Origin of the sequence: Pedobacter jejuensis (assembly GCF_003725795.1) — a bacterium.
In the GTDB taxonomy this organism is placed as follows: Bacteria; Bacteroidota; Bacteroidia; order Sphingobacteriales; family Sphingobacteriaceae; genus Pedobacter; species Pedobacter jejuensis.
Genome location: NZ_RBEE01000011.1, coordinates 1 through 57,671, shown reverse-complemented (window position 1 = coordinate 57,671; position 57,671 = coordinate 1). Strand labels below are relative to the sequence as shown.

Below are 57,671 nucleotides of genomic sequence, written 5' to 3'. Positions count from 1 at the left end.
AGAAAGTATCATTACTGCCAAACTTAACATTACGCCAGCAATTGCTATACGTACAATGAGCTTTGAAAAAGTCCGTTCTGATTTTATGGCTATTCGCCCCGCTATGAAATATTCGAAATTCAATCTTATAAATTTGTGGACGCAAAAATGCTTAAATCCTTTTTAAAAATGCCACTTTTGGTAATAATTAAGTATTCGTAAAATAATCAATACTCAACTAACAACAATCAAAAAAGTGCTAAATTGTTTTATTTCAAATCAATATTAAATTTACCAAAATGAAAATATGCATCAGCTTTGCTTTAATAAGCTTAATTACCATTTCTGCATGCGGACAAGAGCAAAAACCTTTGGCCGAACAAATTGGTGATAAAGCGCCTTCAAATCGTAAAGCATTAATAAAAGATAATTTAAAATTACCAACTTCTATTAAAACAGGTGCTGAGCAAACCGAAAAATACCTGCCTTTACTAAAAGGCAAGCGTGTTGGCATGGTTGTTAATAACACGTCAATAATTGGCAAACAGACATCGGTTGATAGTTTAGTAAAACGTGGTGTGAAAATCGAACGGATATTTGGTCCGGAGCATGGTTTTAGAGGTGCTGCAAGTGCAGGAATTAGTGTAAATGATGAGATTGATGAAAAAACAGGCATTAAAGTAATTTCGCTTTATGGAAAACATAGTACGCCAACTGCTGAGGATTTAAGTGGTATTGATGTGATGATTTTTGATATACAAGATGTAGGCGTTCGTTTTTATACCTACATAAATACCTTACAGCACGTTATGGAAGCTTGTGCTGCAAACAACAAAGAACTTATTATTTTCGACCGGCCAAATCCTAACGGTTACTTAATCGACGGACCAATTTTAGACCCAAAATTTAAATCAGGCATTGGCATACAACCGATTCCTATTGCACATGGCTTAACAGTTGGCGAGTATGCTCAAATGCTTAATGGCGAAGGTTGGCTAAAAGATAAAGTTAAATGCAAAATTACCGTTATCAAAAATGAAAATTACAATCACGATATGGAATATACCTTACCGGTTAAACCATCTCCAAATTTAAATACACAACAGGCAATTCTACTTTATCCAAGCACTTGCCTTTTCGAGGGAATTTACCTTAATCATGGTCGAGGCACTCAGTTTCCATTTACGATAATTGGTGCACCTTATTTAAAAGGCATTTATGAATTTTCTTACACACCTACCGGAATTAAAGGTATGGCAGAAACCCCAATTTTTAAAGATCAGGTTTGTTATGGTATTGATTTAAGAAATTATGACACCAGTATTTTAAGAAAAAATAAAAGAATAAACTTGAGCTGGGTTATAGATTTATACAAAGCCTCACCAAAAAAAGAAGACTTTTTTAATTCTACTTTAAGTAATCAAACCATGCCAGTTGAAATATTAGTAGGTGTAGCTGATTTCAGAAAGCAAGTTATCGCTGGTAAAACAGAGGATGAAATAAGAGCAAGTTGGGAACCCGGCTTATCTGCTTATAAAACGATGCGAAAAAAATATTTGCTTTATAAATAATCAGCCATACAGAGTGATTATCTCGAAACAATAGTCTAAATACTCGTGTTGTTAGTTGATAGGAATAATATCATTAACAATTTACTTATGAGCGGACCGAAAAAAACCAACGATAATCCAGGCAGCAATTATCAGGAAGAAGTACCTAAAGGAAGAGAACCTATTGATAATAAAACGGTTAGAAAACCTAATGATAGCTCACCGAAAAAACCTGTTAAAACTGAAAATCCGGCTGAGCAAAGAGAAAACGAAGAGCAACCAGTTCATTCGATAAAAAAGGCACCTAAAGAATAATATTTCGATAGTTACTTAGCGCCAAACAATTTGGCGCTAAGTAACTTATCTATGACTTTTACTTACTGCCAGTAGCTTTTAAAAACGATAACATCACTTTTTCATCGTGTTCGTAACCTAATTTTTCTACTGCCTTCTTATTATTCATTTTCTTCATGAACTTTTCAAGTTCATTATTTTCGTAAGCCGTTATTAGCAAAGGATAAACATAAGAACTCTTACAAACTGCTCTAGTGTTTCCTAATTTCTTAGCCACACAATCAAGTACATTTACTACAGTTTTCTTTGTATTTAAATTTACGCCATCTGCCGCACATTTAGAAAATTGACGCAAAGCTTCCAATGTTCCACCCCAGGTTCGGAAATCCTTTGCGGTAAAATCGTTACCGGTTAATTCTTTTATATAATTATTTATTTTGCCAGAATCTATGCTTCTATGCTCTTTTCCATTAGAATAAAATTGAAATAAATCCTGACCAGGAATATCGCGACATTTTTTTACCAGATTAGCTAAGGTTCTATCATTGAGTTCTACATTCTGCCTCACTCCCTTTTTCCCTATAAAATCGATGTTAATTTTACTACCATTTATTTTAACATGTTTATCTCTTAGTGTTGTTAAGCCAAAAGTACCATAGAGCTGTTTATAATTCTCATTGCCAATCCTAATTAAAGTTTTTTGAAGCACATCAACTGAAATAGCCAAGACTTTTCGCTCATCAAATTCTTTGCGTTTTAAATCTTTTGCGAGTTTTTTTCTAGCTTCGGGCAATGCTTTACCAAACTCATATAATCTGTAATATTTATCTTCCGAGCGGCGACTGGTCCATTTAGCATGATATCGATATTGCTTCCTACCTGCTGCGTCAATTCCGGTCACTTGTAAATATGCAGTTGGTTTACCGGCAATCCACACATTTTGCCATGCAGGTGGAATCACCAATGCTTTTATTCTATCAAGATGTTTTTGTTCTGTTATTTTGTTGCCCTTCTTATCCTCATAATAGAATTTATCTGGACTACCTTTCCGGTAAAATCCTGGCATAGCATCGGTTACATAAACCAATCCGCTTGCTTTAACAACTTCTTCGCCTTGTACCATTTTAACCTTTAAGGATGATTTAATTTTAGTTATTTTGCAAAACTTAACGCAACAACCTACGTTTATTTTAGAAACACAACATATCGAAATGAAAATAGTTTTTATGGGTACGCCCGATTTTGCAGTAGCTTCTTTAGCTGCTTTACAGCAAGCTGGTTTTAATATTGTTGCGGTTGTTACGGCTCCAGATAAACCTGCTGGTCGCGGACAGAAACTAAGCGAAAGCGCCGTAAAATTGTATGCCGTAGAACATCAGATTCCTGTTTTGCAACCAGAGAAACTTAAAAATCCTGAATTTTTAGCCCAATTAAAATCATTTCAAGCCGATTTACAGGTTGTTGTAGCTTTCAGAATGTTGCCCGAAGTTGTATGGAATATGCCACCAAAGGGAACAATTAATTTACATGGTTCGCTATTGCCACAATACAGGGGAGCAGCGCCAATTAATCATGCAATAATTAATGGAGAGAAAGAAAGTGGTGTTACAACTTTTTTTTTAACACATGAAATTGATACCGGAGATATTATTTTGAGTGATAGCATTGCCATTGGTGATGACGAAAGTGCAGGAGAATTGCACGATAAACTGATGGATTTAGGTGCTAAACTTTTAGTTAAAACGGTAACGGCAATAGCAGAAAATAATGTTTCAGAGCAACCACAACCACAAACCGAAGAACTTAAACATGCACCTAAAATATTTAAAGAGGATTGCAAAGTAAACTGGAACAATAATGCACAAGAAATTCACAATTTAATTAGAGGTTTAAGCCCTTACCCAACAGCTTTTACCATTTTAAACGATAAAACACTTAAAATTTTTAAAGCCGAGATAGAACTACAAGAACCTGGAATAGCGGCTGGTGGTTTTTTAACAGATGGTAAAACTTTCCTAAAATTTGCAACCAAAGATGGCTTTATAAAACTTTTAGATATACAATACGAAGGTAAAAAGAGAATGCCAATTGCAGATTTTTTAAGAGGAATTAGATTGTAATTGACAAATTGTTAATTAAAGTTATTGCTTATTGTAAATTGAAAATTGTTTACTGATAATTATCACTGTTAACTATTAATTGCCAACTGTCAAGCGCTAATGCCATTCAACTTTTCTATCAAAAATTTAGAAACTTCATTAAAATAACGCTTTCTTCCGTAGCCCATTACCCACTGAATACCCTGTGTAGCATTTGTAATAAAGACTTCTTCTGCCTCTTTTAAAATTTCCGGGTTTATCTGTGCTTCTATCAATGCCATATCGTTCATTCTAGCCAATTGCATAATTGCTGTACGCATAACACCACCAATACAGCCTTCTGTTAAAGCAGGCGTATATATCTGATTATTATAAACCACAAAAACATTTGCGCTTATACTTTCGCACAAAAAACCATTTTGATTTAAAATCATCGCTTCATCCAACCGGTTTTGGCTTTTAAAAATGCCCGCCATTACATACAATAACGAATTTGAAGTTTTATAGTTGGATAACTTATCAACTGATTTCGTCATTTCATCAAAAACATCAATAATTAAACCCTTGGTATTCAGTTCGTATCGATTGCTTCCTAACTGTATTCCTTCTAATACATAGCCAACTTTATTGTTTTCTGGGGTATAAACGCCGGCACCATCACGATATACGGAAAGCCGAAATCGCACATTACCATTCCAACGGTTTTTCTTAACCAAATCGGTGGTTTTTTGTCTTAAAAAATAATCATCCATTAAGGCATAACCATCCATTTTTAGCGCTTTCATGCCAGAAACTAACCTATCCGCATGTAATTCTGCAAACTGAAGTTTATTGTTAATCATCCTCATGCTTTCAAAAAGGCCATCGCCAAACGTGAAGCCTCTGTTAGTTGCAGTTAATACAGGTGTATCAACTAAATGAAATTCATCATTAAATAAAAGGTACTTATGAGACATATTTTATGATGCGGCGATATAATTTTCCCATTTGTTTAATGCTGCTTTAAAATCGGCTGGCAATGGGGCTTCGAAATAAATATATTCTTTGGTTGTAGGATGAATAAAACCTAAACTTTGAGCGTGTAAAGCCTGTCTTGGTAATAATTCAAAGCAATTTTCTACAAACTGTTTATACTTGTTAAACGTAGTTTCTTTTAAAATCTTATCACCACCATACATAGCATCGTTAAATAACGGGCGACCAATGTGTTGCATGTGTGCCCTTATTTGGTGCGTTCGTCCGGTTTCCAATTCGCAACTAATTAACGTAACATATCCTAATCGTTTTAAAACTTTGTAGTGTGTTACAGACCATTTTCCCTTGTCTTCATCATCATATACGTCCATCACACGGCGGTCTTTTAGGCTTCTACCAATGTAACCTGATACAGTTCCATCATTTTCAATATCGCCCCAAACCAAAGCAATGTATTTTCTGGTGATGCTATGATCAAAAAACTGGCGAGCCAAAAGTGTTATAGATTTTTCATTCTTACTCACTAGCAATAAACCCGAAGTATCTTTATCAATTCTATGTACCAAACCTGGCCGACCATCATTACCGGGCAATTGCGGCAATTTTTCGAAATGGAAAGCTAATGCATTTACTAACGTACCTGTGTAATTATTAAAACCAGGATGTACAACCATTCCTGCAGCCTTATTTACGAGCAACAAATCGTTATCCTCATAAATGATTTCTATAGGCAAGTCTTCAGGATAAACCTCAGTATCTCGTGGTGGATGCGGTAAAACAATTGAAATTTCATCAAAGGGTTTTACTTTATAGCTTGCTTTTATTTGTTTTTGATTAACTAAAACATTCCCTGCGTCAATAGCATTTTGAATTCGATTGCGAGATGCATTTTCTATTCTAATCATTAAAAATTTGTCAATCCTAAGCAGCGACTGCCCTTTATCAACTATAATTTTTAAATGTTCGTACAATTCCTGCTCTTCTGTTTCCTGTACGTCTATCTCGTTTTCCATGGTGCAAAAATAAACTTTTAAGACTTAGGTTTTTCGACTCATTTTACATTTTCAGAAAACAGTATTATATTTGCATGCTCGATAAAAAATAAATTAACGCCTTAAATGAATTGCCTATAAAAAAAACAAACATATAACCCATCCCATTAATCCTCCTCTTTTTTCTTTATACATTTTAACTTACGATGCAATCTCTTTGAATAAAATGAGCTGTATCGATATTAATTTTGTGTTAACGAATGATAAAATTTGCAACTTTTTATAATATTGGCTTATTTTTTGCACAACACATACTACCTAATGATTATTTCTATGAAAAATTTTACTCAAAATGTTAAAATTGTTCTTAATTTCTTTCCCTATTTGGTAAGAAAGATATATTTTAAGTAACGCCTTACTCAAAAAGAACAGAAAAACACTTGCAAATAGCAAGTGTTTTTTATTTTTACACGTGTTTGAAAAACTATACAGTCCGGTAGAAAAGCTAAAATTAGCTGCTTTTAACAAATTATTTGTTAAACGTGATGATTTAATAGACCCATATATTTCTGGAAATAAATGGCGTAAACTAAAATACATCTTAGCTAAAGCAGAAGCCGAAAATAAAAATCATTTAGTAACCTTTGGTGGCACATATTCAAATCACCTTGTTGCTACGGCCGCAGCGGCATCTCGGTCGGGATTAAAATCTACTGCATTTGTTAGGGGAGAAAAAGTGAAGAATGAAATGCTTTTACTTTGCGAGCTATTCGGCATGTACCTTATTTTTACCGATAGGGAATCATATAAAGATAAACCTGCCCTATTCGAGAAATATTTTAAATCTGATGTAAGTGCCTATTTCATTGATGAAGGCGGTGCCAGTACAGAAGCTGTAATAGGCTGCTCAGAAATTATTGATGAGCTTAACGATGTTTATGATCATATTTTTTGTGCCGCCGGAACTGGAACAACAGCTGCTGGCTTACTTGATGGCATTGTAAAAAACAACCTTAAGACAAAACTTCACGTTGTACCGGTTTTAAAGAATGGTATTTTTATAAAAGAAGAAATATCAAAATATATCCCAAAAATTGAAAATCTTGTTCTTCATACCGACTATCATTTTGGTGGTTATGCGAAAACTACCCCCGAGCTTTTTAAATTTATTAAGGACTTTACCGCAAATACTGGTTTATTGATAGACCCTGTTTATACGGCAAAAATGTTTTATGCAATAACTGATTTACAGCTAAAAAAAGTCATTAAATCTGATGATAAAATCTTGGCAATTCACACTGGTGGATTGCTTGGGATATTCGGAATGAAAGACAAATTTTAAATCATATAAATCCAAAATTCCTTATTATCGGCTTGTTATTCCCTCAAAAAGTTTTCCACATCTGTGCAGTCTAATTAAGCTTTTTGTCTATAATCATACTTTAAACTGTTTAAACCTATTTTTTGCTAATCAGTTCAAAAAGCCTCTAAAATTGGTATTCAGCCACATTTTTGTAAATTTGGATTATACCAATACACAAATTTATGTATCAATTAACAGTACCAGCAAATCAAGTTAACGAAACTTTAAACAAACATATTTTAGCAGATGGCTTTGATCTTACTTATGATATGGAGAGAAGTAATGGTGCTTATATTTACGATTCTAAATACAATAGAACTTTACTCGATTTTTTTACTTGTTTTGCCTCTGTTCCTCTGGGATACAACCACCCGAAAATGGTTAATGATGAGGCTTTTAAAAAGAATTTACTGCTTGCCGCAATGGCAAATCCATCAAATTCTGATGTTTATACACAACAATATGCCCAATTTGTAGAAACTTTTGCCCAAACGGGAATTCCTGAATATTTACCCCACGCCTTTTTCATCGCAGGTGGTGCCTTAGCTGTAGAAAATGCAATTAAAGTAGCAATGGATTGGAAAGTACAAAAAAACTTTGCTAAGGGCTATAAAGAAGAGAAAGGTTTTAAAGTTTTGCATTTTGAAAAGGCATTTCATGGCAGAACAGGTTACACTTTAAGTTTAACCAATACATTACCCGATAAAACAAAATGGTATGCAAAATTTGATTGGCCTAGGGTAAGTACTCCCGAAGTTAAGTTCCCGTTACAAGGCGAGAATCTGGATAAAGCTATTCATTCAGAAGATTTATCAATTGCACAGGTAAAGCAGGCCTTCGCTGATTTTAAGGATGATATTTGTGCAATTATTATCGAACCTATTCAATCAGAAGGTGGTGATAATCACTTACGCGAAGAGTTTTTAATTCAATTAAAAGAAATTGCTGATGAAAATGAAGCTTTTTTAATTTACGATGAGGTACAAACAGGTGTTGGCTTAACAGGAAAATTTTGGTGTCACCAACATTTTAGCGAAAAAGCCAGACCAGACATAGTTGCCTTTGGAAAAAAGATGCAGGTTTGTGGTATTTTAGTAGGCCATAAAGTAGATGAGGTTGAAACTAACGTATTCAAAATCCCTAGCCGGATAAACTCAACCTGGGGCGGAAACTTAGTTGATATGGTTCGTTCTACCCAAATTTTACAAATTATTGAGGAAGATAACCTATGTGATAATGCTACCAAAGTTGGAAACTATCTTCAGGAGCATTTAAAAAGTTTTGCCAGTAAGTTCGACAAAATGAGCAATGTTAGGGGTCGCGGTTTATTGTGTTCTTTTGATTTCCCTAACAAAGAAATGAGAAATGCCTTCATAGCTAAAGGACTGGAGCACAACGTAATGTTTTTAGGTTGTGGTAGCCAAACCATTCGCTTTCGTCCGGCACTTTGTATCGAACAAAAACATATTGACGAAGGCTTGACCGTTATGGAAAAAATATTGCTTCAATTGTAAGCATGAACAGAAAATTTCTAATATATTTTATTACCGCAGGTGTATTAATCTTGGTTTACTTCATGGTTAGAGATACGCTAAATCAACCTGGTGTTGATGATATGAAAGCCGGTTTTAAAGAGGTAGCAAAATATAGAAATGCCAATAATACAGGTCCAGTACAACGGATTTATGTGGTTACCGTAAAGGATACAGTTTGGAAGGAACTGGAAGACTACGGCAATTTAATGCCGCACACCAAATATGGAAACACCAAAGTTTATTACTTTTTAGAAGGCAACAATGTCCCGAAAGTTTTACACCCTGGGAATGTAAATTTTGAGGAATCGTTTAACAAATCTTGTATTGCTCTATATGAAAAAAGCGCAATGAGCCAGGTAGCATTTAATAAAGAGCCATTTAAATAAATATTAATTCACCCAAAGTCGAAGATTTTATCAATTTTACAATTGGCATAGTTGCTACGCATCTTCTTCTTATATCAAATTTAAGTTTATAGAACTTTGCTCGGAGCAGGCTTTCCAAATCTAAACCGGATTGCAGCGGCAGCCCCCGATTTTTCATCGGGGCTACAGCGAAAAGCAGGGCTAAAGCAACCGAAAGGCACAGAAATCTGATTTTCAAGAATCAAAAAATACTAATGAATCTTAATATTCAACTTAATCAATTTTGCTATACAAAGGCCGAAAACCCCGTTATAGCTCTTCCTACAATTAATGTGTTTATTTCTTTTGTTCCTTCGTAAGAATAAATTGCTTCTGCATCTGCAACAAAACGGGCTACGTTATATTCGAGCAATATTCCATTCCCACCCATAACTTCTCTGGCTTTGCTCACCACATCTCTAGTTCTTAACGAACAGAACACTTTTGCTAGCGATGCATGTTCATCTTTCAGCAAACCTTGGTCTTGCAATTGCGATAATCGAAAACATAAAGTTTGCATGGCTGTTAAATTCGATAACATTTCTACCAAATGATTTTGAATTAATTGGAAAGATGCGATTGGTTTACCGAACTGTTTTCTGGTTCTGGTATATTCCAAAGCATTTTCATAAGCACCACGAGCACAGCCAACGGCCTGCCAAGCCACACCTGCCCTTGTCATTCTTAAAACTTTTGCAGTATCTTTAAAACTGTTGGCATTTTGCAATCTATCAACTTCAAAAACTTCGCAATTGGTTAGTGTGATAACACCATTCTGAACAATACGGAGCGCCATTTTATCTTTCATTTTTCCTACGGAAAAACCAGGATTATCTTTCTTAACAATAAAGCCTTTAACTTCATTGTCATCTACATCTCTAGCCCAGATAATTAAAATGTCGGCAAAAGTGGCATTACCAATCCACTTTTTCTGACCGTTCAGAATCCACTTACCATCAACATTTTTACATGTAGTGGTTAATCCGCCAGCCGCAGCAGAACCTACTTCAGGCTCGGTTAATCCAAATGCGCCAATAATTTTAAACTGCTGCATTAATGGCAACCATTGTTGCTTTTGCTCTTCAGAACCACAGAGATAAATTGAGCCCATGGCTAAACCACTTTGAACACCAAAAAATGTAGAAATTGAGGTGTCTATCCTAGCCATTTCCATAGCTAAAATACCTTCCATTAAATTGGATTTACCCGGACAACCGTAGCCTTTGTATGTTAAACCACAAATATTTAATTTGGCTAATTTTGGGATTATTTCGAATGGGAATTCTGCTTTGTTCCAATAATCATTAACAATAGGTTTTACTTCCTTCTCTAAAAAAGCCCGAACTTTTAGTTGTAATGCCCGTTCTTCGTCTTTCAAAGCTTCATCCCCAAGATGATAAAAATCCCCTTCGATTGGAGGCAATTCTTGTTCTTTTCTATTGCCACCTGCCAGCTTCATCATACCCGACAATTGTTTTTCATCCAGGTTTGATATGGTTTCTACCATTTTGGGAATATCAACTTTTTTAGATAATGCTTCAAGCTTATCAAAATCTAAATGCTTAAATAGATTATAAGCACCCTTTAAAGATGTGAATATGTTCGCCATTATTATTCGTTTTTAGAATAACAAACGAGTGGTGATTTTGTTGAGGATGTTCAACACCAAAGGAAATATGAAGTGGAATTTACTGGTTAAGGTTAATTTGACAGTAAATGATATTACTTTTTGTAACCACCTGAGACACCTAAGAAACAAGAGTTAAGCTGACTGGCTAAGGTGTCTTAGGTGGTAAAACATATTGCTTTTTAACCGCTTAAGAAATACGAACAAAAACTGAATGGCTATGGGTCTTAAATGGTAAAACGTACTACTTTGTTTCACCACCTAAGACACCTAAGAAATAAGAGTTAAACTGACTGACTAAGGTGTCTCAGGTGGTAAACATATTTCACAACCTAAGCCGACTAATAATAAAAATTTTACGTTCATAATACTGCCTTACGTGATTAGAAATTACCTCAAATTGAACAAATTGTCAACACCTAAGAGCTTCCTTGAAGTAAAACCTTCACCGAAAGTTGCACCAATGCTTTTGCCAAATTCTCTGGAGCGACCAATCATGCTTTCAAAAAATTCGGGAGAGGAAATATACGTGTCTAACCCTTCTACATCAGGATTATAAAATTGAGTTTTAAATGCTTGGATAGATTTAATTTTAACATCCATGTGTTCCGTAATATCTACTATTACATCTGGTTTTATGTACCTGTCTTGAATGTATTGCAATAACAATCGTGGGCGATGAGCGCTTTGATTTTGTCCATCAACTTCAGTTTCTATTTTTGGTAAGCCTGATAAGAAAACGGAATCATAAACTAAATCTCCTGCCCTCCCATGGTCGGGATGGCGATCTTCTAAAGCATTACTTAATATAATTTCTGGCTGATATTTTCTAATTACTTTAATTACTTCTAACCTATGCTGCTCATCATTTTGAAAAAAACCATCTCTGAACCTCAAATTCTCCCGGGCATGCAAACCTAATATTCTGGCAGAGTCGGCAGCTTCTTCGTCTCTGGTTTCTGCCGTACCTCTGGTTCCTAATTCACCTCTTGTTAAATCTACAATACCAACTTTTTTACCTAAAGCAATGTGTTTTAAAATGGTTCCTGAGCAACAAAGCTCTGCATCATCAGGATGAACGGCTATAACTAAAATATCTAATTTCATTAATTTATTTGGTAGTGTTTACTTCTAAAAGGCGGAGTACCTTTTTCTTTAATTTTGAACTTAATGGCTTAGTAAACGGAAAGAAGTAATCTTCTACTTCGCCTTTTCTGTTAATCAAGTATTTATGAAAATTCCACCTCGGAACGGAGCTGATTTTGGTATTTAATTTCTTATCGCTCAAAAATTGATAAAGAGGATGTGCATGAGCACCTCTAACCATAATCTTATCAAATACAGGAAATTTAACTCCATGATTTATCTCACAAAAGGAAGTTAAATCATTACCGTTTAGTGGTTCCTGTTTACCAAAATCATTTGTTGGGAAGCCAAGAATTTCAAAATCGGGATGATTAATTTCATCTTTTAATTGCTGCAATTCACGTAGCTGTGGCGTAAAACCACATTCAGATGCGGTATTAACAATCAAAATTACCTTATTTCTGTAAGCGGATAAGAGTTGATCTTCACCATTAATCTTTTTCACTTTAAATGAATATATATTCGGAATATTTTCCTTCATCATTTATGGTTATTGGTAAAAACCCGAAGTTCTGATAATGGATTCGATATCGCGGTCTTCATCCTTATTGTACGTACTTTTTAAATTATGACCAACAACGCGAGCAACAATTTGATAAGAAAAAGCGGCAAAACCACCTTTAGTTTGTTTAACAATATCATAGGTTGTTCGTCCAACTTCTCTATCAATCAGTTTAGTCAAAATCTGACCCTGAGTTATGGTCAAATCTTTAATCTCCCGATTAAACATATCTTTTATTTCATTGTCGCATTGCTTGACTAATGCTTTCTGTTGCTTCTTTTCCGGAGCCGTTAATAAATCGCGTTCTAATTGTTCGTACCTACGTTTAGCAAAAAGCGCATAAGGCATAACTTTTAAAACATTGTATCGCAACCGATTATAGGCGGCTTGTTCTGCTGGCGATTTCCATTTCCTTGCAGCGAAAATAGAAACTTCATTCAGTTGCATCCATGGAATCATTACACCATTATCATTTGTAGAGCCAACTTTGATTGTATCTGCTTTACCCAATTTTGGAAAAACAGGGGCAGTATATTCCTGGGCTTGCAGCGAAATGCCGAAAATCATTACAATTAACAGAAAAAATAGCCCTTTAAAATTCATAAATTTATACTTTACAAAGTTAGGTGTTATTTCATATATTAGAAGTTTAACACAACTAATATAAGTTTTATTAGATAATAAGACGCAATTTTTTACGCAAAAAATACAAATGAAAATAGAGTTAGTAATTGATTTAGAAGCAGAAAAACAAGAAATACTTAAAAGATATAGGGCATTGTTGCGGGCAAGCAAATCTACTTTACAAAAAGGTGATAAGAAGGAAATTAGGAAAGCATTTGATATGGCTTTGGATAGCCACAAAGATATGCGCCGAAAATCTGGCGAGCCATACATTTACCATCCGATTGCCGTAGCTCAAATTGCCGCAGAAGAAATAGGTTTGGGTACAACTTCTATTGTTTGCGCCCTTTTGCATGACGTTGTTGAGGATACAGACATTACCTTAGAGGATATCGAACGCGAATTTGGTAAAAAAACCGCCAAAATTATTGATGGTTTAACCAAAATTTCAGGTGTATTCGATACCAACAGTTCGCTGCAGGCAGAGAATTTTAGGAAAATGCTACTTACCCTGGCGGATGATGTAAGAGTAATTTTAATTAAGCTTGCAGATAGATTGCATAACATGCGTACAATGGATTTTATGCCTCGACATAAACAGCTTAAAATTGCCTCTGAAACCATTTATTTATATGCACCGCTTGCACACCGTCTTGGTTTGTACGCAATAAAATCAGAACTGGAAGATCTTTCAATGAAATATCTAGAGCCTGAAACATATAAATTCATAGCAAAAAAATTAAACGAAAAGAAGACCGAACGAAACATGTTCATCAAAAAGTTTGTAGAACCAATTGATGAAATTGTGCATGAGCAAGGTTTGGAAGCGGATGTTTATGGCCGGCCAAAATCCATACACTCCATTTGGAACAAGATGAAAAAGAAAAATATTCCTTTTGAAGAGGTATATGATCTTTTTGCCATTAGGATAATTTTAGATAGCGCTTACGAAAACGAAAAGGCAGATTGCTGGAAAGCTTATTCGATAGTTACAGATTTATATCGGCCAAATCCGGATAGGTTACGAGATTGGGTTTCTTCTCCAAAAGGAAATGGTTATGAGTCGCTCCATACAACGGTTATGGGGCCTCGTGGTCAATGGGTTGAAGTACAAATTCGTACTCAAAGAATGAATGAAATTGCCGAAAAAGGTTTTGCAGCGCATTGGAAATATAAAGAATCAAGCAATGATAACGGTTTAGATCAATGGATTCAGAAAGTGAGAGAAATGCTGAATAATCCAGAAGCTAATGCTTTAGACTTTTTGGATGATTTTAAAATGAATCTTTTCTCTGATGAGATTTTTATTTTCACGCCAAAAGGTGCCTTAATTCAGCTACCATTAGGTGCAACTGCACTCGATTTTGCATTTGAAATTCATACAGGCGTCGGTGCTACGTGTATTGGAGCCAAAGTAAATCATAAGCTGGTTCCAATTTCATATAAATTACAAAATGGAGATCAGGTAGAAATTATTACTTCTAGCAAGCAAACACCAAAAGAAGACTGGCTTAATGTTGTGGTTACTGCGAAAGCTAAATCAAAAATTAAATCATCATTAAAAGAAGAAAAAAGAAAAATAGCAGAAACCGGAAAAGAGATATTAGAACGCAAATTAAAATCGTTAAAAATTACCTACAATACTGATAATTTACAAAAAATAAGCTATTTCTTTAAGCTACCATCTACACAAGAGTTATTTGTAAATGTTGCTTTAGGTAAAATCGAACTTAAAGATATTAAGGAATATTTATCGAGTGAGAAAGAAGTAGAAACACGCGGACCAGAACGCCCTGAAAATTTAACCGAAGATATGGTTAAAACGAAAATGAAGGGTGCAGAAAATGATATTTTACTTATCGGTGAAGACTTACAAAAGATTGATTATACCCTTGCTGCTTGTTGTAACCCTATTCCAGGCGATGATGTTTTTGGCTTTGTAACCGTAAGCGAAGGCATAAAAATTCATCGTACCAATTGCCCTAATGCAACCCAACTGATGTCTAATTATGGTTATCGCATTGTAAAAGCAAAATGGAATAAGCAACAGGAACTAACATTTTTAACTGGTTTACGCATTGTTGGTATTGATGATGTTGGCTTAATTAATAATATTACACGAGTTATTTCAACTGATTTTAAAGTGAATATGCGCTCTATTACGGTTGATACGAATGAAGGAATTTTTGATGGTTCGATTATGATATTTGTTAACGATACCGAGCATCTTGAAAATTTGATTAAAAATTTATTAAAAGTTAAAGGTGTTACTGGTGTAACTAGATTTGACGCGTAGGAATGATGGAAAATGGATAAGGGATGATGAACGATGGACGATGGACGATGGACGATGGATTTAGATGTTATTATGTTGAAAGGTTTAATTTGATAAATCTTTAAGCTAAGTGTTTTTGTCAAACCATAACGGTAACCAATAAAGGGCTAAAAAAACTCATAGTTGGTAACTAGCAACCCATAACTGTTAACCGGCAACAGAAAACTGGCAACTGGCAACTGGAAACTGACAACTGACAACTGGCAACCGATAACTGATAACCGTCAACCCCTTGACTTATTACAACATTTCAACAAACTTACAGTTGAAAATCAAACAATTTATATACCTTTGAACGGAGTTTAAAAACTATGTCTGAACAAAAAACAAATGAGCTGGTTCGCAAGATTTTTGAAGCTTATTTAGAGAACAAAAATCTGCGTAAAACACCGGAGCGTTTCGCAATATTGGAAGAAATATATTCCAGAAACGATCATTTCGATGTTGAAACCCTCTACATCCACATGAAAAACCAAAAGTACCGTGTTAGTCGCGCTACGGTTTACAATACTTTAGAGCTTTTGGTTTCCTGCGATTTGGTTACTAAACATCAGTTTGGTAAAAACATGGCTCAGTTTGAAAAATCTTATGGCTACCGCCAGCACGACCATGTAATTTGCATTGAGTGCGGTAAAGTTGTAGAGTTTTGCGATCCACGAATTCATCAGATTCAAACCATGGTTGGCGACTTATTGAAATTCGATGTTAAACACCATTCTTTAAATCTTTATGGCTTTTGCTCTGATTGCAGTATGGCCAGAAAAGTGAGTGAAAATGCTGCTACAGCGGCAAAACTTGAAGCAAATTAAATCAATCCACAAAAAATAAAACCAGCTTAATTTTTAAATAATGACGCAAGTAGATGTACTTCTCGGCCTGCAATGGGGCGACGAAGGAAAGGGAAAAATCGTTGATGTTCTTAGTCCGAAATATGATCTTATTGCCCGTTTTCAAGGTGGCCCTAACGCAGGACACACGCTAGAATTCGATGGCAAAAAATTCGTTCTAAATACTATCCCTTCAGGAATCTTTAACGAAAAAACCATGAACCTTATTGGTAATGGTGTAGTTATCGATCCGATTATTTTAAAAAGAGAGTTAGATAACCTTAAAAAAGCAGGTCACGACCCAGTAGCTGATGGTAAATTGGTAATTGCCCGTAAAGCACACTTAATTTTGCCTACGCACCAATTATTGGATGCAGCAAACGAAGCTAGAATGGGTAAAAATAAAATTGGTTCTACTTTAAAAGGAATTGGCCCAACATATATGGATAAAACCGGACGTAATGGTTTGCGTGTTGGCGATACTACCTTGCCTGATTTTAAAGAGCGTTATCAAAAATTAGTTGAAAAGCATACCGAAATCCTTTCTCATTATGAAGGTTTTGAATATGAATTAGGAGAAAAAGAAGCTTCGTTTTTTGAAGCCATTGAATTCTTAAAAACAATTCCACACGTTGATAGCGAACATTTCGTTAATGGCTATTTAAAAGAAGGAAAAGCTGTTCTAGCTGAAGGTGCACAAGGAACATTATTGGATGTGGATTTTGGATCGTATCCATTTGTAACCTCTAGTAATACAACCACAGCTGGTGCTTGCACCGGTTTAGGTATTGCGCCAAACAAAGTTGGTGCTGTTTACGGCATTTTCAAAGCATATTGTACTCGTGTTGGTGGTGGCCCTTTTCCAACCGAATTAGATAATGAAGTTGGTGAAAATCTTCGTCAGATTGGTCACGAATTTGGTGCAACAACTGGTCGTGCTCGCCGTTGCGGATGGATAGATTTACCAGCATTAAAATATGCCATTATGTTAAACGGAGTAACCGAATTAATTATGATGAAAGCAGATGTTTTAGATGGCTTTGACACTATTTATGCTTGTACACATTACGAATATAATGGCGAAACAATCGATTACATGCCATATGATATTATTTCAATTGAGCCTAAGCCAGTTTTAAAAGCAATTGATGGCTGGGAAACTGATGTTACTAAAATCACTAAGGTTGATGAAATTCCTGCTAAACTTACTGCATACATCGAATTTTTAGAAAAAGAATTAGAAGTGCCGATAAAATACCTTTCTGTAGGACCAGATAGAGCACAGACATTAATATTAAACTAAAATTTTTATTGAAAATACTTTCAAAAGCAACCTTTAGCAGGTTGCTTTTTTTGTTGGAGGTTAGGATTAATTTTAACTTTGCTAAAGTTTGAAAACAACACAAAACATTCCAGATTTTAAGCATAAAGCGTTGCATTGGGCAAACCAATTTGATGTATGTTGCTTCCTAGATTCCAATCATTACAAAGATGATTATTCAGCCTATGATTTTATTATAGCAGCTGGAAGTCAAGCTGAATTAAAATCAGAGACAGGGAATGCATTCGAAAAATTGAAAACCTTTTTCGAAGAAAATAAGCAATGGATTTTTGGCTTTTTCGGCTATGATTTAAAAAACGAAATTGAAGATTTAGCATCAGAAAATCCTGACCATCTCAATTTTCCCGATTTATATTTTTTTGTTCCTGAATACCTGTTGGTTTGCAAAGATGGAATAGCTGAAATTTTGATTGGAGATGAATCAGCTTTAAATAAAATCAATGAATTTATTGTTAATGATAAAGCAATTCAGAAGGTAAATATTAAATCGAAAATTAGTAAATCGGAATACCTCAATAAAATAAATGCGCTTAAAGAACATATCATTAGAGGTGATATTTATGAAATAAATTTTTGTCAAGAATTTTTTGCTGAACATGCCGAAATTGCACCGGTCCAAACTTACGAAGCGCTTAACAACCTCTCACCTACTCCGTTTTCAGGCTATTTTAAACTTTACAATAAATATATTTTATCGGCAACACCAGAGCGCTTTCTATGTAAGCGTGGTAATCATTTAATTTCTCAACCCATTAAGGGAACTGCAAAGCGAAGTTCTGACAAAGCAAAAGATGAAATTATAAAAATCACCTTAAAAAACAGCATTAAAGAGCAAGCCGAAAATGTTATGATTGTTGATTTGGTACGTCATGATTTAACGAAATCCGCAGTAAAGGGCTCAGTTACAGTAGATGAACTTTTCGGCATTTACACCTTTCCACAAGTTCACCAAATGATATCAACCATTAGTTGCGAGTTAAATCCTGAAGTTCATTTTATTGATGCGATAAAAAATGCTTTCCCTATGGGTTCGATGACTGGTGCACCAAAAGTTAAGGCAATGAAACTGATTGAGGAATTTGAAGAAACTAAAAGAGGCATTTACTCGGGGTCATTTGGCTGCATAAATCCGAATGGTGATTTTGATTTCAACGTAATCATCCGCAGCATTTTATATAACTCAGAAAACAAATACTTATCCTTTCAGGTTGGTGGTGCAATTACTTATCAAAGCGAAGTTGAAGCGGAATACGAAGAATGCTTATTAAAAGCAAGCGCCATTTTACAGGTACTAGGTTAGCTTCTTATTTCCTTTATCATTTAATACCACAAAAGATATATCTAAACAAAATATCCCTTTAAAAAAAACGGAAGGTTCGCGTTATGCAAACCTTCCGTCTTTAAACTTTTTGAGCTTCTGCCTATTTTTTATAGTATTGTTGAGCTTCTGGTAAATATTTTTGTATTTGAGCGATTCGTGTAGCATCACTAGGGTGTGTACTTAAAAACTCTGCGGGTTTTTGGGCGCCAGCTGATGAAGCAGACATTCTTTGCCAAAAACTTGTTGAAGCTTGTGGATTGTAACCCGCCATAGCCATAAAAATTAAACCTAATCTATCAGCTTCTAATTCTTGATTACGAGAATATTTTAGCATTGCAATTGGGGCACCCACACCATAAAGTGTATTAAAAGTAGATTGTGCTCTTGGATTTTTTGAAAGCGCAACGCCACCAGCAGTAGCAATACCTTGCGAAACCATTTCTTGTGACATACGCTCTGCGGAGTGTCCTGCTATCGCATGTGCAATTTCATGACCCATTACCGTTGCCAAACCAGCATCGTCTTGTGTAACAGGCAAAATTCCTGTGTAAACAACAATTTTTCCACCTGGCATGCACCATGCATTTTTCTCATTATTTTGTACCACGTTAACTTCCCATTTGTAATCCTTTATTAAATTACCGTAGTTATTATTATTCATATAAGTTTGAACTGCAGTAATTAATCTACTACCAATTGTTTTAACCTTTAAAGATTGAGCGCTTGAGGCTGGTAATACGGTAGCTTTATTTTCTGTTAAAAATTCGCCATAGGCTTGGAAAGCCATGGGTAAAACCTGGTCGTTACTTACCAAATCCAACCTGCTTCTACCCGTTAATGGTACCGTTGAACAAGCGTTTAACAAAAGCATAGCGGCAACAGTAGCCGATAAAAATAATTTTTTCATAAGTTAATGATAAGTGATTATGAACAAAATCATAAGCTGTATCCTGTAACAGGAAAGCATACAATTTGTTTCATAAATGTGTTTGTTAGTTTAATTAGCCTTCTTCTTAAACAAATACACTTTAGATTCTTTGCCTTTCAGCAATCTTTCGAGATTTTTTTGATGTGTTACCAAAATCAAAACGCAAACTACCATGCCATAAAGCACTTCAGATTTTATCGATACCTGAAAAAGAAATACAATACTAAGCGGAAATGTAAAACCGGCACAGATTGAACTCAGGGAAACGTATTTTGTTAAAAGCAATATCACCACAAAAACCAGAACGCAAAGCATAGATGCTTCGAAGTGAACTGCTAAAATCATTCCAAAAAGTGTTGCAACACCTTTACCACCTCTAAAACCTGCAAAAATCGGGAACAAATGCCCCAAAACTGCAGTAACGCCGAGTGCTAATTGATAATTTACAAATTGAGCTGAATTTTGCGGTCCGGTAACAGACATGCCAATTAAGTAAGCAAGATTGGTTGCCGTATAGCCTTTAGCAATATCAATAACCATTACAGCTATGCCTGCCTTTTTACCTAAAACACGAAATGTATTAGTAGCACCTGCATTGCCACTGCCGTATTCTCTAACATCAACACCGTAAAATGCCTGTCCTAACCATACCGCTGTTGGAATTGACCCAAAGAGGTAAGCAATTAATAAGGCCGAGAGAGAATAAACCGTAACCATAGCCTACAATGATACAAAAAATAAGTTTTCCTTTATATATGAAATCACAGATTAATATGCTTTTAAACTCATATCAAGGCTTTTCACCGAGTGAGTAAGTGCACCCATAGATATATAATCTACTCCACATGCAGCATATTCAGCAACATTATCTTCTGTAATTCCTCCTGATGCTTCTGTAATAAAACGTCCGTCTATCAATTTTACTGCGGTAGTTAAATCAGCATAATTAAAGTTATCAAGCATTATTCTATCTGCTCCACCTGCATCAATTACCTGATTCAGCTCTTCAATATTCCTAACCTCAATTTCTATTTGCAATGTTTTTTTGTTATCAAGCAAATATTTTTTTGCTGCATGTATAGCGTTACTGATGCCTCCAGCGTAATCAACATGATTATCTTTTATCAAAATCATATCGTACAAACCAATTCTATGGTTTACACCGCCACCAATACGCACCGCCCATTTCTCTAAATAACGTAACCCAGGGGTGGTTTTACGGGTATCTAAAAGTTTAGTTTTTGTATTTTTAAGAAACGCCACAATTCTGTTTGTCTTGGTGGCAATGCCACTCATCCTTTGCATACAATTTAGCACCAAACGTTCGGCAATAAGAATGGAATGCGTACTTCCAGAAACGGTTAATGCAATGTCTCCAAATTTAACTTCTTGGCCATCGTTAATTAAAACATCAACCATTAAAGATTGATCTACTTCAGAAAAAATTTCTAAAGCCAATTCAACACCGGCTAAAATTCCATCTTCTTTTATTATAAGTTTAGCTTTGCCTTGTGTTCCTGCCGGTATTGTAGCTAATGAGGTATGGTCGCCATCGCCAACATCTTCAGCGAGTGCATTTTTTATAAATTGAGCTATAAGTTGCTTATCCAAAATTTGGTTATTTAAGCCGCAAAAGTAACAATTATTTGTAAGAAGGCGATTGTAAGACTCAGATAAAGAAATTAATTAATCTTTAGCAGGTTCTATTCTGAGTTCGGTGATTAAAAAGGCAGTGTTAAACTTTTTCATGGTGATAGAAACCCGATAAGTTTCCTTAGTCGTACTTACTAAAATTACGCCGAACCTGTAACTCTGACTGTTACTAATCCTATGAAAAATACTTGTTTTTGTAGGTTGATTTTTACTAAAAAAATCTTTCAAAATTTGTTCACCCTGTGCTTTAGAATAGACATCTTCTTCATCTATTATGATCAGTTCTATGGTTGGAGCAAAGTTTTTAGCAATTTCTTTAGAATTTCCTGCTTTGAAATACGCAGACAAATCGTCGATAATATCAGCCTGAAAGGCTGACGAACGGTATATTGGCGCTATAGCTATAAAGAATAAAAACAGGCTTCGGATCATTTCAGCATTATATAACGACCCTATAGCTAAAATTATGCCATTAGCATATCAAAAAATGGTTTTGTTGATTTATATCAGTTCCAATAAAGCTATATTTGCTACATTAAGAATATTTAAAACATAGCAATTGTGAAAATGTTTTAATTTTGATTTATATTTTTAAGCACAAAAATTAACTTAACCCAAATCGCTAGTTAGTACATTTTGGGTTCATACAAAAAAATTGATTAAATAATAATGAGAAATAAAAAAGTCGCCCTTATAATTCTTGATGGTTGGGGCTATGGAAAACATGATAATTCTGATGCAGCTTACGCAGCAAACACCCCATTTTTCGATTCATTACTTCAAAAATATCCTAACTCTACTTTAGAAGCTTCGGGTGAAGCAGTTGGTTTACCAGCCGGGCAAATGGGAAACTCGGAAGTTGGACACATGAATTTAGGCGCTGGCAGAGTTGTTTATCAAGAATTGGGCAGAATAAATAAATCTATTTCTGATAGAGAATTGCATAAAAACCCAACATTATTAGCTGCTTTTGATTATGCGAAGAAAAATAATAAAGCGGTACATTATATCGGTTTAGTTTCGAATGGTGGTGTACATGCACACATAGAGCATTTAAAAGCATTATGTGATGCGGCTAATGAAGCAAACGTACCCAATACATATATACATGCATTTTTAGATGGTCGTGATACTGATCCAAATTCGGGCTTAGGTTTTATTTCAGATTTGCAAAATCACATTCAGGGTTCAGATGCTAAATTAGCTACCATGATTGGTAGGTATTATGCAATGGATAGAGATAACCGCTGGGAACGTGTTAAAAAAGCATATGATGTTATGGTTAATGGCATAGGCGAAAAAAGTAATAACGCTTTAGCTTCCATTAAAAAATCTTATGATGAAGGTGTTACTGATGAATTTATTAATCCAATTGTTTTAACGCAAGAAAACGGTGAACCTGTTGCTACTATTCAAAATGATGACGTTGTTATTTGTTTCAATTTCCGCACGGATAGAGGAAGAGAAATTACAACAGCCTTAACGCAAAAAGATTTTCCGGAACAACAAATGCACAATTTGCCATTGTACTACGTTACTATGACTACGTATGATGAGAGTTTTGAAAATGTAAACGTTGTTTTTACTAAAGATGATTTAACTCAAACTTTAGGCGAGGTTTTGGCAGAAAATGGCAAAAACCAAATCCGAATAGCAGAAACTGAAAAATATCCACATGTTACCTTTTTCTTTTCCGGTGGAAGAGAAAGTGAATTTGCAAATGAGAAACGGATTTTAATCCCTTCTCCAAAAGTTGCTACTTACGATTTACAACCTGAAATGAGTGCAGCAGGAATAACAGATGCAATTACCAAAGAAATGGAAACCGGTTGGGCCGATTTTATATGCTTAAACTTTGCCAATCCTGATATGGTTGGACATACAGGTGTTTTCCAGGCAGTAATTAAAGCGGTAGAAACGGCTGATAAATGTGCTGAGACTGTAGTTAAAAAAGGTTTAGAAAATGGCTATTCATTTATTCTTTTAGCCGATCATGGTAACTCTGAATTTATGGTTAATAAGGATGGCTCGCCAAATACGGCACATACAACCAATCTGGTTCCTTGCATATTAATTGATGACGATTATAAAAGCTTAGCTAATGGAAAACTTGGTGATGTTGCACCTACAATTTTGAAAATTCTTGGTTTATCAATACCTGAAACCATGACAGGTAATGTTCTTATATAATGTATAAAAAGTTATCTTTATTTGTATTTGCCTTCGGTTTAATCTCTTGTAATCAGCAAGAAGAACCGAAAGCAAATACTGATTTGCTTTATTTTGATATCAAGGGTTATTTTACAAAAGAAGTATCGAGACTTAATAGAACTAATCCTCAGATTGTAAAGCAGGTTTTGATTAACAATACTACTGAATCTAAAACAATAAACGTAAAAGATTGGGATAAAGAATTGGCAATCTTTAGCAATGCTGATATCAATAAATCATCATGGCGAGGAAGTTTTGCTGTTAATAAGACTCCAAATTCAGAACATTATACCTCAGCAAGTAAAAAAATTCCTGTAGAAGATGTTTTAATTGAAAAGCAAAACCAACAGGTAAAAAAAATTCAGATCATCATTTCAAATAAGAACATTCTATACACATCGGGCGATACGTTAACTTATTATCCGGATAGTTTATATCAGATTACAAAGTATCAAAAAATTAAATTACTTAATCCTAAAAGATACCAGGTAAGCGGTAGGTTTAAATAAAAAAGGCTTGAATTTTACATTCAGGCCTTTTTCTTAACAACTGGTTTAGTTCATTTTAAACTAGCAATTTGTGCTTTGTCGTAAGCAATCCAGTCTAAAATATCTTTCCTAAGTGGCTGTAGGGTTAATACTTTCTGAAAATCTGCAATTGAATTATTAAACAATGCAACACAAGCAGCTTTTTCTACTGCTTTTTTTGATTTAAATGATCTGAATATAGCATAATCTTTGTAAGCCAAACCTCTGTTTTGAAGCATTTGCGTATCTTCTTCACCACTCAATTCGCTTGCTTTAGTAAAATCTTTAATCGCAGCAGTATAAAAATTATCTCTCAATGCATTTAAAGATTGTTTAGGATCATTAGCTACATTTAACCTTGCCTTTCCGCGATAATAATATGCAGAAATTTCAGCAGGTTTTAAAACAATCAAACGGCTGTAGGTAGTAATAGAATTTTCGTAATCTCCGTTTTGGTAATAAGAATAACCAAGCATTTTTAAAACATTTGCATTGTTTCCATCTTTTGCATCGGCTTTTTCTAATTGAGTTACGGCAGCTTTGTAATCTCCCTTAACCATGGCATCCATAATTTTTTTATCGTTGCCATTTTGCGCATAACTACTGCCCGATGATAAAATGATTAAACCTAAAACGGTTTGCTTAAAATAATTCATGTACTGTTAATAAGTTAACAAATCTAAAATTTCATTTCAAATTAATGAATAAAATATTGACGCAATATAATTCAATTCTAAGAAAATAAAGCGGTTTAATTTTTTTACATTCACTAAATCAATTAAACAATACCTTAACGCTTAATTTTCAGTTATATGATATTTGGCTTAAAATTGATTATTCCTGCCTTTTTTTCATAACAATTTGTTCATTTTGAAATAACATTACCATAAAGCAACTTTGGCACAAGAGTTGAATTTAATAAGGATAACACAAAAACACACAAATTACCTGCGGCAAAACTGTCAGTTTGTCGTTATATTATATAAGAATGAGTAAACAAGATATATTTGATTTTAATAATGCGATGCCAATTATAAACGAGGATACTGAATTTTTCCCACTCATGTCTCAGCAAGATGAGGAAGAAATGAATAATGAAGATACCCCTGAAATATTAGCAATCTTACCTTTGCGTAATACGGTATTGTTTCCTGGAGTAGTAATTCCAATCACCGTTGGCAGAGATAAATCGATTAAATTAATTAAAGAAGCTTACAAAGGAAACAAAATCATTGGTGTAGTTTCTCAAAAAGATGTATCTATAGAAGATCCTACTTTTGAGCAACTTAACACGGTTGGTACTGTTGCCAATATCATCAAATTGCTTCAAATGCCTGATGGTAATACTACGGTTATTATTCAAGGTAAGCAACGTTTTAGTTTATTGGAAGAGGTTCAAAATGAACCTTACATCAAAGCATCTGTAAAAAAGTTTGAAGAGCAGAAAACTAAAACGGATAAAGAATTTAAGGCACTTATTGCCTCAATTCGGGAAATGTCTTCTCAAATTATACAGCTTTCCCCAAATATCCCAACTGAAGCAAGCATTGCCTTAAAAAATATTGAAAGCAATTCATTTCTGATAAATTTCATATCGTCAAATATGAATGCCGAAATGTCTGATAAGCAAAAAATCCTTGAAATGGATAATTTGCTTGAGCGGGCTCAGAAGGTGATGGAATTATTAATGGTTGAACTGCAAATGTTGGAGTTGAGAAATCAAATTCAATCGAAAGTTCGTACCGATTTAGATAAGCAGCAGCGTGATTATTTTTTAAACCAGCAATTAAAAACCATTCAGGAAGAACTTGGTGGTAATTCGGCCGATATAGAATTTGACGCCCTACAAGAAAGAGCTAAAAAGAAAAAATGGACCAAAGAAATTTATGCTCATTTTGATAAAGAGCTTGATAAATTAGGTCGTATGAACCCGGCGGCACCGGATTATTCTATACAACTTAACTATCTTGAGTTGCTTTTAGATTTGCCTTGGAGTGAATTTACTAAAGATAATTTCGATTTAAAACGAGCACAAAGAGTTTTAGATAAAGACCATTTTGGCCTTGAAAAAGTTAAACAACGTATTATTGAATATTTAGCGGTGTTAAAACTTAAAAGGAATATGAAAGCGCCAATTCTCTGCTTAGTTGGTCCTCCGGGAGTTGGCAAAACATCTTTGGGGAAATCGATAGCAAAAGCTTTAGGACGTAAATATGTACGAATGGCTTTAGGTGGTATTCGCGATGAAGCTGAAATTCGTGGTCACCGTAAAACATATATTGGTGCAATGCCTGGTCGTATAATTTCATCAATTAAAAAAGCCGGAGCAGACAATCCTGTTTTTGTTTTAGATGAAATTGATAAAGTTGGTACTGATCACCGCGGCGATCCTTCATCGGCATTGCTTGAGGTTTTAGATCCTGAACAGAATAATGCTTTCTACGATCACTACGTAGAAATGGATTATGATTTATCAAACATACTTTTTATTGCTACGGCTAATTCTTTGAGTACGATACAACCTGCTTTGTTAGATCGTATGGAGATAATTGAAGTAAATGGTTATACAATTGAAGAGAAAATAGAAATCGCAAAGAAATTTTTATTGCCTAAGCAAAAAGAAAATCATGGTTTAAACTTAAAAGATATTATTTTAAAACCTGCGCTAATCGAAAAAGTTATAGAAGATTATACTCGTGAAAGCGGAGTACGTGGCTTAGAGAAAAAAATTGGTTCGCTTGTTCGCGGTGTTGCTACAAAGATAGCCATGGAAGAAGAATACAATGTTACGTTAACCACCGATGATGTAGAACGAATTTTAGGCGCTCCAATTTTTGATAAAGATTTATACGAAGGAAATGAAGTTGCTGGTGTTGTAACCGGTTTAGCCTGGACCAGCGTTGGTGGTGATATTTTATTTATCGAATCAAGTTTAAGTCCGGGTAAAGGAAAATTAACCTTAACCGGTAACCTTGGCGATGTAATGAAAGAATCTGCTGTTATCGCCCTAGCTTATTTACGTGCTCATGCGAATGAATTTGGTATTGATTATACATTATTTGATAATTGGGATGTTCATGTACACGTACCTGCAGGCGCAACACCAAAAGACGGTCCTTCGGCAGGTGTAACCATGTTAACAGCATTAACTTCGGCCTTTACACAACGAAAAGTAAAACAACACTTGGCTATGACTGGCGAGATTACTTTACGTGGCAAAGTATTACCTGTAGGCGGAATTAAAGAAAAAATATTAGCAGCGAAAAGGGCAAATATTAAAGAGATTATCCTTTGCAAAAGCAACAGAAAAGATATTTTAGAAATCAAGGAAAGTTATATTAAAGACCTTACCTTTCATTACGTTACAGAAATGAGCGAGGTTATTGAGCTCGCATTATTAAAAAACAAAGTAAAAAAGCCAATTGATTTAACGCTTAAAATAGCTCCAATCGTTAACTAATTTGTAATATTTTAAATTATTTTAATCGGTAGATTAATTAATTGGCAAACAATAGTACTTTTATAGTCCCGATAAATCATCGGGACTTTTTTATGAAATCGACTTTAACCTTATTTATACTACTATTCATTTGCGGAACCATTAAGGCCCAAAGCTTTACAAATGAGTTCGGGTTTAAAACAGAAAATGATGCTTACTTGGCCACTTTAAATGATAGATATTATACCAATGGTTTATTTATATATTATCGCAGAGCCTTAAATCCTGAAAACTTAAGTGAGAACGTAGAGAAAAAAACATACGAAATTTCAGTCGGACAAAAAATATTTACACCTTACTGGGGCCAAGTTGCCAAGAAAGAAGATCAAGATAGGCCATTTGCTGGCTATTTATATGCCGGTGCAGCATATTCGGTTTTTTACAAAAAGGAAAGCGTTTTAAAAACCAGCATAGAATTAGGAACTGTTGGACCAAATTCTTTAGCAGAAGATGCGCAAAAGTTTCTACATAAAACGGTTGGATTTTACACACCAGCAGGCTGGGAATATCAAATTAAAAACGAACTTGCTGTAAACCTTTCTGGTAATTACAGCAAACTTATTCACCGTTCAAATGATAATGCTGTAGATTTTAGCGGCCAAGGTTACGCAAATTTAGGAACAACATTTAGTGGTGTTGGCGCATCTATTTTATTTAGGGCAGGAAAATTAAATCAATTGTTTAATAGTGCATATCACAATGCTGCTATTGGCGATGCTAAAACGAAGCGCTTAAATTCTTCGGAGTTTTTCTTTTATGCTAAGCCCCAATTAAATGTCGTAGCTTATGATGCGACAATTCAGGGAAGCCTTTTTAACAATGACAGTCCGGTAACTTTTGGCATTAAACCTATTGTTTTCGAACAGCAATTCGGTGTAAATTATAGTTCAAAAAGATTTACAATTGATTTTAATATCATATTTAAAACTAAAGAAGTGGAGAGTGCTGCAAAAGCTCAGAATTATGGTGGTTTAAGTTTGTACTACAGATTCGGAAGCTAATCTAAATTAGGCTTTTTCCTACTTTCCTTTTTGAAAGCATTTACATTTTTGTTTTTTAGCCTATCTTCTATCACCGATTTTGGAATTTTTGTAGGTTTCCGTTTCTTTTCTACCTGAAGCGATTTTCTTATCAAATCAATAAGCTTGACAATTGTTTTTTCCTTATTTAAAAGTTGACTTCTATCTTCTTGTGAAACGATGTGCAAAAGTCCTTCAGAGTCAATTCTCTTTTCAAGTTTCAATTTTAAGCGATTTTTCTCTTCACCAGTTAAAAATTCCGCTTCATCAATATTTAAGATGAGTTCAACCTTACTCGATACCTTATTAACATTTTGTCCACCTTTGCCCCCACTTCTGGATGTTTTAAAAGTTACAACTTTTAAAATCTCTTCTTTGTTTGGTATCATTTGAAATTAATTTTACTTCAAATATATTCTAAAACTTAAGATTTAAAATATTAAAATAACCATTTTGATTTTAGTAATTTTGTTTATTGGTTGATAAATTTTATCTTCAAAAAATCATTCTAAATAAGCGCAAAGCTAAAACGTCCCATGACTCTAAAATCTTTCGGTCAGAAAGCTAACTACTTTCTCCGCACACTTTTATTTTGTATCATTTGTTTCATATTCACGTTTCTTTTATTTTGGACATTTTGCTATTCTCTACATGTATTTTATTTGTTTGTTGCAGCTTTAATAGTTGCAGCTATAGCATTTGCACGTAAAAAAAATCGAAAATTTATTACAATAACTTTGTGCATAGCTATTGTAATATTCTTGCTTTCTACACCATACAATTTAAGGCAATATAATCAACATTCTGAGGCTTATCAGGCTCAAATAAACAATGGCTACCACCTAAACTTAAAAGAAAAATTAGGTATTTATGGTACATTATTAATCATCACCGTTGGCGATATCATTCCATTCCCGGAAGCTAGTAAACAAAATTTTTATTTGTTATTCCCGAAAGAAAACAAAACAAGGGTATTTTACGATGATGACTTTTTAAGTGCACCTGATATTCAAAAGATGCTAAATAGGAAAGGTAAAAATGAAGTTGCGTGGAACAAATGGGGAGAACGTTTTAACGGAAATTTTAGATTTGCAGCAGCATTTGATCCATGTACGCTAGAAATAACAAACGAAGGCGACCATAAAAAAGCAACCTTAGTAACTTATTTTCATTACCGCCAAAACTACACTACTCATAATGCTAATCACTATCTATATGGTTTATTCGCTTTTAGAATTGATGAGGGACTATTTTGGTACTTGCAACACGAAGGCTGGCTTCATCCTTATAACTCAGTTTGGATAGCCAGATTTGATAAATAATAGTAATACTAGTTTTGAAAAAATTCAACATTCTGTTTGTATTTTTTAACTTTGCTACAGAATGAAAAAAAACTTAGTTGTAGCAATTGACGGCTATTCATCTTGCGGAAAAAGTACATTAGCGAAGGCATTAGCTAAAAAATTAGCTTTTATTTATGTTGATAGTGGTGCAATGTACAGAGCAGTTACATTATTTTTCCTTAGAAATAATGTAGATGTAACTGATGATGCAAAAGTTATTGATGCCTTGCAACACATTGAATTAAATTTTCATTCGAGAGATTACGAATCTCATATTACGCTAAATGGTGAGGAAGTTTCTGATGAAATTCGCTTAATGCCGGTATCAGAAAATGTTAGCGAAGTTTCTGCCCACAAAATTGTTCGCCATGAAATGGTTAAACAGCAGCAACGAATGGGAAAATCTAAAAACATCGTTATGGATGGGCGTGATATTGGTACAACTGTTTTTCCTGATGCTCCAATTAAGTTATTTATGACTGCCGACCCTAAAATTAGAGCAGAACGCCGATTTAAAGAGTTACAAAGTAAGGGTAATAATAATACAACTTTAGAAGAAGTTTTTGAAAACTTAGCGCATCGCGACTATGCCGATACAACCAGAAAAGAGAGTCCGCTAGTAAGAGCTGATGATGCCATAATCCTTGATAACACAAACCTTACACCACAAGAACAACTGGATTTTGCACTACAACGCGTTGAACCATTATTAGCTAAATAATAAATAAGGTTTAACAAATTTTCATATTTTTAGCGTAAATACACCGCTAACGTTATGAAACTTAAACAAATTACTTTCCTTATCATTACATCTTGTGTTCTAACCTCTTTAAATGCAAATGCGCAAAAAGGCTGGATAAATCTCTTTAATGGTAAGGATTTAAAAGATTGGACGGTTAAAATCTCAAAGCATAACTTAAACGATAATTTTGCCAATACCTTCAGAGTAGAAAATGGACTAATGAAAGTTAGTTATGATGGCTATGACACTTTCGACCAGCAGTACGGGCATATTTTTTATAAAAAACCATTTTCTGCCTATCTACTAAAAGTTACTTATCGTTTTGTTGGTGAGCAGGCTAAAGGTGGCGAAGGCTGGGCATTAAGAAACAGCGGGGCGATGTTGCATTGTCAAGACCCAAAAACCATGTTAAAAGATCAGGATTTTCCTATTTCCGTTGAAGCTCAGATATTGGGCGGAGATGGTGAACACGATCGCCATACCAGTAACGTTTGCACTCCAGGTACTAATATCTTCTTTAATGGAAAGCTTTTTACACCACATTGTTTAGATTCTAAATCAAAAACCTATGCTGGCGATCAATGGGTAACGGCTCAATTTTTAGTTTTGGGCGATTCGGTTATTAAACATATTATTGAAGGTGAAGTTGTTTTAGAATATACCAAGCCGCAAATTGGTGGTGGTAATGTTTCAAATTTTGATGCAAAAGTTAAAATTGATGGAAAACCATTAACTTCTGGTTATATTTCATTGCAAAGCGAAAGCCATCCAATAGAATTCAAAACAGTACAATTGTATAATCTTGAACCATTTATGAAAAACAAAGGAAAACTTAATATGGTTTTAGAAACAATATTGAAACAGTAAATTCATATTTATTATTGAGTAAGACCTAAACATAAGTCTCAAATTAAATCGCTCTTAATATGCTCAAATACCGTTTGTTTAAACTTATAGCTTTATTTATATTTTTATCAAGCTCCGTTATAGCTCAAAAGGCATACAAAATCAATGAAATTCCAGATCCAAAAAACAATGGTAGTGGTTGGGTTAGCAATCCCGATGGTATTTTAAGTGATGGCGATGTAGCCTCAATTAATGCGTCTATTTCCGAGTTAGAAGTAAAAACCAATGTTCAAGTTGCTGTTGTTATTGTAAATGATTTTGAGCAGGATAAAGAGGATTTTGATTTTGCTTACGAACTTTTTAACACCTGGGACATAGGACAGAAAACAAGTAACAACGGATTACTTTTATTTATTGCTAAAGACAGAAGAAAATTTCGATTTATTACCGGAACAGGAGTTGAAGGCGTTTTACCAGATGTTAAGCTAAAACACATAGCTGAACAGAATTTAGTGCCTGCTTTTAGGGAGAATGACTTTGGCAGTGGAATCATCAATACGATTAACGCCATTGGCATTATTGTTTTAAACCCCGAAAATAAATCTGAACTCAATCAATTTTTTACCCAAAAAGAAAACAATAGCAACATAGAAAAATTTTGGCTCCCCTTGCTTGTTGTTATTTTAGGCTTTTTCGGAGTTTTTAAATTGGTTAATAATCAAGAAAAAAAAGTTGCTAAGCCAAAAGCTAGTGGCAACACCAAATTTGAAAAAACCCTTTCCAATGGCTGTGCCAGCTTTTTTATCTTTATTTTTATCAGCATATTTTTACTGGTATTTTTTAATGGATTTGATTTATTTAAGAAAATAGAATTAGTTTATATCCCTATCATTTTATATTGCATTCTAGCCATCGGCTTGTTCTTTCGCTATTTGTATTATATAGCTACTTTAAGAAATGCACACAATGATGATGAAAACTTTTTTCAAGCGGTAACATCATTTAATAAAAAGAACTTTTGGCTAATTGTATTTTCTCCATTGATTTTATTCGTACTCGTTTCTTATCTATTTAAAAGAGCAAAAAATATTGATAGATTTAAACCAATCCTGGATAGTAAAAATCGAGAAATGGCTCGTGTTGATAGAGATGTGAATGTAGAAGGGAAACCCTTTTTAAGCGAAGGACAACGAGCGGAGGAAGTGGCAAAAGCTTACGATTATGATATTTGGTTAAGTACAGACCAAAAGGAACATATAATTAAACAGTGGCCCGCAGAAGAATATGAGGATTATACTGAATGCCCCAAATGCAATTTCAGAACGTATAAACTAAATAAAGTAGTTACCGTAACAACCGCTACATACAGCAGAGCAGGTAAAGCAAAAGAAATAAACGAATGTAGCTGCTGTAAACATGTAGAGTTTATTAAATGGATAGCATTGCCGATGCTAGTTGAATCGAGTTCTTCATCAAGCTCCTCATCAAGCTCTTCTTCTTCAAGCAGCAGCTCTTCTTCTTCATCAGGCAGTAGTTGGGGCGGTGGTAGCAGTAGCGGTGGTGGCACAGGCGGAAGCTGGTGAAGGGAATCATTTCATTTAAGCTAGATTTTTAAGTCGGTAATTAAAACTATTTTCTAATTTTGGAAACGTTTAGCACGGTGTTTGCTCAAAAGCATCTTATAAAACCTAAACAGCTGCATTGCAGAAATTCCAATAATATGAATAAAATATTCCTCCTTTTTATCGCTGTATTTCTTTTCGCTACCAACTTGTATGCACAAGATATGTACCGTGTAAAAGCTGATAAACTTAATGTAAGAGCAACCAATAGCCCAACAAGTAAAGTTGTTGGCTCGATTAAACAGGATGAAAATGTAGTCGTTTTAGATTCTACTGATGCAAAATATTTCAAAATTAAAGTTAGTAATGGCGAAGGTTTTGTAAGTAAAGAATATTTAGTAAAAATAGCATCAGCACCAAAACCCGTGATAGCAAAACCAGCAGTTTCTGTTGAAGTGCCGAAAATTGCGAAAGATTACTCGAACATCATCTTCTTTGTAATCGTTGCACTAATTATGTGTACCATATTATTCTTCGTTTTTAAATATGCCGGTCAGAATAAAATTTTAATTGGCTTTTCTTTAATTATCGTACTTGTAGTTGGCTACTTTTGCTTTATCACCTTTATAAAAGAAAAAACTGTAAGTGGCACTTTTGCTACTGCTGCAGATACCCAGTATCAATCTTTTGATTTTAATACCAACGATTCTGTTATTGTAAAAGACATTTATAACGATTCGACATTTACTGCAAAATATGTTATTGAAGGTGATATGATTAAATTATACGACCAACAAAACATGATTTTACTTTTAATAAGGGATGAAAAAACACTAATTGGTGAGGGTTTTACAAGAGGAACTTTCACGAAGAAGTAGGACTTTAAAGCACAGATTTGGTTAATAAACCCGATAGAGCGGAATAGCCCGGAACCCGATTTTTTTATCGGGTGAGGACTATAAGCGAAAGCGGGGCTGCTGTTTCAGAAGAATTACTGAATGCTAATTTTCAAAATAGAAAAATTTGGCTTACATGTGTTTAATTTTAAGCACAAATCGTTATTCTTGGTTCTCAATCATTGCTTTTTATCTCTTTATTCTTCCTCTATTTATCGCCTAATCCTGATACTTTATAATAAATACTTAATACAATTATCCTAATCCATTAAAAATCAGCAACATTTATTAAAAAAATCTTTTCTATTAATTAAAATATTTTTACCTTTGCAATCCCTAAATAGGGAAAAAAGGAGATAATTAATTAATGGCTAAAAAACAAGTAGCAGAAAAAGAATTAGCAGCTAAAACAGCTGAACTTCAGGGAGAAGGCGGACGCCTGACTGAAAAAGAAACGATTGAATCAGAAGCTGATTCAGTTTCGATCGAATCGATCAAATCATCATTAGCAACACCAACCGAAGATTTCGATTGGGATGCAGATGAAAAAGTTTTTGGTAACTACAATGAAGCAGACCGTAAAAAGTTTGAAGATATGTATGCCGGAACATTCAATCAGATCACTAAAGGTGAAATCATTAGCGGTATTGTTGTTTCAATTAACAACAAAGATGTAGTATTAAACGTTGGTTTTAAATCAGATGGTTTAGTTTCTACTTCAGAATTCCGTGATACACCAGATCTTAAAATCGGCGATTCAGTTGACGTTTTCGTTGAAGCACCAGAAGATGCTAACGGTCAATTGATCCTTTCTCGCAAAAGAGCTAAAACCCAAAGATCATGGGAAGCAATTAACGAGGCTCTTGAAAATGATAGAATCATCAATGGTTTCGTTAAGAGCCGTACTAAAGGTGGTTTAATTGTTGATATCATGGGCGTTGAAGCTTTCTTACCAGGATCTCAAATTGATATCAAACCTATCCGCGATTACGATGTGTACGTGGGTAAAACAATGGAATTTAAAGTTGTTAAAATTAACCATGAGTTTAAAAACGTAGTTGTTTCTCATAAAGTATTAATTGAAGACGATTTAGAAAGCCAAAAAGTAGAAATTGTCTCTAAATTAGAAAAAGGACAAGTATTAGAAGGTACTGTTAAAAACATTACAGATTTCGGTGTATTCATTGATTTAGGTGGTGTAGATGGTTTACTTCACATTACTGATATTTCTTGGGGCCGCATAGAGCATCCAAAAGAAGTATTATCATTAGATGAAAAAATCAACGTTGTTGTTTTAGATTTCGATGATGAGAAAAAACGTATCGCTTTAGGTTTAAAACAATTAACTCCTCACCCATGGGAAAATTTAGATGCTAACTTAGCTGTTGGTTCTAAAGTAAAAGGAAAAATCGTAACTGTTGCAGATTACGGTGCTTTCTTAGAAATCATCCCTGGTGTTGAAGGTTTAATCCACGTTTCTGAAATGAGCTGGTCGCAAAACTTAAGAAATCCACAAGAATTCTTAAAAGTTGGTGATGAGATCGAAGCTGAAGTTTTAACTTTAGATAGAGACGAACGCAAAATGAGCTTAGGTATTAAACAATTATCTAACGACCCATGGCAAGAAGTTGCTGCTAAATTCCCAGTTGGAAGCAAGCACACAGCAACTGTTAAAAACATGACTAACTTTGGCGTTTTTGTTGAAATCGAAGAAGGTATTGATGGTTTAATCCACATTTCTGATTTATCATGGTCTAAAAAAGTAAACCACCCTAATGAATTCACTAAAGTTGGTGATGTATTAGACGTTGTTGTTTTAGAACTTGATGTTGATAACCGCAAATTAAGCTTAGGTCATAAACAATTAGAAGAAAATCCTTGGGATACTTTCGAAACTATCTTCACTTTAGATTCGGTTCACCAAGGTACTGTTGTTAAAGTAACTGATAAAGGTGCTGTTATTGCTTTACCTTACGGTGTAGAAGGTTTCGTACCAACTAAACACATGGTTAAAGAAGACGGTACTTCGGTTAAAGCTGAAGAAACTAACGACTTCAAAATTATCGAGTTTAACAAAGAAGCTAAACGCATCGTTGTTTCTCACGCTCGTATTTGGGAAGAAGTTAAAGCTGAAGCTGTAGCTGAAGAAAGAAATGCTAAAAAGAAAGAAGCAAAAGCATCTATCACAGCAGTTAAAAAAGTTAAAGATTCTGTAGAGAAATCTACTTTAGGAGACTTAGACGTATTGGCTCAATTGAAATCGCAATTAGAAGGCGAAGAAAGCAAAGCTAAAAAAGGCTAGTTCTTTATAACTTAATATATAAAACGCCTCGAAGAAATTTGGGGCGTTTTTGTTTTATATTGTTATTTGCTTAGTCTTGCTAATAATAACTTTAAATAGAAAAAAGGTAAGAACAATGGATTGTATTTTAGCAAATGTTGCTTAGTTATATTATGGAGATTCTGACCTAAATTTACTGTAGTTGTTTTGTTCTCACCATCAGAATGAAATATTCCAAGTGTAGCATCGATTTTGACAATCTTAAATTTTTGGTAGGCTTTAAGAATAAACCAAATATCCATAGAATAATGGTCATGAACGTGAAACTCCCCTATTTGCTCCTGAACTTTGCGCTTATAAAAATAACTGACGGGATTATTTGGGAACATGTTCAACCAGTACAACAAAACATCCTTGTAATGTGCCGATGGTATTCTTAACACCTCTTCGGTTCCACTTTTAAAGATTAGGTTTCCAACAATCATATCTGCATCTCTATTATTCTGAAATGCCAATATTATATTATCGAATGCGTCAGGTAAAAATTCATCATCAGCGTTCAGATAAACAATAATATCTCCCGAGCTCATTCTAAATGCTTTATTCATAGCATCTGATTGCCCACTATCTTTTTCTGAAATAAATTTTAAGTGTGAATACTCATCAATGATAGATAGCGTATTGTCTTTCGAATCGCCGTCAATAATGATATGCTCAAAGTTTTTGTAATTTTGAATCAGCACACTATCAATTGCTCTTTTTAAGTATTTTCCAGAATTAAAGGATGGCGTTAAAACGCTAATTTGCATATTCGATAAGGAATAAATTGTACTAAAATGAGCCAAACATCGATCCAAAACTTATCTTTTCCCTATTTACTTTCAAAGGAAAGGTTTTTCTTTATTTTTGAAGTGGAAAACTACCATATTATGAAAATTTTTATCTTTTTGTTTTTAACAAATATTTTTTTGAGACTTTCGGCACAAGAAATAAGTATCATTCCACAACCAGTAAAATTAGAAGTTAAATCAAAGGGATTTTCATTTAAAATAGATAGTAATACCGTATTATATACAAATGATTCATTGGCCAATCCATCAATAGAGTTTTTCCAAAATTATTTGCGTAAAAATTATAGCTTCGAACTCAAACTAAGTAGAATACCAGACGTAAATCGAACTAACGTTATAAATCTAATAATTGCTAAAAAGATTTCAAGTTCAAAGGAGTATAATTTATATATAACAAACAAATCTATAATCATAGGCTCTGCTTCTGATACAGCCATTTTTCAAGGTATCCAGACGCTTATTCAACTCTTGCCAATCACAAAATCTCTTCCGCTTCAAATTCCGTCTGTTTCCATAATTGACTATCCCCGTTTCGATTACCGTGGAATGCATTTAGATGTAAGTCGGCATTTTTTCGATGTAGCATTTATAAAGAAATACCTTGATTATTTAGCATTGCATAAAATGAATTATTTTCATTGGCATTTAACCGATGATCATGGCTGGAGAATAGAGATAAAAAAATATCCTAAATTAACTGAAATTGGTTCGTGGCGTAATGGCAGTATCATTGGTTTATATCCCGGAACCGGAAATGATGGGATTAGATATGGTGGTTATTACACACAAGAACAAATTAAAGATGTAATTGATTATGCCGCAAAACGCTACATAACCATTATCCCCGAAATTGAAATGCCGGCACATAATATGGCTGTACTTGCCTCCTACCCAGAATTAGGAACAGAACCAAACAAGAAATATGAAGTGGCGCAAACCTGGGGCATTTTTAATAAATTTAATAACGTGCTGCAGCCAACAGATACTACTTTTAAGTTTCTTGAAAATGTATTAACCGAAGTAATGGATTTATTTCCATCTCCATACATTCACATCGGGGGCGATGAAGCTGCGAAAACCTGGTGGAAACAATCGGCAGTATCGCAACAAATTATGAAAGCAAATGGTTTAAAAACTGAAAGCGAATTGCAAAGCTATTTCATTAGAAGGATGGAAAAATTTGTAAACAGCAAGGGGAAAACAATTATCGGCTGGAATGAAATATTGCAAGGCGGCTTGGCTCCAAATGCTGTTGTAATGAGTTGGCAAGGCGAAAAGGGTGGCATTGAAGCTGCCAAACAAAACCATAAAGCTATTATGACACCCGAAATGAAAATGTATTTTAACCATGCTCAATTTGCAAAAGAAGATAGCTTAACGGCAAATAAAATCTCACCTCTGGTAGATGTTTATAACTATGAACCAATTCCGGCAGAGTTAAATGCAGAACAGGCAAAATACATTTGGGGCGGACAAGGTTGTTTATGGAGCGAGTACGTTACCAATCCCGCTAAAGCAGAATATATGCTATTCCCAAGGCTGGATGCTTTGAGCGAAATTCTTTGGAGCCCGAAAGAGAAACGCAATTATCCCGATTTTTTGAAGCGTTTAAAAACACAATTTAAGCGATACGATTTAATGGGTATCACTTATTCTAAAAGATATTTAGAAAACTAATCGTAAAATTTGTTTTTTAATTCTGGTGTAGGCATCCAACAACTTTCTTGCTTACCAAACCATTTGTAACGATTTTTTGCTACGATATCGTAAACCCAATCGCGTATAAATTTTGGTATGATGATGAAGGTGTAAAGCAAAGGCAATAAACCATTTAGCTTTTTGGCAACACGTAGTGCGGCTGATGATTTTGTGTAAACCTTCTCACCATCCACCAATAAAATTGAATTTAATTTTGTACTATCGATGTTGAACTTTGGCAAAATCGTTTTGGCATATTCGCCTTGCAAAGCCGTAAATTTAAAAATATTTTTTTTGTCGTGTTTTACAGCAAATTGCACAGAAGTATTGCACAAATTGCAAATGCCATCAAAAAAAATAACAGGGTGGGTTTTCATTTCGAAGGTAAATTTAAGCTTTTTAATCAACGATATATCTTACAATTGATGAAAACGGATTCGAGCAACGCATAATTTTAGATCGCTGACTTATAACTTATAACGCATAAGTTAAAACTTTTTACTTTTAACTTTAAACTTTCTACTTATATTTGCCCAATCCTTCTTCAATGCAAAAGAAAACAATCTTTGACGGACAAAAAATTCAAATAACAATTAAAAGACTTTGCCGTCAGTTAATTGAAAACCACGACGATTTCTCGAATACCGTTTTAATTGGCATACAGCCGAGAGGAATTTTTCTGGCCGATCGCATTCAATCAGAACTTCAAAACATCTTAAAAAACAAGAAAATTTTAAAGGGTAACCTTGATATTACGTTTTTTAGGGATGACTTTCGTCGCAAAGATGGCTTGGTTACAGCAAGTAGTAATTCTATAGATTTTATAATTGAAGGGAAAAAAGTTATTCTAATTGATGATGTACTTTGGACAGGAAGGACTATAAGAGCTGCACTCGATGCAGTACTAGCTTATGGTCGCCCGGAAAAAGTTGAACTGTTGGTATTGATTGACAGAAGGTTTAGCAGACATTTACCAATCGAAGCTGATTATGTTGGACATCAGGTAGATAGCTTAAACTCTCAACATGTTAAAGTAAGCTGGGCCGATGAAGGTGCAGAAGACAAAGTGATTTTATTATCCGAAAAACAATAAATAGAAATGGCAGCAGAAAAACTATCAACCCGACATCTTTTAGGCATTAAAGATATTAACCGGAATGATATTGAATTAATTTTCGAAACTGCAGATAATTTTAAAGAGGTAATAAACCGCCCGATTAAAAAGGTACCATCACTTCGTGATATTACTATTGCCAATATTTTCTTTGAGAACTCTACCAGAACAAAACTTTCATTTGAACTTGCAGAGAAAAGACTGTCTGCTGATGTTGTAAATTTTGCAGCTTCATCCTCTTCTGTGAGTAAAGGCGAAACCCTGATTGATACCGTTAACAACATATTATCGATGAAAGTTGATATGGTTGTAATGCGCCATCCTTATGCTGGTGCTGGTCAGTTTTTAAGCCGCCATGTAAAGGCGCAAATTGTTAATGCAGGTGATGGAGCGCACGAGCATCCTACACAGGCATTGTTAGATGCTTTTTCAATCCGCCAGAAACTTGGTGATGTTGCAGGAAAAAAGGTGGTTATCGTTGGAGACATTCTACACTCCAGAGTTGCAATTTCAAACATCCTTTGCTTACAAAGATTAGGAGCAGAAGTTATGGTATGCGGACCAACAACTCTAATACCCAAACACATTCATCAACTTGGAGTAAAGGTTGAACACAACTTAATTAAAGCCTTGAATTGGTGCGATGTAGCAAATATGCTTCGCATACAATTAGAGCGTCAGGACATTAAATATTTCCCATCACTTAGGGAATATGCCATGATGTATGGACTCAATAAGCAAATTCTTGATAGTTTGGATAAGGAAATTATAGTCATGCATCCTGGTCCGATAAATCGCGGTGTTGAAATTACAAGCGATGTTGCAGATAGTAAACAATCAATTATTCTCGAACAGGTTGAAAACGGTGTTGCCATCAGAATGGCTGTCTTGTATTTATTGGCTAGCCAGGGGTAGCTTTTAGTTCAATCGTTCATTAGTCAATGGTTCATTAGTACATGGTTGGCAAACTATAGCTATTAGAGCACTATTTAACTGATGAACTGTTAATTCAACTAAATTCGGTTTATTACATCAACCTACCTATGAACTAATGACCAATGAACTATTCCACTTTTTCCACATTTTACATTCTTAGATACCAAATAAAAAATCCTGGCGTTAATTTGTGTTATTAACAGATGTTAATTACTTATGTTGATAAGCTATAATACAATTTCTAATTTAGTACCAACCATATTTGAAATCGACGAGAAATTATAATCACAAACTGAGGTTGCAATACCATCGTCACCAATGAAAAGATATACACTAATGAAAAACAAATACTTACTAATTCCGCTGCTTTTGGCTGGAAGTTTTAGCTCCTATGCGCAAGTGAGCGCAGTGCAAAACCTCAATAAAAACTACCAAACGGGTTTAGAATTATTAGATAAAGAAAAATATACTGCAGCATCTCAACAATTTAAACTTGTAGAACAACATCGTTTTAAACCTGCAGCCCAATCAGAAAGCAATGCAGAACTCTCACTTTTAAAAGAAAATGCCAAATTTTATGCAGCAGTTTGCGCTTTAGAATTAACCAATAGTGATGCTGAAGGCTTGTTTCAAGAATTTATTCGCGATTACCCTCTAAACCCTAATACTAAGCTTGCATATTTTTATGTTGGAAAGACTTATTTCAATCAAAAAAATTATGAAAAAGCGTTGGAATGGTTTGAAAAAACTGACCCATCCACCCTTTCAGGCAAGCAAAGAAACGAATATCAATTTAAGCAAGCCTATTCCTATTTTCAACTAAAAGATTACGATAAAGCTGAGCCATTATTTGAGAAAGTTAAAAAAGAAGAAGGCGAATTTCAGGAAAGTGCAACTTATTATTTTGCCTACATTAATTATCTTAACAAGGAGTACAAAACTGCTTTAGCAAACTTCGAAAAGCTTAAGGGTTCTCCAACTTACGAGGCCAGCTATCCATACTACATCACGTCGATGTATTATTTAGATGAACGTTATGATGATGTAATTAGCTACGCAATACCGGCTATGGCCAAAACCAAACAACAGTTTGAGCCCGAAATGTTAAGTTTGGTTGCTGCATCTTACTTTGCAAAATCTGAATTTAAAAATGCAGAGAAGTATTTCGCAGAATTTTACGCTAAAGATAAAAGCGAAACAAAAAACAACTTATTTATTTATCAATATGGCTACTCGCTTTTTCAAAACAAAAAGTATAAAGAATCTGTAGCCATTTTAGAAAAACTCAATACTGATGATGTTTACCTGCAAAATGGTATGCACACTTTGGGTAAGGCCTTCATTCAATTGGGGAATAAAGAAAAAGCTCAAAGTGCATTCTTTCGTGCATCTCGTTTAGATTTTGATAAAGCGATTCAAGAAGAAGCCTGGTTAAATTATGCTAAGTTAAGCTACGAATTAAATTTCCACCAGCAGGCCTTAGAAGCAACACAAACCTTTTTAAAAACCTTTCCAAAATCAAGAAAAATTAACGAGGCTAAAATTCTTTTGGGTGAGGTTTTGTTAACAACCAAAAATTACCAGGCCGCTGTTGATATTTTAGAACCCATCCCAGATAAAAACTTAGAAGCTAGAGAAGCTTATCAAAAAGTTACCTATTTCAGAGGTTTAGAGTTTTACAACGAAAGAGCATTTCCTAATGCTTTATCAATGTTTTTACGCTCTGATAAATTCCCTGAAGACAATGAAATTCATGCTTTAAATACATACTGGAAAGCAGAATCGATGTATGAATTGCGCAAATACGGTGAAGCAGTTACCAACTTCGAAAAGTTTTTAAAGATGCCCGATGCCGATAAAACAGGCGTTTATAATTTTGCAAACTACGCATTGGCTTATGCCGCTTTTGAGGATGAAAAATATAGCAAATCTGCCACTTATTTCGAGCGTTTTTTAGCAGGCAATGATAAAGACCAGAAAACAATTGATGATGCAACCATCCGTTTAGCCGATTCTTATTTCGTAAATAAAAGCTATGGCGATGCAATGAACAACTACAATAAAATCATCAATCGTAAAACAAGTGCAGAAGATTACGCTATTTTCCAAAAGGGAATGATACAAGGTTTGGAAAACCAATATGATACGAAAATTGCAACCATGCAAAGTTTGTTACAAAAATTTCCAAACTCTAATTACGCTGATGATGCTGGCTTTGAAACAGCTTATACTTATTTCAATAAAGGCGATTTAGAAAAATCAAAAACTGATTTAGTTGGGTTGGTTGCAAAATACCCTCGTAGCAGTTATGTGCCAAAAGCATTAGTTACCATCGGATTGGTGCAATACAATCAGGATCAGGATGATGCAGCTTTAGAATCCTTTAAGAAGGTAATTCGCGACTATCCAAGCGCTGATGAAGCTAAACAAGCAATGGAATCTATCAAAAACATCTACATAGACAAAGGCGATGCAAATGGTTTTATCACATACGCAGGCACAACGCCACTTGGTAATTATTCTAATGCAGAGCAAGATAATATTGTATTTGCAGCGGCAAATAACTTATATCTTAAAGGTGATGCAAATGGAGCTTTGCAAGCCATTAATGCTTACTTCGACAAATTTCCAAAAGCAATTCATGACAAAGAAGGAAAGTTTATTCGGGCTGAATCCTTAGTGAAACTAGGCAGACCTGATGAGGCCATTGCTGATTATGAATTTATCTTAAACGATTGGTCTAGCGATTACACGGAACGCTCTTTACTAAGTATTTCTAAAGTATTTTTAGATCAGAAAAAATATAACGAAGCAATCGTTTATTTAAAAAGACTAGAAACCACTACAGATTATAAAGCGCACTATGGGTACGCGATAAACAATTTGTTAAAAGCTTACACCGCTTTAAATTCTGCTGATGATATGATAAAGTATGCACAGCTGACCAAAGAATCGGAAAAAGCATCAGAAGAAGAGAAAAACAGTTCGGGTTTATATGCTGGTAAAGCTTATTTGTTAAAAGGCGATACAACTACAGCTGTTAAAGAATTTAAAAATGTTGTTGCCAGTACTAAAACAATTGCAGCGGCCGAAGCAAAATATAACTTGGCCTTTCTTGAATATACCAAAGGTGATTTCAAAACATCATCAAAAACCTGCTTCGATTTAATAAACAATATGGCATCGTACGATTATTGGGTTGCCAAAGCTTTCATCTTATTATCTGATAATTACGTGGCATTAAAAGATAATTTACAAGCAAAAAGTACGCTGCTCAGTATTATCGACAACTACGATAATAAGACCGATGATATCATCGTAACAGCAAAACAGAAATTAGAAAAATTAAACCCGAAGAAGTAGAATCATGAAGTTGAATAAATATATATACAGTACTTTATTTTTCTTAGCTGCCGGATTAGTTAACATTCAGGCACAGGAAAAGAAGCAGGAAGAAAAAGCTACGGTAAGTGAAGAAATTGAAGTTGTTCGTCCGTACAAACCAATATTAGCAGAAGCTGTAAAATTACGTAGAAGCCCCAATTTGGATGATGTTAAAACCTATAAAGCAAAATTGAATTATAGCGTTACCGATAGAAAACTCGAAATTAACAGCGATATACAAAAACTACAGGCACAAGCTTTAGTTGATGAAAAACAGACTACACTATTAAATAACTATGTTAAAGGTGGCGTTGGTTCATTATCAACTCTACTTGGTGAAGTTTACATCAACATGGATCGTGACCCTGCATTACAGGTTGGCGGATATTTCAAACATTTTAGTCAAGAAGGTAAACTGAACAAACAAAACAGCAGCTACCAGCAATTTAGTCTTTTCGGCCGAAGCATTATGGATGAAAATACCGTAAGTGGTAGAATCAACTTCGAACGTAATGGTTTATATTTTTATGGTATAAATAACGACCGCCCTGCATTGAATCCTAATCCTGAAAAACAAGCATTAACACTTTTTGAGGCAGAGGGAGAATTGTTAAAAAACTACAAAGAAGATAATGATGCTTTTAGTTATGCTTTAAAAGCTAATGGATATGTTTGGAATGATAAATTCAGCGCCAAAGAAAGTTATGTAACGTTAAATGGATATCTAAATAAACGGATTAGTTCGTTAAATTTAGGTTTAGGTGCATCTACAGAATTTGGAAATACCAAAGATTTGGCAACAAGCGTTGGTAATAATTTATTGCGTTTAAACCCATATATCCGCTTACAAGTTCAAGGTGCAAAAGTTACCGCAGGAATAAACCTTGTGCAAGAATTTGGCGCATATAGCAGCACAAGAATCTTTCCGGCAATTACAGCAGATTTAACATTAATTCCTGATTACCTGCAAGTTTTTGGTGAAGTTAAAGGTGATGTTACCCGGAACTCAATGAAAAGCTTCACCGATGAAAACCCTTGGTTAAACAGTAATATTTTAATAAAAAATACGGTTGAAAAATTAAGCATTAGTGCAGGCGTAAAAGGAACAGGCGGACCAGGCTTTGGCTATAAAGCTCGTTTTTACATTAAGCAAGTTGATGATATGCCGCTTTTTGTAAACAACTTTACCGATTTTAATAAGTTCGATGTTATTTATGATTCGGGCAAAGCAAAAATAACTGGATTGGAAGGCGAAATTTCAGTTCAAGTAAGCGATGCATTAAAATGGACTGGAAAAGTTAATATTGATGATTATAAGCCATCTTCAGAAACATATAGCTGGTTTAAACCTGGTTTAAAAGCAAGTTCAAATTTCGTTTACACGTATAATAAGAAACTAAGCTTTAATGCTGCAGTTGTTGTTCAAGATGATGTTAAAGCAAAAATTTATACTTCGGCTCCTGTTAATCCTCTACAATATGTTTTTCCAAATACAGCTATTGAATCAATAGTTACCGTAAAAGGATTTGTTGATTTAGGTCTTGGAGCAGATTATCGCATCAACAATAAATTTTCGGTTTTCGCAAAGGCAAACAATATCCTGAACTCCAATTATAACAGATACTTATTTTATCAGGTAAATGGTTTTAACGTTTTTGGCGGACTAACATATTCTTTCTAAGCACTTTAAATTAAAATTGTGCTGAATTAGAATAAAACGCTAATTTTACCCGAATGGACATCTTATTATACCTTTCAGAACTTTTGCAGCAACGTACTTCGGTTGGTATAACCGGTTTAGGTACTTTCTTTAAAAAGAAATTTCCCGGCAGATACGATAAAGAAAAACAATCGTTTTTGCCGCCAGGATATACGTTGCAATTTTCACCAGAAGTTAAGGATGATGAGTTTTTAGCATCATATATTGTAGAGATAAGAAATATTTCGGAGGAAAGTGCTTCATATTACATTACCCAATTTGTTGAAGAAACTAATAAAAAGTTAGAGTTAGCACACGAAGCTGAACTGATAAATATTGGTCGGTTATTTTATACAGAACATGAAGGATTAAGTTTTGAACCTTCTAAAGATATTCACTATGGTTCCGAATTTTATGGTCTCCCGCCAGTAGTTGAAACTGAAGTAAATCAAATTTATGATGAAAAGTTGCCTGTTGAAGAAGACCTAAAAACTGAAGATGACATTTATGAAGAAATAGCTGAGGCACCTGATAAAGATTCAAGTCAAAATAAAATCGAAGAACCTACCAATACCGTTTTACCGGTTATAGAAAACATCGAATTAGATGAAGTAACAGATGATTTTAAAAATACTTTATCAAGCACAAAGGACGAAGCAATTGATGAAGTTGTTGTTGAACATGAGGAGATAAGTGTTCCAGAATTTGTTAAAGAACAGCATGAAGAGCATCCATATCGCTTTGGGCATCAGCCAGAATCCGAGTTACCTAAAACGTATTTAAATTTAAATGATGACGTTCATGTTGCTGATGAAATAATAGAAGCGCCAGAATTTATTAAAGAACAGCATGCAGAACATCCTAATCGTTTTGGTAATGACCCATTGGATGCAGAAGTTTTGGAAGAAGAAGAAGCACCTCAAGGCATATCTACATGGCTTAAGGTTACCATTATAATTCTGACTTTAATTATTATCGTTGCCATTACTTACTTAATTAAACCGGAGTTGTTCAACGGACAAACGGGAAATGTAAAAGATGCGAAGGCAGTTGTAGATACTACGAAAGCTACTGTTGATACAGAAAAAGCAAAACAAGATTCGATAATAAAAACGGATAGCATATTAAAAGCCAATCAGGTTTCTGGCAAAATTGATTCACCAAAAAACAAAGTTTTTGTAACTACAAAAGCGGCTAATCAAACACCAAAAACAGTTAATACAACTTATGAAGTTATTGGTGCATCTTTCAGAACAACTAAAGCAGCTGAAAAATTTATACAGCAGATGAAAGGTTACGGCATAACTGCTAAAATTGTTCCGATTGAAGGACCATTTAAAAAAGTTAGTTTAGCTTCTTATAAAACTGAAAAGGAAGCTTTGGATGCCAGACCGACTTTAAGTAAAAAAGTGAGAATTAAAGAATTAGATATTAAACAGATAAACACACCATAATGATTGCACTATTGATTCAAGATACCACAAACGCATTACAAGATACTGCAAATGCAGTTAGCCCAGCATTATCACAACCCGCACCAGAATTACATTTTATAGATTTGTTATTTAAAGGCGGCTGGGTAATGGTTCCATTAGCTTTTTTAGCTTTTCTGGCATTAGTAATTTTTGTTGAGCGTTATTTAACAATCAAAAAATCTACAAAAGATGAATCGAATTTAATGGTTCAAATCCGCTCATACATCCAATCTGGAAATTTAGAGGGTGCTTCTGCACTATTAAGAAACAATAATTCGCCACTTTCTCGCATGTTACAGAAAGGTTTAAAACGAATTGGTCGCCCGATTAAAGATATAGAAGGTGCTATTGAAAACGTTGGTAAATTAGAAGTCTCGAAACTGGAAAAAAACATTAGCATTTTAGGTATTGTTGCGGGTATCGCTCCAATGCTTGGTTTCGTAGGTACAATTGTTGGGGTTATTACCATTTTCCATCAGGTATCAATAAAAGGCGCTATCGAAATTGGAACCATTTCAGGTGGTTTATATACCAAAATGATTACATCTGCAACAGGTTTAATTATTGGTATTATTGCTTACGTTTTATACCATATTTTAAATATAATGGTCGAAAAAATTATCTTAAAAATGGAAACTGATGCGATTGATTTTATTGATTTATTAGAAGAACCAGGTAAATAATGAATTTAAGAAAAAGAACAAAAGGCTCTGTAGAAGTACATACATCAGCATTAAATGATATTATGTTCTTCTTGATGCTGTTTTTTCTGCTGGCTTCAGCCGTGGTTAATCCTCAGGTAGTAAAATTATTATTGCCTCAATCATCAAGCGGACAACAATCTACAGCAAAGAAAGCAGTTACGGTAAGTATAGACGAAAATTTAAATTATTTCGTTGATAAAAAACCAGCTACTGCAGAGAGTTTATTGCCAGCTGTAGAAGCCTACCAAAAACTTGCACCAGATATGACCATAATTTTATATGTGGCTAAAAATGTGCCTGCAGAAAACATCATGGTTGCTTATGATGTTGCGAATAAATTGAAACTTAAGCTTGTATTAGCCGTAGAGCCTAAAAAATAATGAATCACAACGAAGAAAATAATTATCCAAAAGCAGTGGCAATCTCTACAGGGATCATGGCGCTGTTGCTTGCGATTAGCTTTTTAATTGTGATTAATTCGTTTCAACCTGCTGAAGAATTAGGTATGGGTGGTATGGTTGTAAACTATGGAACTGCAGAAACAGGAATGGGCGATGATTACACTAGCATTGAGGAGCCATCAGCAGATCCTAATGCTAATAATAAACGCCCCGATAAGGTAGTCCCTGAAGAAAAAGTTACAGAAAATACAGAATCGCAAACAAGTGATAAGGATATTCAAACTCAAAATACAGAGGATGCAATTAGTGTAAATACTAAAAAATCTAAACCTACTACTACTACACCAACAACTACTGCTGAAGATAAACCATCAACACCTGTTATTAATCAGAATGCCTTATACAAAGGAAAAAAGAATACAGGACAAGGCGGTGGCGATGGAACAGGAAATACTGCTGGAAATCAAGGTTCCGTCAATGGCGATCCATTAGCAAATAATTATGGAAATGGCGGTTCTGGTTTTGGCAATAAGCCAATTGAGTTAAGACGTTTTTCAAATCTTGTTATTCCAAAAGATGACGGACAAAAAACTGGTAAAATTGCGATAAGAATATATTTCAATAAATCTGGAGACATTACAAGAGCAAATCAGGAATTAAAAGGATCAACCATTACAGATACAGAATTAGTAAATAAATGTATTCAGGCGGTATTAAATTCCTCTTTAAGTAAATCTGATGTTGGCACTGACAACCAAACCGGTGTTGTAGTATTCAATTTTAAAGTGAAATAAAACCGTTAACCTTTCATACTTTTGTAGTCATATTTGATTATGAACTACCAACAAACACTCGAATTTTTATACAGCAAACTCCCAATGTTTACCAGGATTGGGGCTTCTGCGTTTAAAAAAGATTTAACAAATACCATCATTTTATGTGAGGCTTTGGGCAATCCTCAAAACAATTTTAAAACCATTCATGTTGCCGGCACAAACGGTAAAGGTTCAACTTCTCACATGTTGGCTTCTGTTTTGCAAGCACAGGGTTATAAAACAGGATTATATACTTCGCCACATCTTAAAGATTTCCGGGAGCGAATTCGTATCAATGGAAAAATGATTAGCAAAGCTGAAGTAAAATCCTTTGTTCAAGCCAATAAAAAAATAATTTATAAAATTGAACCTTCCTTTTTCGAAGCTACCGTTGCTATGGCTTTTGAACATTTTGCAAAGCATAAAGTTGATATAGCAGTAATTGAAGTGGGCTTAGGTGGAAGATTAGACTCTACAAATATTATTAAACCAGAAATTTCGGTGATAACGAATATTAGCCTCGATCATACCAATATGCTCGGCAATACCCTAAAAGAAATTGCAGGTGAAAAAGCCGGAATCATCAAAAAAGGCATACCTGTCGTAATTGGTGAAACCCAAGAAGAATCTCAACCAGTTTTTATTGCGAAGGCTGAATCAGTTGGGGCACCTATTTATTTTGCTGATGATTTTTTAATGGTAGAAGATATTTCAGTAAAAAATAACATGCTTAAACTTTCCGTTTATGAAGGTGAGGAATTAAAATATCCGAAATTAAAAAGTGATTTGACCGGGCTATATCAACCAAAAAATATGGTTACCGTATTAAAAGCACTTGAAATTCTAAATCAGCAAAAAGAATTCAATATTGACAAACAAGCCATTTATAGTGGTTTAAGACAAGTAAAAAAACTTACGCAACTTCAAGGTCGCTGGCAAACGTTGAATGTAAACCCATTAATTATATGCGATACTGGTCACAACGAAGCAGGTATAAAAGAAGTTCTTAAAAATATTGAGCAAACAGCATTTGAAAAGCTGCATATGGTTTTTGGAATGGTTAAGGATAAAGATATCACCAAAGTGCTATCCCTTCTGCCTAAAAAAGCAACGTATTATTTTTGCAAACCCGATATAGAACGTGGATTAGAAGCAGAAGAACTTCTTAAACAGGCCGAAGTTTTTGATTTAAAAGGTATCACTTATAATTCTGTTGTAGATGCAAAAAATGCTGCAATAGAAAAGGCACAGCAGAACGACCTTATATTTATAGGTGGTAGTACATTTGTTGTTGCAGAAGCACTATAGAAACTTTACAAAAACTTCAAAAATTCTTCATCTTAAAATTATTAATTTAGCCCTTTAAACTAAAACAGAATGAAGAAAATTTCGTGCTTAATTGTTTCCCTTTCTATACTAACCCTCTCATCAGTTTCTGCCCAAACAAAAAAAGCAACACCCACAGCTAAGGCTTTTCCGTTAGAAATAGCTCGCCCTAAATTAGTAATAGGTTTGGTTGTTGATCAAATGCGATGGGATTACCTGTATCGCTATTACAATCGCTACACAAACGGCGGATTTAAAAGATTAATTAACGAAGGCTTTTCTGTAGAAAATACTTTTATTCCTTACACACCAACATATACAGCAGTTGGTCATACCACAATTTACACAGGTTCTGTTCCTGCTATTCATGGTATAATTGGCAACGATTGGTACAATTCTGAAAGCAAAAAGAATGTTTATTGTACAGAAGATTCTTCGGTAGTTACGGTTGGCAGTAGTCCATCATCAGAAGGAAACATGTCGCCAAAAAATTTATTGGCTACTACAATTACTGATGAATTAAGGTTGGCTACCAATTTTAAAGGAAAGGTTATTGGAATTTCTTTGAAAGATAGAGGTTCCATCTTACCCGCTGGCCATGCTGCAAATGCTGCCTATTGGTATCAGGGCAGTACAGGCAATTGGATTACGAGTTCGTACTACATGAAAGAAGTGCCAACATGGATTGCCGATTATAATAAGCTTAAGCTTGCCAATAAGTTCTATGCTAAAAACTGGGAAACCTTATATCCAATTGGCACGTATGAGAATAGTACAGCAGACAAAAAAGAATACGAAGGAAAAACCAGCACTTTTCCTCACCTGCTTGCACAAAACATAAATAAAAATTTCGATGCCATAAGAAGCACACCTTACGGCAATACCATCACACTCGATTTAGCGAAACTGGCTATCTTATCAGAAGATTTAGGTGGAGATAATAACACAGATTTTTTAGCTGTTAGTTGTTCGGCTACAGATTATGTTGGTCATGCTTATGGTCCAAATTCAATTGAAGCAGAAGATACTTATTTACATTTAGATAAAGATTTCGAAGAATTTTTCAATTATCTAGATAAAAAAGTTGGAAAAGGGCAGTACACCATATTTTTAAGCGCCGACCATGGTGTGGCACACGTTCCTGCTTTTATGAAAGAGAATAAAATACCTGCAGGAATTGTTAGTGATAGAGATATCGTCTTTAAATTGAATGGCTTTTTAAACGATAAATTTAAAGTAAATAACGTCGTTCTAAAATCAATGAATAATCAAATCATTTTCGATCACGATAAAACTGATAATGGAACGGTTAGTTTTGATGTTATAAAAGCAGCATCTATCGAATTTTTAAAACGGATGGATGGCTTCACGAATGTTATCGATATTTCGAGAATCGCTCAAACAACCTTACCAGAAATTCAGAAAAAAATGATTACCAATGGATATAACGCCCGTAGAAGCGGCGATTTATATTACATACTAGATCCAAACTGGTTTAATGGTGCTAGCACCGGAACAACACATGGTAGCTGGAATCCTTATGATGCTCACATTCCATTAGTATTTATGGGCTGGGGAATCAAACCGGGGGCATCGAACAAAACTCATTACATGACCGATATTGCGCCAACTTTGGCTGCATTGCTTCATATCCAAATGCCAAATGGCTGCGTTGGAGAACCAATAACAGAGATTACAAATAAATAATTTAAAGCCACCAACTCAGGTGGCTTTTTTATTTATAATTAGTATCAATTCTATTATTAAATCATCTGATGATAAGGAATTATTACATTTGCATACCAGATATAAATTAAGAGAAGCCTATTCTTTTCTTTAACAGCCTGACTTATGCAACAAGTAGAAATATATAAACCTAAAAATAAAATTCGTTTTGTAACTGCCGCCTCATTATTTGATGGACATGATGCCACAATTAATATTATGCGCCGAATTTTGCAATCTTCAGGTGCAGAAGTTATTCATTTAGGACATAACCGTTCGGTTGATGAAGTTGTAAATTGTGCCATTCAAGAGGATGTGCAAGGTATTGCAATGACCTCCTATCAAGGCGGTCACATCGAATATTTCAAATACATGCACGATTTGCTGCAGGAACGTGGTTCTGGGCACATTAAAATATTTGCCGGTGGTGGTGGCGTTATTCTTCCAACAGAAATTGAAGAACTTCAGGCTTATGGAATATCTAAAATCTATTCTCCTGATGATGGCCGAAAAATGGGTTTGCAAGGAATGATAAATGACATGCTAATTCAAACAGATTTTGTTACCAAAAGTAGCATCACTGATGAGTTAAAAACCATTCCAACTAAAGATATAAAAGCTATAGCAGGAGCAATTACGGTCGCAGAGAATGATCCCGAAGGTGCTCAATCCTTCGTTGATGAACTTAAAAAACTTTCTAAAAATAATAGTGCCCCAATTTTAGGGATAACCGGAACTGGCGGTGCCGGAAAATCATCATTAGTTGATGAATTGGTTAGAAGGTTTTTGGTGGAAGTTGAAGATAAAACCTTGGCGATAATTTCTGTCGATCCATCAAAAAGAAAAACAGGAGGTGCTTTACTTGGCGATCGCATTCGTATGAATGCGATTAATAATCCAAGAGTTTACATGCGCTCACTCGCTACAAGGCAAGCAAACCTCGCCCTTTCAAAGAACGTCCAAGAAAGCATAGATATATGTAAAGCAGCAGGTTACGATTTAATTATTGTTGAAACATCTGGCATTGGTCAGTCTGATACAGAAATAACCGAACATTGTGATGTTTCTCTCTACGTAATGACTCCTGAATTTGGGGCTGCTACTCAACTAGAGAAAATTGACATGCTCGATTTCGCAGATTTAGTTGCAATTAACAAGTTTGATAAGCGTGGAGCTTTAGATGCCCTGCGTGATGTTCGAAAACAGTACAAGCGCAATCATAATATTTTCGATGCAAAGGATGATGAAATTCCAGTCTATGGAACCATGGCATCTCAATTTAACGACCCTGGAATGAATAACTTATTTGTTGCTTTGATGGAGCAAATTAAGATTAAAACAGGAACTGACTTTAAAGCCCGAATGGAATTAACTTCAGAGCAATCTGAAAAAATTTACATCATTCCACCCGATAGAATTCGCTATTTGGCCGAAATTGCCGAAGCCAGTCAAACTTATAACGAATGGGTTGATAAACAAGCATCGATAGCCCGCAAAATGTATCAGCTTAAAGGCGTGATCAATCTGCTAAACGAAAATAAAATAACAGATGAACAAGGCAAAACATCCCCTTCTGGAGCAGATTTAGAGAGCACTTTTTTATATTTTGAAGAACAACTGGATGGAGAATGTAAAAGATTGCTACGCCAATGGCCTGAAACCAAGAGAAGTTATAAAGAGGAATTTTTTATTTATAAAGTTCGCGATAAGGAAATTAGGTTACCATTATTTTACGAATCTCTATCAAAATTAAATATCCCCAAAGTTTCTTTGCCAAGATATGAAGATTGGGGCGATATTTTACGTTGGCTACTAACCGAAAATTTACCAGGTGAGTTTCCATATGCAGCTGGCGTTTTCCCATTAAAACGTGAAGGAGAAGACCCAACGAGGATGTTTGCCGGAGAAGGCGGTCCGGAGCGAACAAATAAAAGGTTCCATTATGTTTCTTTAGGACAACCAGCCCATCGTTTATCAACAGCTTTTGATTCGGTTACACTTTATGGTGAAGATCCACATATCCGTCCAGATATTTATGGTAAAATTGGAAACTCTGGTGTAAGTATTGCAACCCTAGATGACGCCAAAAAATTATATTCGGGTTTTGATCTTTGTGCGCCATCTACTTCCGTATCCATGACAATTAATGGTCCGGCACCAATGCTATTAGGCTTTTTCATGAATGTAGCAGTTGACCAGCAATGTGAAAAATACATCATTGAAAATGGCTTGGAAGAAGAAATAAATCAAAAGATAGAAGATATTTACAAATCAAAAAACATTCTACGGCCAACTTATAGCGGCAACTTACCCGAAGGAAACAATGGTTTAGGTTTGATGCTTTTAGGCATAACTGGCGATCAAGTTTTGCCTACTGAAGTTTATGCAAAAATAAAAGCTTACGCCATAAGTTCTGTTCGAGGAACGGTTCAAGCTGATATTCTAAAGGAAGATCAAGCACAAAATACTTGTATTTTTTCTACAGAATTTGCATTAAGAATGATGGGTGACATTCAAAAATATTTTATTGATGAAAAAGTTCGTAATTTCTATTCTGTATCCATCTCAGGTTATCATATTGCAGAAGCTGGTGCAAACCCTATTTCCCAGCTTGCTTTTACTTTAAGCAACGGATTTACATTTGTTGAGTATTATTTAAGTCGGGGAATGCATATTGATGATTTTGCACCAAACCTTTCTTTCTTCTTCTCTAACGGAATTGACCCCGAGTACGCCGTTATTGGGAGAGTTGCCAGGAGAATTTGGGCTAAAGCCATAAAGAATAAATACAAAGGCAATGATAGATCTCAAAAACTAAAATATCACATTCAAACATCAGGTCGTTCATTACATGCTCAGGAGATAGATTTTAATGATATTCGAACAACTTTACAAGCCCTTTATGCCATTTATGATAATTGCAACTCATTGCACACAAACGCTTACGATGAAGCTATAACAACACCAACAGAAGAATCAGTACGCAGAGCAATGGCCATTCAACTCATAATTAATCGAGAACTGGGTTTAGCAAAAAATGAAAATCCATTACAAGGTGCTTTCATAATTGAAGAATTAACAGATTTAGTTGAAGATGCTGTTTTAGCAGAATTTAAACGTATTAATGATCGTGGTGGCGTTTTAGGAGCAATGGAAACTATGTACCAACGCGGCAAAATACAAGAAGAGAGTTTATATTATGAAACGCTAAAGCACACAGGCGAATACCCTATTATCGGTGTTAATACTTTCCTTAATAAAAACGGGTCTCCAACTATTGTACCGGGAGAAGTAATTCGTGCAACTGAAGAAGAAAAGCAATATCAGATAGAAACATTAAAAACATTTCAAGAGAGAAACGCCGATAAAACTCAGGAAGCGCTAAAGCAGTTACAAAAATCTGCAATTGCAGGGGATAATATTTTTGAGCAATTAATGGAAGTTTGCAAAGTTTGCTCTATCGGACAGATTAGCAAAGCGTTATACGAAGTTGGTGGTCAATACCGAAGAAATATGTAAACAAAAAAAGCCACGACTTAAATCGTGGCTTTTAACAAAATATTTTTTTTATTTTAACCGGCTATCCAGCTAAATTTATAATCAATAGTAGGAGTTTTCATCCTTTCAGCTACGCGTAATAAACGTGAAGGCAAGTTCATTATATAATCACGTGCTTTTTCTCCTGCATCATCTAAGTCACGCATGCCTTCGATTTTCCAGTCGATAATCAATTGCTGCATAATTTCTACGTAATCAACAGCCGTATAAACGCCTAAACGCTGAGCTGCATCCGTAAAATGGCCGAAAGTTTGACCTATCTTCAGTCCTACTTCGCGTAAGAAATGTGCAGGCATGACAATTTTCTTGCGCATCATATCTTCAAAAGCCAACATAGCCTCATTTGGATCTACCTCAAAAATACGATTCATGAAATCCTTATAAGCTTTAGCATGACGAGCTTCATCTGAGGCAATAACGCCACACATTTTAGATAATAATGTATCGCCGTCCTTCTTTGCTAAAGATGCTACTCTCCTATGAGAAACATTAGTGGCTAGTTCTTGAAAACTTGTATAAATAAAATTTCTATATGGGTCATGTCCGGTTCCGATATCAAAACCATCAGCAATTAGATACTGAGTAGAAATTTCCATCTGACGCATATCTACACGACCAGACAAATACAAATATTTATTTAACAAGTCACCATGACGATTTTCTTCTGCTGTCCAATGACGAACCCACTTCATCCAACCACCTTCTTCACTACCACTATGTCCATCAACCATAGCTAACCATGATTCGTATGTCGGTAAAGCCTCTTCAGTAATGGTATCACCAATCAATACAGCCACCAAATCATACGACAAGTCCTTAGCATTATCTCTTAAAATCCTAATATCCTGATAAAATGTTTCACTTGTAGAATCAGGTAAGAAATCAGATGGTTGCCAATTTGTATCAATTGGTTTTAAATAAGTACCCATTGATTCAAGCATATATTTTTCAATATGCGTCATTACTTCCCTTCTCTTATCTGCAAAAAAACTCATTATTTATTTATATATTATTTTATAACAAAGATAACCAAATATTACCGCAAAACTTATACTATTAACATATTTGAGTGGATTCAGTTTTAAATATGATACATGTTACAAACAATACTATGTAATAATTTGTAATTCTTAATCGTTTAATGTTAGTCTTAAATATTTTTACAAAAGTAATAATAGATAACATAATTCTTGTTAAAAATAATAGTACATGTATCCAGATTGCATAAGATAAATGCTTCGTGAAAGTTCTATGTTATATTGTAAATGAACGTGAGCATTTCATAAATCCTCCTATCCTGCTCTTCACTACAATCTTTTTGTTGGGGTTTTAGGTGGGAGATGTGAGTGTTTGTATAGCCACAAAGGATTTTCGTTGCCATCAGGTTTGAATAACCCGGGGGGTTGTGGTTTGGAATTTCGGAAAGGCTGGTGAGATACAATTAATACTTTTGTGCTACCAATCTTTATTCCCCTGTCCTTGTTCTTTATTCTTTGCTCTTTGCTCAGCCTCAATCTAAACCTCAACTTTGGTCTCAACCTCAATAAACGAAGAAACCCCTGC

At 34.6% G+C, this 57,671-nt stretch carries 49 protein-coding genes (1 of these 49 running past the window's edge); 32 read left to right on the top strand and 17 right to left on the bottom strand.

The genetic code is table 11. The annotated features are described in order from the left end of the window. Window positions 1–123, bottom strand: the 5' end (the start) of a protein-coding gene (locus D7004_RS06745; protein WP_123205114.1) for an ABC transporter permease. The gene continues 1,098 nt to the left of window position 1, outside the view; 123 of the gene's 1,221 nt are visible here — the first part of the coding sequence; the start codon lies at window positions 121–123; the stop codon falls past the left edge of the window. 155 nt (window positions 124–278) lie between these two features. Here D7004_RS06745 and D7004_RS06740 point away from each other — a divergent pair, with 155 nt between their 5' ends. After that, complete coding sequence (locus D7004_RS06740) at window positions 279–1,550, top strand: exo-beta-N-acetylmuramidase NamZ family protein (RefSeq protein WP_123205113.1); 1,272 nt, start codon at window positions 279–281, stop codon at window positions 1,548–1,550. 87 nt (window positions 1,551–1,637) lie between these two features. Beyond that, window positions 1,638–1,844 (top strand): hypothetical protein, encoded by a 207-nt coding sequence (locus tag D7004_RS06735; RefSeq protein WP_123205112.1) that lies wholly within the window; start codon window positions 1,638–1,640, stop codon window positions 1,842–1,844. Between the two features lie 58 nt (window positions 1,845–1,902). On the opposite strand, the gene D7004_RS06730 is transcribed toward D7004_RS06735, so the two are convergent. Next, entirely contained in the window at window positions 1,903–2,946 is a 1,044-nt protein-coding gene (locus tag D7004_RS06730) for a DNA topoisomerase IB (protein WP_123205111.1), read from the bottom strand. An 88-nt stretch (window positions 2,947–3,034) separates the two neighbouring features. Between D7004_RS06730 and fmt the strand changes: the two genes are divergently transcribed. Further along, window positions 3,035–3,943 (top strand): methionyl-tRNA formyltransferase, encoded by a 909-nt coding sequence (fmt, locus tag D7004_RS06725; protein ID WP_123205110.1) that lies wholly within the window; start codon window positions 3,035–3,037, stop codon window positions 3,941–3,943. 89 nt (window positions 3,944–4,032) lie between these two features. On the opposite strand, the gene D7004_RS06720 is transcribed toward fmt, so the two are convergent. Together D7004_RS06720 and D7004_RS06715 are read right to left on the bottom strand one after the other, a co-directional pair. After that, a complete protein-coding gene (locus D7004_RS06720; RefSeq protein WP_123205109.1) occupies window positions 4,033–4,878 on the bottom strand; it encodes an aminotransferase class IV in 846 nt (281 codons plus the stop codon). 3 nt (window positions 4,879–4,881) lie between these two features. Next, a complete protein-coding gene (locus D7004_RS06715) occupies window positions 4,882–5,910 on the bottom strand; it encodes an RluA family pseudouridine synthase (RefSeq protein ID WP_123205108.1) in 1,029 nt (342 codons plus the stop codon). Window positions 5,911–6,361: 451 nt separating this feature from the next. Here D7004_RS06715 and D7004_RS06710 point away from each other — a divergent pair, with 451 nt between their 5' ends. The 3 genes from D7004_RS06710 to D7004_RS06700 all read left to right on the top strand — a co-directional run bounded on the left by D7004_RS06710 (window position 6,362) and on the right by D7004_RS06700 (window position 9,173). Then, window positions 6,362–7,231: a 1-aminocyclopropane-1-carboxylate deaminase/D-cysteine desulfhydrase gene (locus D7004_RS06710; RefSeq protein WP_123205107.1), complete on the top strand. Its 870-nt coding sequence runs from the start codon at window positions 6,362–6,364 to the stop codon at window positions 7,229–7,231. Between the two features lie 203 nt (window positions 7,232–7,434). After that, window positions 7,435–8,766 (top strand): L-lysine 6-transaminase, encoded by a 1,332-nt coding sequence (lat, locus tag D7004_RS06705; protein ID WP_123205106.1) that lies wholly within the window; start codon window positions 7,435–7,437, stop codon window positions 8,764–8,766. 2 nt (window positions 8,767–8,768) lie between these two features. Beyond that, window positions 8,769–9,173 (top strand): hypothetical protein, encoded by a 405-nt coding sequence (locus D7004_RS06700; protein ID WP_123205105.1) that lies wholly within the window; start codon window positions 8,769–8,771, stop codon window positions 9,171–9,173. Window positions 9,174–9,438: 265 nt separating this feature from the next. Here the strand turns inward: D7004_RS06700 and D7004_RS06690 are convergent, their stop codons facing one another. The 4 genes from D7004_RS06690 to D7004_RS06675 form a co-directional block, all read right to left on the bottom strand. Continuing rightward, window positions 9,439–10,800 carry an acyl-CoA dehydrogenase family protein gene (locus D7004_RS06690; protein WP_123205103.1) on the bottom strand — a complete coding sequence of 454 codons (1,362 nt, stop codon included), beginning with the start codon at window positions 10,798–10,800 and terminating at the stop codon, window positions 9,439–9,441. A gap of 408 nt (window positions 10,801–11,208) precedes the next feature. After that, on the bottom strand, window positions 11,209–11,925 hold the full coding sequence (bshB1, locus tag D7004_RS06685; RefSeq protein ID WP_123205102.1) for a bacillithiol biosynthesis deacetylase BshB1: 717 nt from the start codon (window positions 11,923–11,925) through the stop codon (window positions 11,209–11,211). Window positions 11,926–11,929: 4 nt separating this feature from the next. Then, the gene (locus D7004_RS06680; RefSeq protein ID WP_341867666.1) at window positions 11,930–12,448 is read right to left on the bottom strand and encodes a glutathione peroxidase; all 519 of its coding nucleotides are present in this window, start codon (window positions 12,446–12,448) and stop codon (window positions 11,930–11,932) included. Between the two features lie 6 nt (window positions 12,449–12,454). Beyond that, window positions 12,455–13,069, bottom strand: coding sequence for a DUF4294 domain-containing protein (locus D7004_RS06675; RefSeq protein ID WP_123205100.1), 615 nt, complete (start codon window positions 13,067–13,069; stop codon window positions 12,455–12,457). Window positions 13,070–13,178: 109 nt separating this feature from the next. Between D7004_RS06675 and D7004_RS06670 the strand changes: the two genes are divergently transcribed. The 4 genes from D7004_RS06670 (at window position 13,179) to D7004_RS06655 (ending at window position 18,894) form a co-directional block, all read left to right on the top strand. Next, window positions 13,179–15,386, top strand: a complete 2,208-nt coding sequence (locus tag D7004_RS06670) for a RelA/SpoT family protein (RefSeq protein ID WP_123205099.1) — start codon at window positions 13,179–13,181, stop codon at window positions 15,384–15,386. A 350-nt stretch (window positions 15,387–15,736) separates the two neighbouring features. Continuing rightward, the gene (locus tag D7004_RS06665) at window positions 15,737–16,234 is read left to right on the top strand and encodes a Fur family transcriptional regulator (protein WP_123205098.1); all 498 of its coding nucleotides are present in this window, start codon (window positions 15,737–15,739) and stop codon (window positions 16,232–16,234) included. Between the two features lie 40 nt (window positions 16,235–16,274). Next, a complete protein-coding gene (locus D7004_RS06660) occupies window positions 16,275–17,555 on the top strand; it encodes an adenylosuccinate synthase (protein ID WP_123205097.1) in 1,281 nt (426 codons plus the stop codon). An 88-nt stretch (window positions 17,556–17,643) separates the two neighbouring features. Next, window positions 17,644–18,894, top strand: coding sequence for an anthranilate synthase component I family protein (locus D7004_RS06655; protein ID WP_123205096.1), 1,251 nt, complete (start codon window positions 17,644–17,646; stop codon window positions 18,892–18,894). 121 nt (window positions 18,895–19,015) lie between these two features. Here the strand turns inward: D7004_RS06655 and D7004_RS06650 are convergent, their stop codons facing one another. The 4 genes from D7004_RS06650 to D7004_RS06635 all read right to left on the bottom strand — a co-directional run bounded on the left by D7004_RS06650 (window position 19,016) and on the right by D7004_RS06635 (window position 21,928). Next, entirely contained in the window at window positions 19,016–19,822 is an 807-nt protein-coding gene (locus D7004_RS06650) for a M48 family metallopeptidase (protein ID WP_123205095.1), read from the bottom strand. A 90-nt stretch (window positions 19,823–19,912) separates the two neighbouring features. Beyond that, window positions 19,913–20,560, bottom strand: coding sequence for a glycerol-3-phosphate 1-O-acyltransferase PlsY (gene plsY, locus D7004_RS06645; RefSeq protein WP_123205094.1), 648 nt, complete (start codon window positions 20,558–20,560; stop codon window positions 19,913–19,915). Between the two features lie 51 nt (window positions 20,561–20,611). Next, window positions 20,612–21,454, bottom strand: coding sequence for a carboxylating nicotinate-nucleotide diphosphorylase (gene nadC / locus D7004_RS06640; RefSeq protein ID WP_123205093.1), 843 nt, complete (start codon window positions 21,452–21,454; stop codon window positions 20,612–20,614). Window positions 21,455–21,529: 75 nt separating this feature from the next. Next, window positions 21,530–21,928, bottom strand: a complete 399-nt coding sequence (locus D7004_RS06635; RefSeq protein WP_123205092.1) for a DUF4783 domain-containing protein — start codon at window positions 21,926–21,928, stop codon at window positions 21,530–21,532. A 237-nt stretch (window positions 21,929–22,165) separates the two neighbouring features. On the opposite strand from D7004_RS06635, the gene gpmI reads away from it, so the two are divergent. Both gpmI and D7004_RS06625 read left to right on the top strand, forming a co-directional pair. Further along, window positions 22,166–23,686: a 2,3-bisphosphoglycerate-independent phosphoglycerate mutase gene (gpmI, locus tag D7004_RS06630; RefSeq protein WP_123205091.1), complete on the top strand. Its 1,521-nt coding sequence runs from the start codon at window positions 22,166–22,168 to the stop codon at window positions 23,684–23,686. Then, complete coding sequence (locus D7004_RS06625) at window positions 23,686–24,216, top strand: hypothetical protein (protein ID WP_123205090.1); 531 nt, start codon at window positions 23,686–23,688, stop codon at window positions 24,214–24,216. Before gpmI ends, D7004_RS06625 begins: the two co-directional genes overlap by 1 nt. A gap of 50 nt (window positions 24,217–24,266) precedes the next feature. Here the strand turns inward: D7004_RS06625 and D7004_RS06620 are convergent, their stop codons facing one another. Further along, window positions 24,267–24,890 (bottom strand): tetratricopeptide repeat protein, encoded by a 624-nt coding sequence (locus tag D7004_RS06620; RefSeq protein WP_123205089.1) that lies wholly within the window; start codon window positions 24,888–24,890, stop codon window positions 24,267–24,269. A gap of 332 nt (window positions 24,891–25,222) precedes the next feature. On the opposite strand from D7004_RS06620, the gene lon reads away from it, so the two are divergent. Next, the gene (lon, locus tag D7004_RS06615) at window positions 25,223–27,694 is read left to right on the top strand and encodes an endopeptidase La (RefSeq protein ID WP_123205088.1); all 2,472 of its coding nucleotides are present in this window, start codon (window positions 25,223–25,225) and stop codon (window positions 27,692–27,694) included. 92 nt (window positions 27,695–27,786) lie between these two features. Further along, window positions 27,787–28,734 carry a lipid A deacylase LpxR family protein gene (locus D7004_RS06610; protein ID WP_123205087.1) on the top strand — a complete coding sequence of 316 codons (948 nt, stop codon included), beginning with the start codon at window positions 27,787–27,789 and terminating at the stop codon, window positions 28,732–28,734. On the opposite strand, the gene arfB is transcribed toward D7004_RS06610, so the two are convergent. After that, the gene (gene arfB, locus D7004_RS06605) at window positions 28,731–29,141 is read right to left on the bottom strand and encodes an alternative ribosome rescue aminoacyl-tRNA hydrolase ArfB (protein ID WP_123205086.1); all 411 of its coding nucleotides are present in this window, start codon (window positions 29,139–29,141) and stop codon (window positions 28,731–28,733) included. The two genes, D7004_RS06610 and arfB, sit on opposite strands and share 4 nt — an antisense overlap. 348 nt (window positions 29,142–29,489) lie before the next feature. On the opposite strand from arfB, the gene D7004_RS06600 reads away from it, so the two are divergent. The 6 genes from D7004_RS06600 to rpsA all read left to right on the top strand — a co-directional run bounded on the left by D7004_RS06600 (window position 29,490) and on the right by rpsA (window position 36,443). Continuing rightward, a complete protein-coding gene (locus tag D7004_RS06600) occupies window positions 29,490–30,074 on the top strand; it encodes a hypothetical protein (RefSeq protein ID WP_148042766.1) in 585 nt (194 codons plus the stop codon). A gap of 61 nt (window positions 30,075–30,135) precedes the next feature. Beyond that, complete coding sequence (cmk, locus tag D7004_RS06595) at window positions 30,136–30,816, top strand: (d)CMP kinase (RefSeq protein WP_123205084.1); 681 nt, start codon at window positions 30,136–30,138, stop codon at window positions 30,814–30,816. 54 nt (window positions 30,817–30,870) lie between these two features. Next, entirely contained in the window at window positions 30,871–31,704 is an 834-nt protein-coding gene (locus tag D7004_RS06590) for a 3-keto-disaccharide hydrolase (RefSeq protein ID WP_123205083.1), read from the top strand. A gap of 59 nt (window positions 31,705–31,763) precedes the next feature. Beyond that, window positions 31,764–33,266, top strand: coding sequence for a TPM domain-containing protein (locus D7004_RS06585; RefSeq protein ID WP_123205082.1), 1,503 nt, complete (start codon window positions 31,764–31,766; stop codon window positions 33,264–33,266). Window positions 33,267–33,403: 137 nt separating this feature from the next. Then, a complete protein-coding gene (locus D7004_RS06580) occupies window positions 33,404–34,123 on the top strand; it encodes an SH3 domain-containing protein (protein ID WP_123205081.1) in 720 nt (239 codons plus the stop codon). Between the two features lie 385 nt (window positions 34,124–34,508). Then, window positions 34,509–36,443: a 30S ribosomal protein S1 gene (gene rpsA / locus D7004_RS06575; protein ID WP_123205080.1), complete on the top strand. Its 1,935-nt coding sequence runs from the start codon at window positions 34,509–34,511 to the stop codon at window positions 36,441–36,443. A gap of 62 nt (window positions 36,444–36,505) precedes the next feature. On the opposite strand, the gene D7004_RS06570 is transcribed toward rpsA, so the two are convergent. After that, window positions 36,506–37,231, bottom strand: a complete 726-nt coding sequence (locus D7004_RS06570) for a glycosyltransferase family 2 protein (RefSeq protein WP_123205079.1) — start codon at window positions 37,229–37,231, stop codon at window positions 36,506–36,508. A gap of 120 nt (window positions 37,232–37,351) precedes the next feature. Between D7004_RS06570 and D7004_RS06565 the strand changes: the two genes are divergently transcribed. Then, window positions 37,352–38,950, top strand: coding sequence for a beta-N-acetylhexosaminidase (locus D7004_RS06565; RefSeq protein ID WP_123205259.1), 1,599 nt, complete (start codon window positions 37,352–37,354; stop codon window positions 38,948–38,950). On the opposite strand, the gene D7004_RS06560 is transcribed toward D7004_RS06565, so the two are convergent. Beyond that, window positions 38,947–39,348: a thiol-disulfide oxidoreductase DCC family protein gene (locus D7004_RS06560; RefSeq protein WP_123205258.1), complete on the bottom strand. Its 402-nt coding sequence runs from the start codon at window positions 39,346–39,348 to the stop codon at window positions 38,947–38,949. The two genes, D7004_RS06565 and D7004_RS06560, sit on opposite strands and share 4 nt — an antisense overlap. A 170-nt stretch (window positions 39,349–39,518) precedes the next feature. Between D7004_RS06560 and pyrR the strand changes: the two genes are divergently transcribed. The 11 genes from pyrR to D7004_RS06505 all read left to right on the top strand — a co-directional run bounded on the left by pyrR (window position 39,519) and on the right by D7004_RS06505 (window position 56,069). Next, entirely contained in the window at window positions 39,519–40,064 is a 546-nt protein-coding gene (gene pyrR / locus D7004_RS06555; protein WP_123205078.1) for a bifunctional pyr operon transcriptional regulator/uracil phosphoribosyltransferase PyrR, read from the top strand. A gap of 6 nt (window positions 40,065–40,070) precedes the next feature. Next, window positions 40,071–41,000: an aspartate carbamoyltransferase catalytic subunit gene (locus tag D7004_RS06550; protein ID WP_208646804.1), complete on the top strand. Its 930-nt coding sequence runs from the start codon at window positions 40,071–40,073 to the stop codon at window positions 40,998–41,000. Window positions 41,001–41,339: 339 nt separating this feature from the next. Next, entirely contained in the window at window positions 41,340–44,384 is a 3,045-nt protein-coding gene (locus D7004_RS06545) for a tetratricopeptide repeat protein (protein ID WP_244214263.1), read from the top strand. Between the two features lie 4 nt (window positions 44,385–44,388). Next, the gene (locus D7004_RS06540; RefSeq protein ID WP_123205075.1) at window positions 44,389–46,086 is read left to right on the top strand and encodes a porin family protein; all 1,698 of its coding nucleotides are present in this window, start codon (window positions 44,389–44,391) and stop codon (window positions 46,084–46,086) included. A 53-nt stretch (window positions 46,087–46,139) separates the two neighbouring features. Further along, entirely contained in the window at window positions 46,140–47,558 is a 1,419-nt protein-coding gene (locus tag D7004_RS06535; RefSeq protein WP_123205074.1) for an HU domain-containing protein, read from the top strand. Next, the gene (locus D7004_RS06530; protein ID WP_123205073.1) at window positions 47,558–48,262 is read left to right on the top strand and encodes a MotA/TolQ/ExbB proton channel family protein; all 705 of its coding nucleotides are present in this window, start codon (window positions 47,558–47,560) and stop codon (window positions 48,260–48,262) included. Before D7004_RS06535 ends, D7004_RS06530 begins: the two co-directional genes overlap by 1 nt. Then, a complete protein-coding gene (locus D7004_RS06525; protein ID WP_123205072.1) occupies window positions 48,262–48,663 on the top strand; it encodes an ExbD/TolR family protein in 402 nt (133 codons plus the stop codon). The genes D7004_RS06530 and D7004_RS06525 overlap by 1 nt, the downstream gene beginning before the upstream one ends. Next, the gene (locus D7004_RS06520) at window positions 48,663–49,478 is read left to right on the top strand and encodes an energy transducer TonB (RefSeq protein WP_123205071.1); all 816 of its coding nucleotides are present in this window, start codon (window positions 48,663–48,665) and stop codon (window positions 49,476–49,478) included. The genes D7004_RS06525 and D7004_RS06520 overlap by 1 nt, the downstream gene beginning before the upstream one ends. Window positions 49,479–49,517: 39 nt before the next feature. Continuing rightward, window positions 49,518–50,807, top strand: a complete 1,290-nt coding sequence (locus D7004_RS06515) for a bifunctional folylpolyglutamate synthase/dihydrofolate synthase (protein WP_123205070.1) — start codon at window positions 49,518–49,520, stop codon at window positions 50,805–50,807. A gap of 69 nt (window positions 50,808–50,876) precedes the next feature. Continuing rightward, complete coding sequence (gene pafA / locus D7004_RS06510; RefSeq protein ID WP_123205069.1) at window positions 50,877–52,532, top strand: alkaline phosphatase PafA; 1,656 nt, start codon at window positions 50,877–50,879, stop codon at window positions 52,530–52,532. Window positions 52,533–52,676: 144 nt separating this feature from the next. Continuing rightward, a complete protein-coding gene (locus D7004_RS06505; RefSeq protein WP_123205068.1) occupies window positions 52,677–56,069 on the top strand; it encodes a methylmalonyl-CoA mutase family protein in 3,393 nt (1,130 codons plus the stop codon). A 53-nt stretch (window positions 56,070–56,122) separates the two neighbouring features. Here D7004_RS06505 and D7004_RS06500 read toward each other — a convergent pair whose 3' ends face one another. Beyond that, window positions 56,123–57,103: an acyl-ACP desaturase gene (locus tag D7004_RS06500; RefSeq protein ID WP_123205067.1), complete on the bottom strand. Its 981-nt coding sequence runs from the start codon at window positions 57,101–57,103 to the stop codon at window positions 56,123–56,125. Between the last annotated feature and the right edge of the window lie 568 nt (window positions 57,104–57,671).

Coding starts and splice junctions, on each gene's coding strand:
- D7004_RS06740 (WP_123205113.1), top strand. CDS start 279: ATGAAAATATGCATCAGCTTTGCTTTAATAAGCTTAATTACCATTTCT.
- D7004_RS06735 (WP_123205112.1), top strand. CDS start 1,638: ATGAGCGGACCGAAAAAAACCAACGATAATCCAGGCAGCAATTATCAG.
- D7004_RS06730 (WP_123205111.1), bottom strand. CDS start 2,946: ATGGTACAAGGCGAAGAAGTTGTTAAAGCAAGCGGATTGGTTTATGTA.
- fmt (WP_123205110.1), top strand. CDS start 3,035: ATGAAAATAGTTTTTATGGGTACGCCCGATTTTGCAGTAGCTTCTTTA.
- D7004_RS06720 (WP_123205109.1), bottom strand. CDS start 4,878: ATGTCTCATAAGTACCTTTTATTTAATGATGAATTTCATTTAGTTGAT.
- D7004_RS06715 (WP_123205108.1), bottom strand. CDS start 5,910: ATGGAAAACGAGATAGACGTACAGGAAACAGAAGAGCAGGAATTGTAC.
- lat (WP_123205106.1), top strand. CDS start 7,435: ATGTATCAATTAACAGTACCAGCAAATCAAGTTAACGAAACTTTAAAC.
- D7004_RS06700 (WP_123205105.1), top strand. CDS start 8,769: ATGAACAGAAAATTTCTAATATATTTTATTACCGCAGGTGTATTAATC.
- D7004_RS06690 (WP_123205103.1), bottom strand. CDS start 10,800: ATGGCGAACATATTCACATCTTTAAAGGGTGCTTATAATCTATTTAAG.
- bshB1 (WP_123205102.1), bottom strand. CDS start 11,925: ATGAAATTAGATATTTTAGTTATAGCCGTTCATCCTGATGATGCAGAG.
- D7004_RS06680 (WP_341867666.1), bottom strand. CDS start 12,448: ATGATGAAGGAAAATATTCCGAATATATATTCATTTAAAGTGAAAAAG.
- D7004_RS06675 (WP_123205100.1), bottom strand. CDS start 13,069: ATGAATTTTAAAGGGCTATTTTTTCTGTTAATTGTAATGATTTTCGGC.
- D7004_RS06670 (WP_123205099.1), top strand. CDS start 13,179: ATGAAAATAGAGTTAGTAATTGATTTAGAAGCAGAAAAACAAGAAATA.
- D7004_RS06665 (WP_123205098.1), top strand. CDS start 15,737: ATGTCTGAACAAAAAACAAATGAGCTGGTTCGCAAGATTTTTGAAGCT.
- D7004_RS06660 (WP_123205097.1), top strand. CDS start 16,275: ATGACGCAAGTAGATGTACTTCTCGGCCTGCAATGGGGCGACGAAGGA.
- D7004_RS06650 (WP_123205095.1), bottom strand. CDS start 19,822: ATGAAAAAATTATTTTTATCGGCTACTGTTGCCGCTATGCTTTTGTTA.
- plsY (WP_123205094.1), bottom strand. CDS start 20,560: ATGGTTACGGTTTATTCTCTCTCGGCCTTATTAATTGCTTACCTCTTT.
- D7004_RS06635 (WP_123205092.1), bottom strand. CDS start 21,928: ATGATCCGAAGCCTGTTTTTATTCTTTATAGCTATAGCGCCAATATAC.
- gpmI (WP_123205091.1), top strand. CDS start 22,166: ATGAGAAATAAAAAAGTCGCCCTTATAATTCTTGATGGTTGGGGCTAT.
- D7004_RS06625 (WP_123205090.1), top strand. CDS start 23,686: ATGTATAAAAAGTTATCTTTATTTGTATTTGCCTTCGGTTTAATCTCT.
- D7004_RS06620 (WP_123205089.1), bottom strand. CDS start 24,890: ATGAATTATTTTAAGCAAACCGTTTTAGGTTTAATCATTTTATCATCG.
- lon (WP_123205088.1), top strand. CDS start 25,223: ATGAGTAAACAAGATATATTTGATTTTAATAATGCGATGCCAATTATA.
- D7004_RS06610 (WP_123205087.1), top strand. CDS start 27,787: ATGAAATCGACTTTAACCTTATTTATACTACTATTCATTTGCGGAACC.
- arfB (WP_123205086.1), bottom strand. CDS start 29,141: ATGATACCAAACAAAGAAGAGATTTTAAAAGTTGTAACTTTTAAAACA.
- cmk (WP_123205084.1), top strand. CDS start 30,136: ATGAAAAAAAACTTAGTTGTAGCAATTGACGGCTATTCATCTTGCGGA.
- D7004_RS06590 (WP_123205083.1), top strand. CDS start 30,871: ATGAAACTTAAACAAATTACTTTCCTTATCATTACATCTTGTGTTCTA.
- D7004_RS06585 (WP_123205082.1), top strand. CDS start 31,764: ATGCTCAAATACCGTTTGTTTAAACTTATAGCTTTATTTATATTTTTA.
- D7004_RS06580 (WP_123205081.1), top strand. CDS start 33,404: ATGAATAAAATATTCCTCCTTTTTATCGCTGTATTTCTTTTCGCTACC.
- rpsA (WP_123205080.1), top strand. CDS start 34,509: ATGGCTAAAAAACAAGTAGCAGAAAAAGAATTAGCAGCTAAAACAGCT.
- D7004_RS06570 (WP_123205079.1), bottom strand. CDS start 37,231: ATGCAAATTAGCGTTTTAACGCCATCCTTTAATTCTGGAAAATACTTA.
- D7004_RS06565 (WP_123205259.1), top strand. CDS start 37,352: ATGAAAATTTTTATCTTTTTGTTTTTAACAAATATTTTTTTGAGACTT.
- D7004_RS06560 (WP_123205258.1), bottom strand. CDS start 39,348: ATGAAAACCCACCCTGTTATTTTTTTTGATGGCATTTGCAATTTGTGC.
- pyrR (WP_123205078.1), top strand. CDS start 39,519: ATGCAAAAGAAAACAATCTTTGACGGACAAAAAATTCAAATAACAATT.
- D7004_RS06550 (WP_208646804.1), top strand. CDS start 40,071: ATGGCAGCAGAAAAACTATCAACCCGACATCTTTTAGGCATTAAAGAT.
- D7004_RS06545 (WP_244214263.1), top strand. CDS start 41,340: ATGAAAAGATATACACTAATGAAAAACAAATACTTACTAATTCCGCTG.
- D7004_RS06540 (WP_123205075.1), top strand. CDS start 44,389: ATGAAGTTGAATAAATATATATACAGTACTTTATTTTTCTTAGCTGCC.
- D7004_RS06535 (WP_123205074.1), top strand. CDS start 46,140: ATGGACATCTTATTATACCTTTCAGAACTTTTGCAGCAACGTACTTCG.
- D7004_RS06530 (WP_123205073.1), top strand. CDS start 47,558: ATGATTGCACTATTGATTCAAGATACCACAAACGCATTACAAGATACT.
- D7004_RS06525 (WP_123205072.1), top strand. CDS start 48,262: ATGAATTTAAGAAAAAGAACAAAAGGCTCTGTAGAAGTACATACATCA.
- D7004_RS06520 (WP_123205071.1), top strand. CDS start 48,663: ATGAATCACAACGAAGAAAATAATTATCCAAAAGCAGTGGCAATCTCT.
- D7004_RS06515 (WP_123205070.1), top strand. CDS start 49,518: ATGAACTACCAACAAACACTCGAATTTTTATACAGCAAACTCCCAATG.
- pafA (WP_123205069.1), top strand. CDS start 50,877: ATGAAGAAAATTTCGTGCTTAATTGTTTCCCTTTCTATACTAACCCTC.
- D7004_RS06505 (WP_123205068.1), top strand. CDS start 52,677: ATGCAACAAGTAGAAATATATAAACCTAAAAATAAAATTCGTTTTGTA.
- D7004_RS06500 (WP_123205067.1), bottom strand. CDS start 57,103: ATGAGTTTTTTTGCAGATAAGAGAAGGGAAGTAATGACGCATATTGAA.